This is a genomic window from Kitasatospora sp. NPDC090091, assembly GCF_044747365.1.
Lineage (GTDB): Bacteria > Actinomycetota > Actinomycetes > Streptomycetales > Streptomycetaceae > Kitasatospora.
Genome location: NZ_JBIVDY010000015.1, coordinates 57,672 through 112,687 on the forward strand (window position 1 = coordinate 57,672; position 55,016 = coordinate 112,687).

The window sequence follows — 55,016 nt, forward strand, 5'->3', positions numbered from 1 at the left end:
CGACAGGCGCGACAACAGCGGGGAGCCGCGGCACAGGTGCGGGGCGCAGCGGGGGCCACCGTCTTCCTGTCCATTTCCGACTCCTGTCGTCGTTCGCCGTGTTGGTGAATTCATCTTGGCGGACGCCGTGGCGGACCGTCAATATCCATTTGTAAATTCTGCATGGCGGACTGTGCTACGGTCGGAGACAGGTGGTCCTCATCCGGCCGCCCCGGACGAGCGCGTCGTACCCGGTGACGACAAGACGGCGCAGTACAGCGGCAACCCGGCCGCTGCTGACTGCGGAGGTCCGATCGCCATGGCGTGGCTCGTTCTGATCATCTCGGGTGTCCTGGAGACCGTCTGGGCGGTGGCCCTGGAGTCCTCCAAGGGCTTCTCCCGGCTCGTCCCCACCCTCGTCTTCGGCATCGCGCTGGCCCTGAGCATGGGCGGCCTGGCGTACGCGATGCGCTCGATCCCGATCGGCACCGGCTACGCGGTCTGGGTCGGCATCGGCGCGGTCGGCACGGCCCTGTACGGGATGGCGGTGCTGGGCGACCCCGGCACCCTGGCGCGGATCGGCTGCCTGCTGCTGATCGTCTCCGGTGTGGTGGGCCTCAAGGCGCTGCACTGACCCGGCGGACGGGGCCCGGCCGGCGCGGGCGAGTGCCGTGCGGGCCCTGCGAGGAGTCGATCAAGGTCTGAAAGTCAGGGGTCATTCGATCGGACGGGTCTTACGATGTTACGTATGACCACAGCCTCCCCCACCTCGGTCGACTCCGTTCCGGCGCCCAGCGAAGAGACCGACTCGGGCGGGGTGCTCAGCGGCCCCTACCGGGCGCTGACCCTGGGGATCGTCTCCGTGGTCCTGCTGCTGGCCTTCGAGGCGACGGCGGTCAACACCGCGATGCCGGTCGCCGCCCGTCAGCTGGACGGCCTGGGCCTGTACGCCTTCGCGTTCTCCGGCTACTTCACCACCACGCTGTTCGCCCTGGTCGTCTCCGGCCAGTGGTGCGACCGGCGCGGGCCGCTGCAGCCGCTGTTCACCGGCATCGCGGTGTTCGGCGCCGGCCTGGTGGTGGCCGGGGCGGCGCCCGGGATGTGGGTCTTCGTCGCCGGGCGCGCCGTCCAGGGCCTGGGCGGCGGACTGGTCATCGTGGCGCTGTACGTGGTGGTCGGCCGGGCCTATCCGGAGCGGCTGCGCCCGGCGGTGTTCGCGGCCTTCTCCGCGGCGTGGGTGCTGCCCTCGATCGTCGGCCCGGTGGTCTCCGGCGCCGTCACCCAGCACCTCGGCTGGCGCTGGGTCTTCCTCGCCGTCCCGGTGCTGATCCTGCTGCCGCTCGCGGTGATGGGCCCGGCACTGCGGCGTTCGGAGAAGGCGCAGCCGGTGGCGACGGGTGCGGACTTCGACCGCCGCCGCACCCTGCTGGCGGCGATGGCCGCGGTCGGCGCGGGCCTGCTGCAGTACGCCGGCCAGCGGCTGGACCTGCTCGGGCTGCTCCCGGCCGCCGCCGGGGCGGCGCTGCTGCTGCCCGCGGTGCTGGGGCTGCTGCCCGCCGGGACGCTGCGGGCCGGGCGCGGCCTGCCGACGGTGATCCTGCTGCGCGGGGTGGCGGCGGGGGCGTTCTTCGCGGCGGAGGCCTTCATCCCGCTGATGATGGTCACCCAGCGCGACCTGTCGCCGACGCTGGCCGGGCTGACGCTGACCAGCGGCGGGCTCTCCTGGGCGCTGGGCTCGATGCTGCAGGGGCGGCCGGGTGCCGAGCGGTACCGCGAGGCGATGATCCGCGGCGGGTTCGTGCTGACCGCGGTGGCGATCGCGGGGGCGGCGCTGGTGCTGGTCCCGGCGGTGCCGGCCTGGGTGGCGGCGGCGGCCTGGGGCGTCGGCGGGATCGGGATGGGCCTGGCGGTGGCGAGCATCAGCGTGCTGATGATGCGGCTCTCCGCGCCGGAGGACGCCGGGGCCAACTCGGCCTCGCTGCAGATGAGCGACGCGCTCGGCAACGTGCTGCTGGTCGGCCTCGCCGGGGTGCTCTTCGCGGCGCTGGGCGGCGGCTCGGTGGCCGCCGCCCAGGAGGGGACCGGGGGCGCCGGCTCGTCCGGCGCGTTCGCGGTGATCTTCCTGACCATGACCGGGGTGGCGCTGCTGGGCGCCCTGGTGTCCGGCCGGGTGCGGAAGGCCTGAGGTCACTTCCCGCCGGCGGGGACGTCGGCGGTCGCCGGGGCGGTGGTGGGGGCGCCGGTGGCGGCCGGGCCGGGGGAGCCGAGGAACACGTCCCAGCCGCCGGCCGGGGCCTGGCCCTGGGCGAGGCCCTGCAGCTTGCGCAGCACCGCCGGGTCCTGGGCGTCCAGCCAGTCCACCAGCTGGCGGAAGGAGACCAGCCGGACCTCGGGCCGGCCGGCGATCGCCTTGAGCGCGTCCTCGACGGCGTTCATGTAGATGCCGCCGTTCCACTGCTCGAAGTGGTTGCCGATGATGTACGGCGCCCGGTTGGTGGTGTACGCCCGCTCGAAGCCCATCAGGTAGGCGTCCCGGGCCTGCGCCTGGTACGCCGGGTGGAGCGCCGGGTCCGCCTTGGTGTTGCTGCCGGACTGGTTGAACATGATGTTGTAGTCCATCGAGAGCACCTGGAAGGTGTGCCCGGGGAAGGGGATGGACTGCAGCGGGAGGTCCCAGAGCGCCCCGCCCTGGATCTTCTGCGGCCAGACCTGGGTGCCGTTGCCGCTGCTGTCGTACCGCCAGCCGCGCTTGGCGGCGGTCGGCAGCAGGTTGCGCTGGCCCTCCAGACAGGGGGTGCGGCTGCCGATCAGCTCCCGGCGGTAGTCGAAGGGCAGCGCCGGCAGGTCGGTGAAGCCGGTGTTGGTCCGCCACATCATGACGAAGTCCATCGCCTGCTGGATCTCGCTGTCCCACTCCTCCGGCGACCACTTGCCGACGCCGGTGGCACCGCAGAAGTGCCCGTTGAAGTGGGTGCCGATCTCGTGCCCCTCCAGCCAGGCCGCGTGCAGGTTCTCCAGCGTGTCGCGGATGTGCTGGTCGCTCAGGTAGCCGATGTCGGAGGCGCCGACCTTGTGCTGCGGCGGGCGGTAGAGGTCCTTCTTGGACTCCGGCAGCAGGTAGAGGCCGCTCAGGAAGAAGGTCATCGACGCGTTGTGCTCCCGGGCGAGCCGGCGGAACCGGCCGAACAGGCGGTTGTCCAGCTCGCCGGCGCCGTCCCAGGAGAAGACCACGAACTGCGGCGGGCGCTCGCCGGGCTTCAGCGGCTCGGCGGTGGGCTGGTGGGGCTGGGGGCCGGTGTCCGAGGTGGAGCCGTCGCCGATCAGGGTGGCCGGGGGCTTCGGGGTGTCGCCCCCTCCGGCTCCGTCCGCCGCCGGGTCGGCCGGGACCGGTGCCGCCTTCCCCCCGGTGCTCCCGCTGTTCCCGGCGCAGCCGGCCGCGAGGGTGGCTGCGGTCGCAGCGCCGGCGGCCAGCAGGGTCCGACGGGAGAGAGCGTCCATGGTCACTCCGTTCGTGGGGTACCGTCGCCCGGGCCCGTTCGGACAACTGCCCGGTCAGACAAGTGCGGTGATAGACCTTTGAGCGGGGTCAGCATGGCATGTGGGCGTGATCAGTCCTTGATTCACCACGAATGATCGGAATCGATCGCCCGATTGATGCAACCGGATCGCCGTTCGAGGCTGTCGATGGACGTGCGGGGCGGGCCTGACGGCCGCTGCTCCCTCCGGGTGATCGCCGTCCTGGTCGGAGCAGACCCGGGACCCGCGACCCTGCCGATCGGCGGGTGCCGGTACGACCATCGTATGGATGTGTCATAAAGTCCGGTCCGGTTGAATTGTTCCCAGGAAACTCCCAGGAACGGTCAAGACGTCGGCAGAGGGGAGCGCCGGGTGGGCGCCCAACAGAGCAGGAGCCCCTGGCCGGGCACCCTGGCGGTCGGCGCCGCGTTCGTGCTCGGCGCCTGGCTGCTGCACGACGGCGGCCGGCTCGCCCTGCCGCCGGTCCCGGCCGCGGGGCAGGCGCTCTCGGGCTTCGCCCCGGTCTCCGTCGTCCCCCCGCTCGGGCCCTCCGCGCCGACCCGGATCCGGATCCCGTCCGTCCGGCTCGACGCCCCCGTCACCGCCCTCGGGCTGGACGGGGAGGGCCGGCTGCAGACGCCGCCGGAGAACGACCGCAATCTGGCCGGCTGGTACCGCGGGGGAGCCACCCCCGGCCAGCGCGGCACCGCGATCATCGCCGGCCACGTGGACAACCGCAGCGGTCCCGCCGTCTTCTACCATCTTGGGGCGCTGCATCGCGGCGACCGGATCGAGATCGTCCGCGAGGACGGCGCCACCGCCGTCTACCAGCTCTACGCCATCGAAGTGCACGACCGAAAGGACTTCCCGGACGACCGGGTGTACCGCCAGGCCGCCGACGCCCAGCTCCGGGTGATCACCTGCGGCGGCGGGTACAGCGAGGAACACGGCTACCAGGGGAACGTGGTGGCCTATGGCTTCCTGGCCGACACCACCCGGCCGGGGAAGAACGTATGACCACCACCGAGCTCGCCCTCAACTGGAACCCGATCGACTGGCCGCTCACGCACGGCCCGATCCCGTACGCCGTCCTCGCGGCCGGCTGGATCTCCGTCGCCGCGCTCGCCCTCTCCCGCGACCGGCGCTGGCGGAGCCTGCGCCCGGTCGGCGCGGTGCTCCTCGGCGGCACGCTGACCGCCCTGGTCGAGTTCGTCGTCGACGGCTGGTGGCACCCGTTCCCCGAGGGGCTGCCCGACTACGTCATCGGGTGGATCGCGCTCGCGCTGTTCGGGATCTCCCTGGCGGTCTTCCGCGCGCCGCTGCTCTCCCGCCGCCGCCACCGGTTCTACGCCGCCGGCGGCGCCGCCCTGGTGGTGCTGACCGCGGCCTCCCAGGTCAACCGAGGATTCGACCAGTACCCGACCGCCCGGACGATGCTCGCGCCGAAGACCCAGGCGCTGACCTCCGGCCATGCCTCCGACACCGTCACCACGCCGCCCGACCGGGCGCTGGCCGACGTCTGGCAGGCCCCGCCCGGCCTCCCCGCCAAGGGCACCGTCTCCAGCACCCGAATACCCGGCACCAAGTCCGGCTTCGCGACCCGCGACGCCTACGTCTACCTCCCGCCGGCCTACCAGGCGAGCCCCCGGCCGCTGCTGCCCGTCGTGGTCCTGCTGCCCGGCCAGCCCGGCGCCCCGTCCGACTGGATCACCTCCGGCGCCATCCAGGACACCCTGGACGCCTTCGCCGCCGAGCACCACGGCCTGGCCCCGATCGTGGTGGTCGCCGACCCGACCGGGGACTCCTGGACCAACACGCTCTGCATGGACTCCCGGATCGCCAAGGCCCACACCTACCTGGCCGAGGACGTCCCGGACTGGATCCACAGCCGCCTCCAGACCGCCACCGGCCGCACCTCGCTGGCCGTCGGCGGGCTCTCCCTCGGCGGCACCTGCTCGCTCCAGCTGGCCGTCAACGCGCCCCAGGTGTACGGCACCTTCCTGGACATCTCCGGCCAGTCCGAGCCCACCCTCGGCGGCCACTCCGAAACCGTCGCCAAGGCCTTCGGCGGCGACGAAGCGGCCTTCGCGGCCGTCGACCCGCTGCACCTGATGGCCGCCCGGTCGTTCCCGGACACCGCCGGCGTCTTCGTCGTCGGCGCCAACGACCCGGACTTCCGCCCCCAGCAGGAGAAGGCCTTCGAGGCCGCCAAGCAGGCCGGGATGGCGGTCGACTACCAGACCCTGCCCGGCGGGCACAGCTGGTCCGTCTTCCGGGGGGCCTTCGAGCAGAACCTGCCCTGGCTGGCCAAGCGGATGGAGCTGATCCGGTGATCGAGCTCGGCACGGCGCCACTGCGCTCCGCGCAGCGACGCGCGCCCTCCGTCCCGGCACAGCCCGGCCCCCGGCCCACCCCGCAGCCCGCCCCGCAGCCCGGCCCCCGGCCCACCCTGCGGCCCGGCCGGCGCCACGCCGCCCGGCTGGCGGGCCGGATCGCCGGCCGGCTGCGCGCGGCGCCGCTCACCCTCACCCTGCTCGGCGTCCTCTGGGCGGTCGGCGGAGCCACCGGCGCCCTCGCCCACGGCCCCTCCCGGGAGCTGCTGGCCCGGATCGGCGTCGGCCTGCCCACCCTCGCCGAGGGCCGCTGGTGGACGCCGTTCACCTCGCTGATCTGGTGCTCCAGCGCCGGCTCGTACGTCTTCACCAGCCTGCTGCTGCTCCTGGTCGGCCCGGTCGCCGAGAGCCGGCTCGGCCGGGCCCGCACGCTCGGCGTGCTGCTCGGCGGGCAACTGCTCGGCACCCTGCTCGGCACCGCGCTGGTCGGGGTCGGCGCCCGGGCCGGCGAGCAGTGGACCGCCGCCGTCGCCGACCAGACCGGGTGCGGCCCGGTCACCGGCCTGTTCGCACTGGCCGGGGTGCTCGGCTTCCGGCTCACCGTGCTCTGGCGGCGCCGGCTGCACCTGCTGGTGGTGCTGGTGCCGCTGGTGATGACCCTCTACGTCGGCCACCTGCAGAGCGTCCAGCGGTTCGCCGGCGCGCTGCTCGGCCTCGGCGCCGGCGCGCTGCTCGCCCGCGGCCGGCGCCAGCGCAGCCCGCTGCGCTCCTCGCACACCGAGACCCGGGTGCTGGTCGCGCTCTGCCTGGTGGCGGCCGCCCTCGGGCCGCTGATCGCCTCGCTCTACGACAACGCCACCGGGCCGTTCAACACCTTCTCCGAGCTGTACTTCTCGCACCGGCTCACCCCCGACGAGATCGCCGAGTTCTGCGCACTCTCCGCGCACGACTGCGCCCGCGCGCACGCGGTCGAGCGGATCTTCGACACCCCGGGCCGGCTGATGGCCGCGCTCTTCCCGGCCCTGCTGCTGGTCCTCGCCGAGGGCCTGCGCCGCGGGCTGCGGCTGGCCTGGCGGATCACCGTCGCCACCGAACTGCTCTGGGTCGCGCTGCTGGTCTGGCTGTTCACCGAGGCCGGCACCACCGGCGGGGGCGTGCTGCAGTACTTCGTCGAGGCACTGCTGCTGCCGCTGCTCACCACCGCCCTGCTGCTGGCCACCCGGCAACGGTTCCGCCTGCGGCTGCCCGGCGCGGTGCTCGCCCGGCTCGGCGCGGTGCTCGGCGGGGCGCTGCTGCTCGCCTCCGCCGCGTACGCGGGCCTCGGCGCGGCCGCGGCCGCCCAGTTCGAGCCGTCCGCGACCTTCCGCGGGCTGCTCGCCGGCCTGCCCGCGCAGTTCCTGCCGCCCGCCTACAACGACCTGCTGCCCGACTACCCGATCGCCGTCGGCCCGTTCGCGCGGCTGCTGGAGGCCAACTGCGGCCTCGCCTTCTGGGCGGTCGCGCTGGCCGCGCTGCTGGTGTCCTTCCGCCGTCCGGTGGTGCACACCGACGCCGCGGACGCCGCCCGGGCCCGGGCACTGCTCACCGCGCACGGCGGCGGCACCCTCTCATTCATCTCCACCTGGGACGGGAACCACTACTGGTTCGACGAGGAGGGCCGGGCCGCCGTCGCCTACCGGGTGCTCTCCACCGTGGCGCTGACCACCGGCGACCCGTTCGGCGAGCCGGAGGCTCGCCGCCGCGCGGTGGCCGGCTTCGCCCGGTACTGCGACGCCCGCGGCTGGACGCCGTGCTTCTACAGCGTCACCCCGGAGACCGAGGCCGCCGCCGGGGCGCTCGGCTGGCGTTCGCTGCAGGTCGCCGAGGACACCGTGGTCGCCCTGCCGCAGCTGGCCTTCACCGGCCGCAAGTGGCAGGACATCCGCACCGCGCTCAACAAGGCCGGCAAGCAGGGCATCACCGCCGAGTGGTGGGCCTACCGCGACGCGCCGCTCGCGCTGCGCGACCAGATCCGCTCGATCTCCGAGGAATGGGTCTCCGAGAAGGGTCTACCCGAGATGGGCTTCACCCTCGGCGGGCTGGAGGAGCTGGACGACCCGGACGTCCGGCTGCTGGTCGCGGTCGACGCCGAGGGCACCGTGCACGGGCTGACCAGCTGGATGCCGGTCTACGAGAACGGTGCGCCGGTCGGCTGGACGCTGGACTTCATGCGCCGGCGCTCGGACGGCTTCCGCGGGGTGACGGAGTTCCTGATCGCCTCGGCCGCCCTGGGCTTCAAGGAGGAGGGCGCGCGCTTCCTCTCGCTCTCCGGTGCGCCGCTGGCCCGCTCCGGGCGGGACGCCGAGCCCACCGGGCTCCAGCGGATGCTCGACTGGATGGGCCGGGTGCTGGAGCCGGTGTACGGGTTCCGCTCGCTGCTGGCGTTCAAGGCGAAGTTCCAGCCGGAGTACCGGCCGCTGTACATGGCGTACCCGGACCCCGCGGCGCTGCCCAGCATCACCCGGGCGATCGGCAAGGCGTACCTGCCGCACCTGACGGCGGCGCAGGGGGTCCGGCTGATGCGCCGGCTCTCCTCCTGAGCCCCGCTCCGCCGCGGGCCCGGCCCCGCTCGGCCGGGCAGCTCGGCCGGGCGGCTCAGCCGAGCAGCTCGGCCAGCGCCCGGTCGGGGTCCAGGAACAGGTGCTCGTCGCCGTCGGGGACGACCACCCGGCTGCGCCAGAGGAAGCGCCGCAGGTCGGTGCTGTCGAACCGGATCAGCGCGGTGCCCTCGGGCGCCCTCAGCTCGACCATGGTGCGCCGGCCGGCCGCGGGCCGGATGTGGACGTCGCCGAGGCCGGCAGGCAGCTCCAGGCCGGCCGCCAGGAGGTGGCGGGCGAAGACCCAGACGATGTCCCGGCCGCCGTCCGGGTCCGGCCCGTCGCCGGGGCCCCCGGCCGGGGCGTCGCCCGCTGCGCCGTCCGGGCCGTCGCCCGGCTCGTCCAGCGAGAACTCGGCCGGAAACGCCATCCGGACGGCGAGCGGGTCGTCCGGGCGGTAGGACAGCGTGACCCGCAGCCGGGCGGAGCGGTGGGTGGAGAGGACCAGGCGGGCCTGGACGGTCTCGTCGACGGTGGGGGTGTGCACGGCGGTTCCCTTCTCGGTGCGGCGAGGCCTCGGCGACGGCTGTGGCGGGTGGGGCGGCCTCACCCTGGTGAGAGTCGTGAGGGAAGACGCTCTTACCCGGTTTCCCGGGACAATCGACGTGATCCACGTCACATCGGTTTCCGGCCGCCGAATGCGCCGCGGTCGGCCCCGTGCGGGCCGGGCCTGGCCGCCCGATCGGCGCCGGGCCGGTACGCTGGGCGGGTTGCCCGATTGCCGCCCGACCGCGGTCCGGGGCCGCAATTCCGCCTCTGACCTGCGACGATCCCCCTCGGAGACCGTGAGTACTGCCGCCGCCTCCTCGATGCCGCTCTTCTCCGACGTGTCGGAGCCGCACGCGCCCGTCCGGGCCGTCGGCCAGGCCGCGCCGACCTCCTCGCACCACCTCTCGCCGGCCTTCCCCGGCCGCGCCCCCTGGGGCACCGCCGGCAAGCTCCGGGCCTGGCAGCAGGGGGCGCTGGACAAGTACATCGAGACCCAGCCGCGCGACTTCCTCGCCGTCGCGACCCCGGGCGCCGGTAAGACCACCTTCGCGCTGACGCTGGCCTCGTACCTGCTGCACAACCACCTGGTGCAGCAGGTCACCGTGGTCGCGCCGACCGAGCACCTGAAGAAGCAGTGGGCCGAGGCCGCGGCCCGGATAGGCATCAAGCTGGATCCGGCGTACTCCTCCGGGCCGCTCTCCCGGGAGTACCACGGCATCGTCGTCACCTACGCGGGCGTCGGCGTGAACCCGATGCTGCACCGCAACCGGACCGAGGCGCGCAAGACGCTGGTCATCATGGACGAGATCCACCACGCCGGTGACTCCAAGTCCTGGGGCGAGGCCTGCTTCGAGGCCTTCGAGCCGGCCGCCCGCCGGCTGGCGCTGACCGGTACGCCGTTCCGCTCGGACACCAACCCGATCCCGTTCGTCCAGTACGAGGCGGGCGGCGACGGCATCCGCAAGTCGGTGGCCGACTACACCTACGGTTACGGGCACGCGCTGGCCGACCACGTCGTCCGCCCGGTGATCTTCCTCTCCTACAGCGGGAACATGCGCTGGCGGACGAAGTCCGGCGACGAGCTGGAGGCGCGGCTCGGCGAGCCGATGACCAAGGACCTGATCGCCCAGGCCTGGCGCACCGCGCTGGCCCCGCAGGGCGAGTGGATCCCGAGCGTGCTGCAGGCCGCCGACCGCCGGCTGACCGAGGTCCGCAAGGCGATCCCGGACGCCGGCGGCCTGGTGATCGCCACCGACCAGACCGTGGCCCGCGCGTACGCCAAGATGCTGCGCGAGATCAGCGGCGAGAAGGTCACCCTGGTCCTCTCCGACGAGGCCGAGGCGTCCAAGCGGATCTCCGACTACTCGGCCGGGACGTCCCGCTGGATGGTCGCGGTCCGGATGGTGTCCGAGGGCGTCGACGTGCCCCGGCTCTGCGTCGGGGTGTACGCCACCTCGATCTCCACCCCGCTGTTCTTCGCCCAGGCCGTCGGGCGCTTCGTGCGCGCCCGCAAGCGCGGCGAGACGGCCTCCGTCTTCCTGCCGACCATCCCGATGCTGCTGGGCTTCGCCAACGAGATGGAGCTCCAGCGCGACCACGTGCTGGACCGGCCGAAGAAGGAGGGCGAGGGCCTCTTCGACGAGGAGGACCGGCTGCTCGCCGAGGCCGAGCGGGCCAACGACGGGCCGGACGGCGCCGGCGGCGAGGAGTTCTCCTACGAGGCGATCGGCTCCGACGCGGTCTTCGACCGGGTGCTGTACAACGCCATGGAGTTCGGCATGCAGGCGCACCCGGGCAGCGAGGAGGAGGAGGACTACCTCGGCATCCCGGGCCTGCTGGAGCCGGACCAGGTGCAGATGCTGCTGCAGAAGCGCCAGCACCGGCAGATCCAGCGCAGCAAGGGCAAGCCGGCCGACGAGGCCGACCTGCTGGAGCTGCCGGCCGAGCAGCGGCCGGTCGTGACCCACCAGGAACTCCGCGAGCTGCGCAAGGAGTTGAACGCCCTGGTGGCAGCCTGGCACCACCGCACCAGCCAGCCGCACGGCACCATCCACAACGAGCTGCGCCGTCAGTGCGGCGGTCCGCTCACCGCGCAGGCCACCGCCAACCAGCTGAAGGCGCGGATCGCCCGAATCCGGGAATGGGCGAAGTAACGGTCCTTCGGGGAAATCCGGCCGTATCCCGAAGGCCATATGACGTTCAGGTATACGCGAAGGATTTGTAGAGACATCCGGCCTGATCGTCCGCTAGTGTTCCGCGTGCCGCGCCGCCTCCGGGCCGTCAAAGCTGCGCTCCGCCCGTTCCGGGCGGCTGTCGCGGCCCCGGTGAGCACGGCCGGTACCTCACCCCTCGAGGATGCGACTTCTTCCGTCGCGCCCTCGGACATGTCTTCACAAGGAGCACACCGAACGTGTCGTACCCGCCCTACGCCGCCCCGCAGCCCGAGCTGTCCGACAAGTCCAAGATCGTCGCGGGCATCCTGCAGCTCTTCCTGGGCGGCTTCGGCGTCGGCCGCTTCTACACCGGCCACATCGGCATGGGCATCGCCCAGCTGCTGACCTGCGGTGGTCTGGGCTTCTGGGCCCTGATCGACGGCATCATGTTCCTCGTCAGCAACGACCGCACGGACGCCCAGGGCCGTCTGCTGCGCGGCTGACCTTGCGCCCACCACGCGCGGCGCGCCGCCCCGGCCACGACGGCCGGGGCGGCTTCGCCGTTCCCGCCCGGGTGCGCACGGCCCTGCCGCCCCTGGCGGTGGCCGCCGGCGGGCTGGCCGGCGCCGCGTACCTGTGGTCGCGGAACCCGCACCTGCCGGGGCAGGCGCTGCCGTTCTGCCCCTGGCGGAAGGTGACCGGCCTGCAGTGCCCCGGCTGCGGCGGCACCCGGCTGGCGTACGACCTGCTGCACGGCGACGTCGCGGCGGCCTGGCACGACAACGCGGCGCTGCTGCTCGCGCTGCCGCTGGTCGCGCTGCTCTACCTCACCTGGTTGCGGCACGGCCTGGCCGGCCGGAGCTGGCGGCCCGCGCTGGGCCGGGGCGGCACCGCCGCCGTGCTCGGCACCGCGGCGGCCTGGACGGTCCTGCGCAACCTCGCGCTCTAGGTGTTCTGTCTCTTGGATCAGGCCTGGCCCGCCGCCCGGCCCCCCTCCGCGGATTGCGGGTGCCCCCTCCGGCCTGGTGTCCGGACAGCGGACTGTGTTCGAACTGGCGCCCCCACCCGGCTCGTGGATTGCCCGCATTTGCCCCCATTTGGTGGCCGCGGCGCAATTGATCTTGACCGAATTTTGGACAACCACTTCCGCCGCGAGAATTCCTTCACTACCTTTCCCACACGCTCTCCCGCCGGGACACCCCCCGCGAGACGGGCTCCGCAGGACCGCCAGGGCGTCAAGGACGACACACCGCGGCCCGAGCGCGGCCACCCCACCTGCGCGCGACACCCGAGTCCCGGACCGGCGCCGCCGCTCCGGCGACCCCGCCGCGGAAAGGAATGCGCGTCGTGACTGCAGAGACCTCCCAGACCCTGGACCGTGGCGTCCGGGTCCTCAAGCTCCTCGCCGACTCCGAGCGCGGGCTCACGGTGACGGAGCTCGCGGCCCGGTTGGCCGTGAACCGGACCGTCGTGTACCGGCTGCTGGCCACCCTGGAACAGCACGGGCTGGTCCGCCGCGACATCGGCGGCCGGGCCCGGGTCGGCCTCGGCGTGCTGCGGCTGGCCCACCGGGTGCACCCGCTGCTGCGCGAGGCCGCGCTGCCGGCCCTGCGCAGCCTGGCCGAGGACCTCGGCGCCACCGCCCACCTCACCCTGGTGGACGGCAGCGAGGCGCTGGCCGTCGCCGTGGTCGAGCCCAGCTGGACCGACTTCCACGTCGCGTACCGGACCGGGCTGCGCCACCCGCTGGGGGAGAGCGCCGCCGGGCGGGCGATCCTGGAGGCGCGCGGCTTCCCGAGCCAGCGCCGTCCGGAGCAGGGCTTCGTCATCACCCGCGCGGAGGAGCAGTCCGGGGCGTGCGGTGCCGCCGCGGCACTGATCGGGCTGAGCGGGATCGAGGGCAGCGTCGGTGTGGTGATGCTGAACGGCCTCGTCCCGGAGCGGGTCGGACCCCGGGTGGTGGAGGCCGCCACCGAGGTCGCCGACGCCCTGCGGTAGTGCCGGGCATCGGCCCGGGTGTGTTTGGATTTCCCCTGTGTCCGACACCAAGCTGCCCCCGGCCCTGACCGCTCCCCGGACCCGCGCGCTGGCGCTGTGCGGGGCGCTGATCACCGCGCTGTTCGCCGTGGCCGCCTTCGTCCCGCTGCCCTACACGCTGACCTGGCCGGGCGTGACCGCGGACACCCTCGGCAGCTACCAGGGCAAGCCGGTGCTGACCATCACCGGCGCGCCGGTGCGGACCCCCTCGGGCGAGCTGCGGATGGTCACCATCTCGGCGACCAACCCGGGGGAGGAGACCACCTTCTGGCGCTCGCTGCGGGCCTGGTTCGACCAGGACGAGGCGATCCGGCCGACCGAGACCGTCTACCCGCAGGGTGACCCGGCCAAGGCGGAGGAGGTGACCGCCCAGCAGATGGCCGAGTCGCAGGACAGCGCCACCACGGCCGCGCTCTCCTACCTCCACCTCTCGCCGGACCAGGTGAAGGTGAAGGTCGACCTCGGCGACATCGGCGGGCCGAGCGCCGGCCAGATGCTCGCGCTGGGCATCGTCGACAAGCTGGCCGGCGACGGCAAGGGCGGCGACCTCACCGGCGGGCTGAAGGTCGCGGGCACCGGCACCATCGACGACCAGGGCGTGATCGGGGCGGTGGGCGGCGTGCCGCTGAAGACCCAGGCGGCGGCCCGGGACGGCGCGACGGTGTTCCTGCTGCCGAAGGACGAGTGCGCGGACGCCAAGGTGAACACGCCTGCGGGGCTGCGGCTGGTGCCGGTGGGCACGCTGGGCGAGGCGGTCTCCGCGCTGGACGCGCTGCGCACCGGCGGGGCCGTCCCCGGTTGCTGAGCCGGACCGGCCCCGGCCGGGTGCGCCCCGGCTGCCGAGGCCGTGACGGGGCGGGCCCGTACAGCCGGTGCGGCTACTCCGCGGCGGCCTGGTCCACCAGCGGCAGGATCCGGTAGGGCACCGGGTTCTCCAGTGCGATCGCGGTCGAGGACCGGACGATCCCGTCGAAGCCCACCACCCGGTCGATCACCCGCTGCAGATCGGCGTTGGACCGGGCCACGATCCGCACCATCATGTCCCCGCGCCCGGTGATCGTGTGCAGCTCCAGCACCTCCGGTACCGCCGCCAGGTGCGCTCGCACGTCCGCCCCCTGGCCCTGGGAGATCTCCAGGGTGGCGAAGGCCGTCACCGGGTAGCCCAGCGCGGCCGGGTCCACCTCCGGCCCGAAGCCGCCGATCACGCCCTTGGCCTGGAGCCGGTCCAGCCGCGCCTGCACCGTGCCCCGGGCCACCTGGAGCCGGCGCGAGCACTCCAGCACCCCGATCCGCGGCTCCTCGGCGAGCAGCCGGATCAGCCGGCCGTCCAGTGCGTCGATCGCGTCGTTGGTGCCGCCCGCGGGTGCGGAAGACCCTTGCCCCTCAAGGGAGTCGGGGCTGCTCGGGGAGTGGGCGGGGGGCATCGCGGACTCCGTCCTCCGGTGGGCATTCTGTACAGCGGTGGGTCCGATTCTCCCGCCCCGGCGCACACCTTGACCAGGAGGAAACGGAACAGTTGCGCGGCGGTCGGCTCGGCGCCACCCTCCAGCCACACCCCTGTGCGCCGGGCCCCGCGCCGGCTCCCGGGGCACACGTGGTCCCGTACGCCTACCGGGAGGCCGTCATGACCGACACCGCCGCCGAACCCGTGCTGAGCACCGCGGGCCGGGAGCCCGACCTCCTCCCGATGGGGCGCGCCGACGCGGTGGTCTTCGCGGTCGGCGACGCCGAGCGGGCGGCGCGCCGCTACGCCGGGGCGCTCGGCCTGCGCTGCACCGCCTACGCCGGGCCCGAGACCGGCGAGCCGGAGACCGTCTCGTACGTGCTGAACGCGCCGGGCACCCGGTTCGTCATCACCTCGCTGGTCCAGGTGATCGGGCCGCGCGGCCGGGAGCTCGCCCGGCACCTCGCCCGGCACGGCGACGGCGTGCTGGACCTCGCGGTCACGGTGCCGGACGTCTACTACGCCTTCGACTACGCCGTGGACCGGGGCGTCCGCGCGCTCGCCGAGCCGTACGAGATCGAGGACCGGTACGGGACGGTCGTGCTCGCCGCGATCGGGGTGCCCGGAGGCACCCGGCACACCCTGGTCGACCGGTCCCGCTACCGCGGGCCCTACCTCCCCGGGTTCGTGCCCTTCGAGCGGTGGTGACAACGGGCCGGGAGCGGCGGTGAGTGCGGGTCGCGAGCGGCGGTGAGTGCGGGTCGCGAGCGGTGCCGGCGGCCGGCACCGCGGAACGCCGGCGGCGGGTCAGCGGACCACCGTCTCCACCGTGGGCGGGTGGCCGTTCCAGGCGGCGAACACCGAGTTGGCCTGGCCGTCCTTGGTGAAGTCCACCCGGAGCCATTGCGGCTGGGTCCAGATCTGCATCTGCCAGCCCGGATCCGGCACCGCGGAGACCAACGAGGCACCGTCCGGCCGGAGGTCCAGCGCGACCCGGCCGCCCGGCACGGGGTAGCTGTGGACCGAGGAGGTCGTGGTGGCGGCCGGGGCCGGACGGTGCGAGGACGGCTGCGCGCTCGACGGCGCCGCGGCGCGCGGGGACGTGGCCGAGGCGGTGGCGGACGGCGGGGCGGGCGACTCCGACGGCGGCCCGGCCTGGGTCTGCGTCCGGGGCTGGGACGGCGTCGGGGCCGGCGCGGTGGCGCCGTCCTGGTCCGGCGCGGTCCGCGCGCCGCCGGACGCGGAGGGCAGCGGCAGCGCGCTCGGCCGCTCGAAGGCCGCGCCGGTCAGCACCGTGTGCACGCCGAACCAGGACAGCGCCACCGCCGCCCCGGTGGCCGCCGCCCAGGCGCCGAGCTGTACCAGTCCGTTCCGCATCGTGCGCACATCCTGCCGTACTCCGGGCCGTCGCAGGTGGGTACCCCTGCTGTTCTGCAGGGAACTTGCACAAACCGGCCGCGGCCGGAGCGAACCGGACGGGGCCGGCCGGGCCGCCGTCCCGGACCGACCCCCGAGGTACAGACCACCGCGCGCCGATGGCGTACCGTGCAGGGCCATGGCAACAGTGCTCGTGGTCGAGGACGACCCCTTCGTACGATCCGCCCTCATCCGGCACCTGGCCGACACCGGTCACGCGGTCCGCAGTGTGGGCACGGCACTTGAGGCGCTGCGCGAGGTCGCCCAGGTCGGCTGCGACCTGGTGATCCTCGACCTCGGGCTGCCCGACCTGGACGGCAGCGAGGCGCTGAAGATGATCCGCGGCCTCACCAACGTGCCGGTGATCATCTCCACCGCCCGCGACGACGAGGCCGAGATCGTCCGGCTGCTCAACGACGGCGCCGACGACTACCTGGTGAAACCTTTCTCCGGGGAGCACCTCAGTGCCCGGATGGCCGCCGTGCTGCGCCGACTCGGCGGCGGCGCCGCCCCGGTGGCCCAGGTGCTCCGGGTCGGCGGGCTCGCCATCGACCTCCAGCGCCGCGAGGCCGTCCTGGATGGCCGGCTGCTCGACCTGACCCGGCGTGAGTTCGACCTGCTGGCCTTCCTCGCCGCCCGGCCGGGCGTGGTGGTGCCGCGCAAGGAGATCCTGGCCGAGGTGTGGCGCCAGACCTACGGCGGCGACCAGACCATCGACGTCCACCTCTCCTGGCTGCGCCGCAAGCTCGGCGAGACCGCCTCCAACCCCCGCTACCTGCACACCGTGCGCGGCGTCGGGGTCCGGCTGGAGGCGGCCGGCCACCCGGCCGGGCCCGGGGCGGGCGGGCCCGGGCCCGGGGGGTCGGGGCCGGGCGGACCGGGGCCGGACCCCGTGGGGCGCCGGACATGAGGCGGTTCGGGCACTCGCTGCGCTGGGCCCTGATCAAGGCGGCCGTGGCCGGGACCACCATGGTCGCGCTGGCCTTCCTGATCCCGCTCGGGCTGATGGTCCAGCAGACCGCCCGGGACCGGTCCTTCACGGCGGCCGAACGGCAGGCGGCGGCGCTCGGCCCGGCCCTCGCCATCACCACCGACCAGGACGCCATCGCCCGCGCGGTGGCCAGCACCGACGCCGGTGCGCAGCGGCGGATGGCCGTCCACCTGCCCGGACCGGCCCCCGCGGTGGCCGTCCCGGGGGCGACCATGGTCGGGCCGGACGGCGGCGCGACCATCGGCGAGGCCCGCGCGGCGTCCGCCGACGTCTCCACCGCCGGCGGTCAGGGCCGCTCGTTCACCGTCGAGGTCCCCGGCGGCTTCGCGCTGCTCCAGCCGGTCGCCGTCGACACCGGCCGGACCGCCGTGGTCGAGGTGTACGTGGCCGACGACGACCTCACCCGGGGGGTCGCCACCGCCTGGCTGGTGCTCTCGGCCGTCGCGCTCGCCCTGGTCGCCATCTCGGTGCTGGTCGCCGACCGGATGGGCACCCGGATCGTCGCCTCCGCCCGTCGACTGGCCGCCGCCGCCCGCTCGCTGGGCGCCGGCAACCTCGCCGTCCGGGTGCCGGTGGACGGCCGGGCGGGTGCGGGCAGCCCCGAGGAACTGCGCGAGGCCGGCCACGCGTTCAACACCATGGCCGACCGCGTCGTCCAACTACTGGCCGCGGAGCGGGAGTTGGCCGCCGACCTGTCGCACCGGCTGCGCACCCCGCTCACCGTGCTGAGGCTCAACGCGGCCTCGCTCGGCGAGGGCGACGCCGCCGACGCCACCCGGCACGCCGTCTCCCAACTGGAGCGCGAGGTCGACCAGATCATCCGCTCGGCCCGCCGGGCACCCGAGGACGCGCCCGCGGTCACCGTCGGCTGCGACGCCGCCGAGGTGATCCGGGAGCGGGCCGGCTTCTGGTCCGCGCTCGCCGAGGACGAGGGCCGCCGCTGGCAGCTGGCCGGCGCCGACCGGCCCGCCCAGGTGCCGGTACAGCGCGGCGACCTGGCCGCCGCCGTCGACGCCGTGCTCGGCAACGTCTTCCGGCACACCGCCATCGGCACCGCCTTCTCGGTGGACGTGCTGGCCACCGAGAGCTCGGTCATCGTCCTGGTCGGCGACGCCGGCCCCGGCTTCACCGATCCCGAGTCCGCCCTGCAGCGCGGCCAGGGTCACGGCGGCGACGGCTCGACCGGGCTCGGCCTGGACATCGTCCGCAAGCTCGCCGAGTCCACCGGGGGCGACCTCGCGCTCGGCCGCTCGGCGGTGCTCGGCGGCGCCGAGCTGCGGCTGCGGTTGCAGACCCGGCCCGACGGCGCACCCGCCCGGGGCAGCCGGCGGCGTACCCGCAACGCGCTGTTCCAGCGCTGAGGCGCGGGGCGGCCGGGCCCGAGGCAGGGTCGGCGCTGCGGGCGGGACGATCACGGCGGTGCGGTGCGGTGCGGTGCGGTGCGGTGCGTTGCGGGGCTGGCGGTGTGGTGCGCGGCGCCGCGGTGCGGCGGTTCCTCGCGGGCCGGCGTCCCCTTCTTCCTTAAGCGGGCCCTAAGAGACCTTCACCCCTCGCTCAGCAGCCCCGTTCGGGCTGTTCGGCGGCGCTAGCGTCGTCCGCGCCGGTCACCCGACCGAGCCGGGTCACGCCGCCCGCGACGGGTCCACGGACCCGAGCCCGGCGGCCGCGACCCCGTCCGGCCAGCCGCCTCCCGCCACCCGTCGGGCGGGGGAGCCCCCAACGGAGGTACGTCCCATGACGACTCAGCCCCACCGCCGTTCCCGTCGCCGGCGCAGCCGCAAGGGCGTCGTCCTCGGCGCCTCTGCCGTCGCCGCCGCGCTGGTCGCCGGCGGTGTCGTCGTCCTCGCCTCCTCGGCCAGCGCCGCCTCGCTCGGCGCCGTCTACAGCCGCACCAGCTCCTGGGACGCCGGCTACACCGGCCAGTACCTGGTCACCAACCCGGACAGCCGGGCGATCGAGGACTGGACGCTCTCCTTCGACCTGCCGGCCGGGGCGAAGATCGACTCGCTCTGGAACGCCACCTTCACGGCCGAGGGCCGGCACATCACCGTCAAGCCGGAGTCCTGGAGCAAGCGCCTGGAGCCCGGCAAGAGCGTCGTGGTCGGCTTCGTCGCCCAGGGCTCCGGCGGCGCCCAGGCCGAGCCGGGCAACTGCCTGATCAACAACGTCTCCTGCAAGGCCGGCGACGGCACCCCGCCCACCCCCTCCGGGCGGCCGACCGGCACCCCCACCGCCTCACCGACCGCGACCGGCACCGCCACCCCCACCACCAAGCCGACCGCGACGCCCACGGCCACCGCCACGGCGAAGCCCACCACCGCGTTGCCGAGCCCCACCGCGACCGTCCGGCCCACCACCCCGGCGCCGACGCCCACCGCCACCCCGACGCCCACCGCCACCGCGACCGGCACCCCCGCCCCGGTGGCCGGCGCCGGCTTCGCCCCCTACGTGGACACCTCGCTCTACCCGCCGTTCGACCTGGTCGCCACCGCCAAGGCCACCGGCGTGAAGCAGTTCAACCTCGCCTTCGTGGTCTCCGGCGGCGGCTGCACCCCCAAGTGGGGCGGGGTCAGCGACCTCTCGGCCGACGCGGTGGCCGCGCAGATCGGCGCCCTGCGGGCGATCGGCGGCGACGTCCGGGTCTCCTTCGGCGGCGCCAACGGCAGCGAGCTGGCCCTCGCCTGCTCCTCGGCGGCCGAGCTCACCGCCGTCTACCAGAAGACCGTCGACACCTTCGGCCTCACCAAGGTCGACTTCGACGTCGAGGGCGGTGCGATCGCCAACACCGCGGCCAACACCCGCCGCGCCCAGGCCGTCGCCAACCTGCAGAAGAACGCGGCCGCCAAGGGCAAGGCCCTGGACGTCTCCTTCACCCTGCCCGCGCTGCCCTCCGGCCTGACCCAGGAGGGCGTGAACCTGGTCGCCGACGCCAAGCAGAACGGTGTCGCGATCGGTGCGGTCAACATCATGGCGATGGACTTCGGCGACGGCGTCGCCCCGAACCCGCAGGGCCAGATGGGCAAGTACGCCATCGCCGCGGCCACCGCCACCCAGGCCCAGGTGAAGAGCGTGCTCGGGGTCGACGACGCCGCCGCCTGGCGCAAGGTCGCGGTCACCCCGATGATCGGCGTCAACGACGTGGCCAGCGAGATCTTCACGGTCGCCGACGCCAAGCAACTCGCCGAGTTCGCCAAGACCAAGCACCTGGCCTGGCTGGCGATGTGGTCCGGCACCCGGGACAAGGCCTGCGAGGGCGGCGCCAAGGCCTACGCCGACGCCACCTGCAGCAGCATCGTCCAGCAGCCGCTGGACTTCACCCGGGCGCTCGGCGCCTACACCGGCTGAGGCCGCATCGGCGGCCTGCCACCGAGCCCTCCCCGCGGCCCCGGCCGTCCGTGCTCCGCCCGCAACGGAGCACGGCCGGCCGGGGCGCTTCCCGTCGAGCCTGACGCCCACTCGGTCGCTCTCCGTCACCTTCTCGGCCGGGTCGGGCCGCCGGGCATCCGGTATCGTCGCTGGTTGGCCGAACGGTGGACGGAGCGAACAGTGACAGCGGTGCAAGACGAGCGCAGCCCGGTGCGGACCGCACCAGATCCGGTGCCCGCCCCTCTGCCGGACCGCGTCAAGGACGCCCTCGGCGCACCCGTCCGGGCCCTGCGGGAGGCCCCGCGCCGACCGCTGCTGGCCGTCTCGGCCGTGGCGCTGCTGTCCCTCGTGGTCTATGCGGTGGTCCGGCACTTCGTCCACACCTCGATGGTGGACATGGTCGTCTACCGGGCCGAGGGCGCCGCGGTCGCCGACGGCGGCGACCTCTACGGGCTCCGGGTCACCGAGTGGAACCTGCCCGCCACCTACCCCCCGTTCGCCGCGATGCTGTTCGTGCCGACGACCTGGTTCCCGATCCCGTTCCTCCGGGTCGCGATCACGCTCGGCAACCTCGGACTGCTCGCGCTGCTGACCCACCTGTCGTTCAAGCTGGTCGGCTGGCCGCGCCGCGAGCTGCGCCCGCTGGGCGTGATCCTGGTGACCGGCGGCGGCGTCTGGCTCGAACCCGTCTTCACCACGCTGCGCTACGGCCAGATCAACCTCGCCCTCGCCTGCCTGATCCTCTGGGACCTCACCCGCCCGGACTCCCGCCGCAGCAAGGGCGTCGCGATCGGCATCGCCGCCGGGATCAAGCTGACCCCCGGGCTCTTCGCCGTCTACCTGCTGCTCACCGGCCGGATCCGGGCCGCCTTCGTCGCCGGCTTCACCTTCCTCGGCACCTTCCTGCTCGGCGCGCTCGTCCTGCCCGACGCCACCTGGGGCTTCTGGACCAAGTACCTCTACGACTCGTCCCGGGTCGGCAAGACCGAGATCGTCGACAACCAGTCGGTGCGCGGCGCCTTCGCCCGCCTGCTGCACACCGCCGACCCCGGCACCCTGGCCACCGTGGGCTCGGGCCTGGTCGCGCTGGCCGGCCTCGCCGTCGCCGCCTGGGTGTCCGCCAGCTCGCGCTGGCTGCCGCGCGCGGAGGCGTGGGGTGTCTGCTGCGCAGCGGTCACCGCGGTGCTGATCTCGCCGATCAGCTGGACCCACCACTGGGTCTGGTGCGTGCCGGTGCTCGCCCTGCTCGCCTGCGAGGCCGCGATCGAGCAGGCCCGCCCGGCCGCCGTGCGCAAGGTGCGCTGGCGGGCCGCCTTCGGGGCCACGCTGGTCGCCTTCTTCTCGTTCGCGATGTGGGTCGTGCCCCACCACGGCGACCTCGACCTTCACCTGCCGCCGGTCAGCCAGGCCCCTGCCGCGGTCTACCCCCTGGTCGGGATCTGCTTCCTGCTGGCGGCCGCGCTGCGGACGAGGGCGCGCCGCCGGGCGGCCGGCGCTCCGCTGGTCCCCGTGCCGGGGCAGCGGGACGGCGGACGTCCGGGCACCGCACACGACCGTCAGCAGGCCCCCGCGGCCCGCTGAGTCGTGGCGGGCCGGCGACGGCCGGGGGCGTGCGCGCGGGCCTGCGAGTCCTGACGGGCCTGCCGGTGCGGGCGGGCCTGCCCGTACGGACGGGCGGGTCGGCGCCGGGCCGCCGGTCGGCACTCACGCTCACGCGAGCAGTTCGGCGAGCGAGCCGTCCATGTCCAGGGCGCCCATCTCGCTGCCCGGCGGCACCAGCCGGTGCGCCCGCTCCAGCCAGGCGGCCACCGCCGGCAGCGGCGCCTCCAGCAGCGCGTCCCCGGCGGGCGAGCTCAGCGCCAGGCAGAGCACGCTGCGCCGACCCGATCGCGTCGGCCAGATCCGCACGTCCCCCTGCCCACAGGGCCGGAACGTGCCCTCCACCAGCAGCTCGCGGGCGAACACCCAGGTCACCGGCGAGCCGCTGTCGAGGTGGAAGGTGATGTGCACCGCGTACGGGTCGTGGCTGCCGTAGGACAACCGCGCAGGGACGGGGACGCTGTGCTCGGGGGAGAGCACCAGGTTGAGCTCCAGCTCCTGCTCGACCACGCTCGTCGCGCGCTCCATGATCGGGTTCCTCTCTGCCTGCGGTTCGTGCCCGGTTGCGGGCTCTGTGACCTTGAAGAGGCCGGTCGGCGAGCGCTCTTACACACGTTTCCGAGATTTCTTCGGGAATTTCCGCGGAAGCCGGGTGGGGAGACGCACGGCCCGGGGTGGGGAGACGCACGGCCCGGGGTGGGGAGACGCACGGCCCGGGGTGGGGGAGGGGTGCAGCCCGGGGTGGGGGCGCAGGGCGGCCGTCCGCGCGCCCCCTCCTTTACCCCGGGAAGGCCCGGACTGTCCGGTGAATGGCCAACTTCGAATCTCCGGGCTTCCGAGGTACTACCCTTTGTGACTGCCCGGCGACTGTCCGCCCGTTCGGCGGCGCCTTCGCGCGCACCGAAGGCGAATCCACCGCTACCCGTGTCGCCCGAGGCACTGCCGCGCGTACCGCCTGCCGGGCGTGCCGTCTCGGCCCCCTGCCAGGAAAGAAGGCCCGCATGACGGACCGGCCCCTCACCGGCGGCGCCGACACGGCCGTCGGCCCTGCGCCGGGTTACTACCCGGACCCCTCGATCCCCGGCTTCGTCCGCTACTGGGGCGGTTCGGCGTGGGTGCCCGGCACCAGCCGCCCCGCCCCGGCGGAGGGGGAGGTGCTGGAGCCGCCCCGGTTCGTGGCCCGCCGCGGCGGAGCGGCCGGAGGCGGCGGAGGGGCGGGAGGGGCCGGACGCGCGGGCGCCGGGGCGGGCTCCGGCGCAGGGGCCGGTCCGGGCGTGGGCGTCGGCGCGAGGTTCGTGCCGCCGCCGGTGGCGCCGGAGGCGGCGGCGATGCCGGCCGCGGAGGCCTTGGCGGACTCCGGGCCGGAGCGGGTTCCGGAACGTGCGCCCGGGGCGCCCACCGGCGACACCGGGCCGGTCTACCTGGACCAGACGGCGGGCGGAGCCTCGTTCGCCGTCGGGTCGCAGCTGGCCGCCGGACCGGTCTTCCGGGGGGCTGCGGCGGAGGGGGCGGGCGCGGCCGGGAGCGGATCGTCGGACCCGGCATCGGCATCGGCATCCGCGGCTTCGGCTTCGGACTCGGCGTCGGGCGGGGCCGGTTCTGTGGCCGGGGCCGGGGCCGGGCTCGCGGCGGAACCGTCCGGTTGGCAGGCGGACCCGCGGGAGCAGCGGGGGTTGGTGGAGACGGGCGGATCGCAGCGCTGGGTCTCCTGGGGCGTACTGCCGACTGCGCAGCCGTCGCCGGATGCGGTTGGGGGTGCGGGCGTGGGCGCGCCGGCCGAGGCGGCTCGCGGGGCGGCGGGCCCGGCGGAGGCCGCCGGAGGCGAGCCGCCCGTCGTGGCACTGAGGGCCGCCGGAGCGGTGCCGGCGCAGTCGCCGGCTCCGGCACGCGAGCCGGAGCCGGCTGCGGCGGCCGCCCCCGTTCCCACTCCCGCCCCCGTGGCCGCCGCCGTTCCCACCCCAGCACCTGTTGCCCGGACGCTCGCCGCCGGTGCCGGGCCCGTCCGGAGCGCTGCGCCCGAATCCGCGCCTGTGCCCGCGGCCGCGACCGTACCGGCGTCGTCCCGGGAGGCCTCCGTTCCGACCGCCGCCGCGTCCGCGCCGGTGGCCCCCGCTCCCACCGCCCTCACCGCCACGCTCGCCGACCGCTCCGGGGTCGTCCCCCGCCCCGGGTCCGTCGACCGCTCCGGGGCCGCCGGCCGCCCGGCCGCCGGGTCCGTCGACCGCTCCGGGGCCGCGCCCCGGGCCGCTGCGCGCCGTCGGGCCGCCGCGCCCGTTCCGGCGGGGCTGGGGCGCCGACTGGCCGCCCGGCTGGTGGACACCGTCGTGCTCGTCGTCGTCGCCACCGCCGCCGCCGTCCCGCTCGGCAACTCCGCGCTGACCCACGTCCGGCAGAAGCTCGACCAGGCGCGGATGGCCAGCTCGCTCACCCGCCGCCAGGTCGACGTCTGGCTGGTGGACGGCGTGGTGGTGGGCAAGGTCGCCGTCCTGCTCGGCATCCTCGCCTTCGTCGGCCTGCTCTACGAGGTCCTGCCGACCGCCCGCACCGGCCAGACCTTCGGCAAGCGGCTGGCCCGGATCAAGGTGGTCGCCGCGGGCCCCGCCGCGACCAGGGGCCGGCTGCCGTTCGGCCGCTCGCTCGTCCGATGGCTGGTCAGGAACGTCTCGGCGGTGCTGCTGCTCGGCCTGGTCTGGCCGGTGTTCGACCGCCCCGCCCGCCGCGGCTGGCACGACCGGGCGGCCGGCACCCGCGTCGTCCGCGGCTGACCCGGGGCCCGGTGACGGCTGCCGCCCCTCGGGCACGTTGGCGGCAAAACGGACAGAATGTCCGAAGTTCGGTGAATGTGTGATGTTCTACTCGGGGCATGAGCACCTACAATCCCTCAGGCCCCGAGCCGGAGGGGGGCGGCCAGCCCTCCTTCGACAAGCAGCCCCCGCAGCCGAGTGGCGGCACGCCGGAAGGTGCGCCGTCCGAGCCGAACGGAACTCCGCCGCCCGGCCCCACCCCGCCACCCGGCCCGACCCCGCCGCCGTCCGGAAGCCCGTACGACCGACCCGGCGCGTACGGCGGCAACTACGGCGGTGCGCCCGGGGGTTCGCCGTACGGCCAGAGCCCCTACGGGCAGTCGCCGTACGACCAGCCGCCACCCGGACAGGGCCCCACCGGCTACGGCACGCCCGGCGCCGGCCCGGTTCCCGGGATGCCGCCGCTCGGCACCTGGCCGAACCGGATCCTCGCCGTGGTGATCGACTACCTGCTGGTGCAGATCGTGGGCCTGATCGTGGTGCTGCCCTTCGCCAGTCTCAGCGACCGCTCCGGCTCGGCCGGCGCCTTCTGGGTCGCCTGCGGCCTGTATCTGGTCTACCAGGGCGTGATGTTCAGCCGGGACGGCCAGACCTTCGGCATGAAGGCGATGAAGATCCGGGTCGCCATGCTGATCGACGGCAACGTGCCGACGCCGGCCGCCGCCTGGACCCGCGCGGCCGTCTTCATCCTGCCGGCGGTCCTCTGCTGCGCCGCCCTCTGGTGGGTGATCGACGGCCTGTTCGGCGTCTTCGACAAGCCGTACCGCCAGTGCGTCCACGACAAGGCCGCCAAGACCGTGGTGGTCTCGACGGCCTGAGTGGGCCTCATCGCCCCGAGCGAGCGCCCGGTGGCGCCTCAGCGCTGCCGGGCGTACCCGCGCCCGGCGGGCGCGGAGTCGGGCGTGGGCACGGGCGCCGGCCCGGAGGCGCCCCGCCGGGTGGCGGTGGACAGCGGCAGCAGCGCCACCAGCGTCCCGAGCGCGAGCGCGAAGCCCACCAGTACGGCCACCTCCCGGACGCCCGTGGCGCCCGAGACGGCCAGCAGCGCCACGGTGGAGGCGACGACGGTGAAGGTGCCGAGGCAGATCTGGGCGGTGGTCGGGCGCGGCATGGCATCGGTCCTTCGCGCGTCGGGGGAACGGGCGGGTGGTGCCGTGGGCAGCTGGTGCCGTACTGGATGTCCTACCCGGTGGGGAAGCCCGGTAAGTGCAGCCTAACCCGCCGAACCCGGGGCACGGGGGGCGCACGGGCTCACCGCGGGGTCGTCCGCCCCGGTCGGTACGGTGAAGCGGGACCGGGCCGTTCCGCGTCCCGCGCCGTCCGTACCGTCCAACACCGTCCAGGCACCCAGGGGGAGACACCGTGCCCGCTTTCGCATGGTCCACCGCAGATTGGCCCACCACCGAGGCCGAGGCGATCGCCGAGCAGGAGCGGCTGCGCCCGCTCGTCCGGCCCCACGGCCCGGCCCCTGCCGCCCAGGGGACGACCGGTGCCGGGGCGGGGCCGGACGACCGCCTGATCGCCGGTGTCGACGTCGCCTACGACGAGGAGCGGGACCTCGTGGTCGCCGCGGCGGTGGTGCTCGACCTCGACACCCTGGCCGTCGTAGAGCAGACCACCGCCGTCGACCGGGTCTCCTTCCCCTACGTCCCCGGCCTGCTCGCCTTCCGCGAACTCCCCGCCGTGCTCGGCGCCCTCGGCCGGCTCGCCCGCACCCCCGGCACGGTCGTCTGCGACGGCTACGGCCTCGCCCACCCGCGCCGCCTCGGCCTGGCCAGCCACCTCGGCGTACTCACCGGCCTGCGGACCATCGGCGTCGCCAAGACCCCGTTCACCTTCGACCACCACGAGCCGGACGCGCCCCGCGGCTCCTGGAGCCCGCTCACCGACCCGGTCACCGGCGAGGAGGTCGGGCGCGCCGTCCGCACCCGGGCCGGCGTCAAGCCGGTGTTCGTCTCGGTCGGCCACCGCATCGGTCTGACCGAGGCCGTCGACACCACCCTGGCCCTCGCGCGCCGGTACCGGCTGCCCGAAACCACCCGCCACGCCGACTCGCTCTGCCGCCGGACCCTCGCCGAACTGCAGCAGGGGACGCCCGCGAACTGACGGTGCGCCAGGCGGTTCGCGGAACGCCCGCAGCCCGTTCTGCCGCGGCGGGCCATGTGTTAGACATGTCTCTCCGGCACCAGTACGGGACAGTGGGCTACGGACGGACGCACGCACGGGGGAGGCGCCGACATGGCGACGGGGACCGGATCGACCGGCGGGGGCGGCAACGGCTACCGCGTCGAGGTCGAACAGCTGAGGGCCTTCGCGGCCCAGGTGCGGCTGCTGCTGGCCGAGTTCCAGCACCATGCCGACGGCACCACGACCCACGGCCAGAGCGCCGTCGGCAAGAGCGCCTTCGGCACCTTCGCCGAGGCCACCGAGCTGCACAGCCGCTACCAGGCCATGCGGGACGGCCTGCGCGACGTGCTCAACCAGCTCCAGGAAGCCGTCGACGACGCCCAGAAGAGGGCCGAACTCACCGCCACCAACTACGAGGAGCAGGAGCTCCACACCTCGGGCAAGCTCAAGCTCGGCGACGACGGCTGGTCGGTCGCGACCCCGTCGGCGACCAGCACCGCCGCCTACGCCCAGACCGTGGCCCCGGCCAGGCACGACGGAGGGAAGTCCGAGTGGTGAGCACCGAACGCCCGAACCCCGGAGAGAGCGGAGGCGGTCGCCGATGAACGCGATGGGCTACACCAAATTCAACAACTACAGCCACGCCGAACTCCGGAAGATGGCCCAGGCCCTCAACCCCGGCGAGGTGATGGCCGCCAGCGACCCCTGGCGCCGCGCCTCCGACACCCTCAAGGCGATCCGGGCCACCCTCACCCGCACCAGCACCGAGACGGCCCTCACCTGGGAGGGCGCCACCAGCGACGCCTTCCACAGCCGCATGCTCCACCTCGCCAACACCATCAACAACGCGGCCTCCTACGCCAACGACGCCGCCAACACCCTCAAGTCCCTCTCCGAGGCCATCGACAAGGCCAAGCGCGACATGCCCGAAGAGCCCAGCGGCTGGGACCAGTTCACCGACGGCGTCGGCGACACCGTCTCCTCCCTCTTCGGTGGCGACGACGAGGACACCAAGACGGCGATCGCGCAGCAGAAGAAGGTCGAGGCCGCAGCCGTCATGCAGACCCTCGCCATGCACTACCGCGTAGCCGCCCCCATCCTCAAGCCCCCACCACCCCCACCGCCACCGCCGAAGTACCGCGACGACGTCCGTGATGTTCCGTCGACCGATTCGTCTGATGGTGCGCCCGCACTGGGCGCCGTGATGACTGGAATCGGCTATGCCGGTACGGGATCAGCGCCGTCCCCGTCCAACAGCCCTGCGCCCCGGCTGCAGAAGGCTGGCGGGACGGAGCCGAAGGCGCCGACTGCGAAGGCAACGCTGCCAGTACCGACGGACTCCGGCATCAAGGGAGGCACGGCGCAGTCCGCTCCCAAGCCGCTGTCCGTCGCCCACCACGGACCGGGCGCGGGAGCCGACGGGCCGAGGGTCGCGGCTCCCCTGACGTCGGGGACCAACGTCCTCTCCACCACGCCCGGGAACCCTGTTGCCACCCCTGGAATTCCCGCGGGTCCCGGCGGGAGTGGTCCGGGTGTCCCCGGACCCACCGGAGGTGGTGGGCCGGTTGTGGGCTCGCCGGGTGGAGTGCCCGGAATCCAGGGCAAAGCCGGAGCACCGGGCGACGGGGCCGGGCGAAGCAATGCTCCCGGTCGGGCTGCTGCTCAAGGCGGCAAGGCGTTCGGCGCAGGGGAGGTGTATGAGGGCGGATATCGCGCGGGCGGTCGAGCCGCCGCCGGGGAACGCTCTGCTGTACCTCTGCCGGGGAGGTCCGGAGCTGCTTTCGGTGATGCCGGCCGTTCTGGCGGCGGCTCCGGTGCGAAGCAGGCCTTCACCGAAGGAGGATCCGGCCTCGGGGCTCGAAACCGGGTGAGGACGGAGTCGAGTGCGAATGCCGCGAGCGGTATGGGAATGGGGGTACCGCTCACCGATCGCCAGCGGCGTAAGAAGGACGAGGAGAGGGGCGGTAAGCGCCCGGACTATCTCATCGAGGATGAGGAGACCTGGGCGTCGGACAAGCCCGTGAACCCGAACGTGGTGGAATGACCCTGTCCGGAACAGGACAGACCGATGAACGGCCGTCCCGCAGGTCATACATGGGGACGCTTCGCTGAGTGGGGTGAGCGGGCTTGACGAGCAGTCGAGTAGGGCGCGGGGCAGCCGTGCTTGCTGCTGGAGCCCTGTTGTGGGGAACGGCCACGTGTCCGGCGGATGCCGACCAGATTCGAGATTCGCAGTGGCCCCTGAAGAAGTACCAGGCCGAGGCGAGGATATGGCCGGTCAGTCAGGGTGATGGCGTCGTTGTCGCAGTTGTGGACGGCGGCGTCATGGGAGACCACCAGGACCTCGTCGGGCAGGTGCTGCCCGGTGGCGATTTTTCGGGAGGTCGAACGGACGGTCGGGTCGACAGGGATGGTCACGGCACTGGGATGGCGAGCCTGATCGCCGGCACTGGACATGGTTCCAGGGCCGGGATCATGGGCCTCGCACCAAAGGCGAAGATCCTTCCCGTCAAGATCAGGGCCAACGGTGAATCTCCCGAGCTGCAGCAGTCCGACGTTTCGCTGGCCGTGAGATTTGCCGTGGATCACGGGGCCAGGGTCATCAATATGTCGATCGGGGGCTATGGGCGACTCGATTCCGAGGCGCGGGCTGCGATCGCCTATGCGGTGGCCAAGGACGTTGTTCTTGTCGCCTCCACCGGGAACAGCGGAGACAAGGGCGCGGGGGTCGAGTACCCGGCCGCCTACCCCGGAGTGGTCGCGGTGGCGGCAGTGAATGAACAGGGAACGGTGTGGGAGAAGTCCACACCCGGAGCTGAAACCACATTGGCAGCCCCAGGTGTTGGGGTCTATCGCGCGACGGCCAAGTCGGCCAGCAGTTATGGGATCGGTGATGGCACCTCCGATGCCACCGCCCACGTTTCTGCCACGGCCGCACTCATTCGCTCGAAGTATCCCGACCTGTCCGCCGGGCAGGTCATCAATCGGATGATCAAGAGTGCTTCTCCGCCGGCGGATGGCTCGGCGGTGCCCAATGCGCACTACGGCTATGGAATTGTCGATCCCGCCAAGGCGCTGGAGCCCAATCCTGCCGTGGATGGTGGGTCCAAGGAGAATCCGCTGCTCGGGCGGGGGGAGTCGCAGGGGGCGCCGCCGGTCGGGGATCCCACCGATGACGCGTCTGCGTTGCCGCCGGTCGATGTGCCGGTGGCCGGGGCCGAGGGGAATCCGGGGATCACGTACACGCTGCTCGGAGCCGGGGGGCTCGGGGTGCTGGTGGTCGCCGGGGTGGTCGTGGGGCTGGTGGTGCGGTCGCGGCGGCGGGCTGCTGCCGCCGCCGCGTACCCGCCGCCGCCCGCGTATCCGTACCCGGGGGCGCAGCCCCCGCCGCAGCAGGCGCCGCCGTATCAGTGAGGCGTGTCGTGCGCGGCGAGCCATTCGTCGCGCAGGGCGGCCATGTGGAGGACGTCGTGGAAGCGGCCGTCCCAGTGGTGGGCCTGACGGGCGCGGCCTTCGAGGGTGAAGCCGGCCTTCTCGTAGACGCGGGCAGCGCGCGGGTTGTAGTCGTAGACCTCCAGCGAGACGCGGTGGAGGCGGACCGCCTCGAAGGCGTGGCGGAGGAGGAGGCGGGTCGCGGCGGTGCCGATGCCGCGGCCGGTGCTGTCGGGGGTCAGGGCGATCCGGAAGCTCGCGGAGGCGTTGTCGCGGTCGAGGCAGTTCAGGGCGAGTTCGCCGAGGAAGCGGCCGGTGGCCGGGTCCTCGATGGCGAGGTCGAGGCGGTCCGGCTGATCGGGCCGGGTGGTGCACCAGTCCTGGATCTCCTCGCGGGTGAAGGCCCGGCGGGTGCCCGTGAGCCGGTTGGTCTCCTCGTCGAGGCCCGCCTGCCACATGGGCTCGCCGTGGCGGGCGCTCAGCGGGACGAGCGTGACCAACGGGCTGTGCAGGGTGGGCTTCTCGACGAGTGCGGCGTCGTTGATCACGGTGGTGTGCCTCGGGCTTTCCGGTCGTGGCGGGCGGCGGGCGGCCCCGCCGCGGATGATCGTCGGGGTCAGCATGGCCCGCCCCTCCGGCCCCCGACCACGGATTTTCGGCGTCCGCGCGCCCACCACCCGTCCGCGCGCCCGCCATCCGCGCGCCCGCCCGTCACCCCATCCGCCCCGCTACTCGGCGACGGCGATCTGCTCCCGGTGGTGGGACGGCGCAGTGAGCTGGTCGACCACGGCTACGGCGAGGTCGGCCTGGGCGATGCGGTCGCCGAGCACCTGGGGGCCGCCGGTCCGGTAGCGGCCGGTGCCGGGGGCGGTGCGGTCGAGGTCGAGGGGCGGGGTGACCACCACCCAGTCGAGGGCGGCGTCGGACTCGCGGAGCAGGTCGAGGGCGTGGGCGTGGCCGAGGGAGAAGGCGCGGTACGCCTCGGGGAACGCGGGGTCGTCGTGGACGGCGACACCGGGCGCGGTCTCCAGCGTGGTGGCGATGCCCACGTGGACCAGTCGGCGGACCCCGGCCGCGCCGAGGCCGGCCACCAGGGCGCCGGTGGCGGCCGCATAGAACTGCGTGGACGGGACGTCGGGCGTGTAGACGGTGCTGACGGCGGCCGCGTGGTTGCGGGAGGCGGCGGCGACGGCGGCTTCGTCGGTGACGTCGCAGGGGACGACGGTGACGCCCTCGCCGCCGAGGTCCCGGTGGCGCTCGGGGTCGCGGACCGCGGCGGTGACCGCCAGCCCGCGCCGCCGCGCCTCGGCGACCACGGCGCGGCCGACCTGGCCGCCCGCGCCGAAGACGACCACGTCCCGCTCAACCTGGCTGCCGGTGCTGCTCATTGGGGTCTCCGTTCGTTCGTCGGGGGCGCTTTCGCCCGCCGTCGCCGTGACGGTAGACCGGGGGGTGCCGGTTACTTCAACGGTACCGGCGGGGGCCTGGGCGGACGGTGTGTCGGCTAGCGTCGGGGTCATGACGCAGACCGCGCTCACCTCCCCGCATCCCACCTCCCTGCTGCCCGCAGCCACGACGACCGGGCCGGAAACGGCCGGGCCGGAAACGAGCCGGCACGCAACGACCCGGCCCGCAACGGCGGCCGCACCGCTGTCCGCGGACTTCTTCGACCCGGCCTGTCCGGTCGGGACGCTCCCGGTGCTGGGCGGCAAGAAGTGGACCTGGAAGCTGATGCGCTGCCTGGAGGGCGGCCCGCGCCGGTTCTCCGAGCTCAGGGTGCCGCTGGTCGGCATCACGGCGAAGGTGCTCGCCGAGTCGCTGCGGGCGATGGAGCAGGACGGCGTGGTGAGCCGGACCGAGTACGACGAGAACCCGCCGCGGGTTGAGTACGCGCTGACGCCGCTCGGCCGGTCGCTGCTCGGGCCGATGGACGCGGTGTGCGAGTGGAGCCGGGCCAACCTGGCCACGCTGTTGGAGGCCCGCGAGGCGTACGAGCGGGAGGAGCGGGGCGGCGCCCGGGCGGAGTGGCCGGCTGGCAGTATTTCGGCGACCGCTGGCGCTGTCGCCGCTGGTGGCAGGGGGACCGGCCCGGACATCCTGGACGCATGACCACGCCCGAGCAGCAACCCACCGTCGCGTCCGCCGCCATCGCCTCGCCCTCCGCCGTCGACGCCCCCGCTCCCGCCCCCGCCCCCGCCGAGGGCGTCGTCCCCGACACCAAGGACTGGACCTGGGTCCTGGAGCGCCCCTGCCCGGACTGCGGCCTGGACTCCGGCGCCGTGGCGCGCACGGCCGTCCCCGGGCTGATCCGGGCCAACGCCGAGGCCTGGATGGCCGTCCTGGCCGGGGACGAGGCGGAGCTGCGCCGCCGGCCCGCCCCGGACACCTGGTCGGACCTGGAGTACGCCTGCCACGTGCGGGACGTCTTCCGCCTGTTCCACTTCCGGCTGAACCTCATGCTCGACCAGGACGGCCCGGACTTCCCGAACTGGGACCAGGACGCGACGGCCGTCGCCGAGCGGTACGGGGAGCAGGAGCCGAAGACGGTCGCGGCCGATCTGGCCGAGGCCGCGCGGGTCCTCGCGGACGCGTTCGAGCGGGTCGGGGGCGGGCAGTGGCTGCGCACCGGCAACCGCAGCGACGGCGCGCGGTTCACGGTCGAGTCGTTCGCCCGCTACCTGGTCCACGACCCGATCCACCACCTCTACGACGTGACGGGCGAGCGCGCCTGAACCACGGCGCCCGCCCGCCAGGCGCCCGCCCGCCGCTCCTCCACCCGCCGGCCCCTCGCCCGCCGCTCGTTTCCCGCAATCACCAGCCGGAGGCCTCGCGCAGCATGGTCCGGCGGAGCCGGCCGGCCACGCTGGCGGTGTCGGTGCCGATGACGTCGGCGATCTCCGGGGCGGCGAGGCCGACCACGTAGTGCAGGATGGCGAGGTCGTCGTCGGGCGGGCGGTCGGCCCGGTCCACGGTGCTCAGGTACGCGCCCCGCCCCGAGCCGGTCCCGCCGTCCGTGGCGCGGCCGCCGGTGCTCCCGCCGTCCGCGGCCGGCCCGTCCGCAGCGAGGCTGTCCGCGGTCCGGCCGTCGTCGTCGGCGGCGGAGCCGGCACCCACTACCCCGCCGGTGCTGTGAGCGGCGACGGTTTCGCGCAGGATCTGCCAGGCGTGCGCCGTAGGATTCGAGCTTCCCAGCAACTCTCGCCAGTGGACGGCTATTTCGGCGAAGGCCTGTTGGACCGCGTCGGCAGCCTCGGCCCGCTCGGGCAGCCAGACCCGGGCATAGCTGAGGTAGCGCGGCCGGTGCAGCTCGCAGAACGCCGCGAACTCCAGCGGTACGGCCGGCGTTTCGCCGAGCCCCGGGGGAGGCTCGGCGCCACTGTCGTGACGATTGGTCATCTCGGCTTCTCGGCAAGTGAGATGGGAATCTGACGGTCGATCATCTGTGCTCACTCTACGGTAGGCGCTCGGTGCGCTGGGTGACCAATCGGATTGAATGCCCAGAAGGTGCCATTGCACGGCCGGTTCCGGTGGTGGCCGGGTGCGGGGCCGGCGGGCCGACGGGTCGGCGCGGGGCGCGCAGGGTGGAGCAAGGGGAGCGGGGAGGCCGGCGGCGGGTGGCGCGGCTGTGGCCGGGGTGACGTGCAGAACTGCCGGGAGCCTTGGTGCGTGGGCGTCGTGGCCGGTTGGCGGGGGGTGGCCGGCGGGGGCGGGCGAGGAGTGGGCGCAGGGCGTTGAGGGGCCACCGTAGGCGGTCCGCCGGATCGCGTCCACACCCGCGGCGTGAAGCCGCACCCGCGCTCCCGGTCGCGCGCGCGGCGGTGGAGGCGGGTGCGGAAGTGGGCGTGCGGGCGTGGGGCGCGCTCCCGTGAGCGGTGGCGCGCCGGGCGGGTGGCGCGGTCGGTGAGGGGGCGTGGCGCGGGCCGGGCGCAGGGCCGTGGCACGAGCCGATGGCAGGGGTGGCCGGGGGTCCGTGGGGCGCTCGCCGGTCGGCCCCGTGAGCGGCGGACGGCCGTCCGGAGCCGCCGTGGAAGGATCGCGGCGGGGTCGGTGACGGGGCGGCGGCGGGGGCGGCAGCGAGGCCTGCGGAGTGACGGTCGATCAGCGCGGCTGTCGGGCCTCCGCGGGTGAGATCCGGTCGTCCGCCACGGCGCACCGTTCGAGCTGGGTGGGGAACGCCTCGACGGCCCGCCGTCGGGCCAGTTCGGCCTTGGCGGCGGCTGCCGCCGTCGCCGCCGCAGCCGCTGCCGCGGTGGCCGCCGCCTCGACCACGTCCACCGCCGAAGCGGCGTGCCTCCCGCCCTCGCGAGCGGCTTCGCCGGTGCTGCGCCGGCCCCGCCCGGCTGCCCGGGCGGCGTGTTCCTCGGCCGCCTCTCTGGCGGCCAGGTAGGCCTGGACGGCGGCCATCCCGTACACCGGCTGGATCAGCTGATGGCCTTTGAAGAAGGGTCTGGCAGGGGCGAATCCGGCGGCGACCACCAGGTCGCGGATCTCGGCTATCTCCGCCTCGCTGCGGGCGGTGAAGCGGACCTCCCAGCCCTTCTTGTACGTATGGCCCTCTGCGCCGCTGCGGCGGGCCGGGTCCGGCCGGCGGACGTATCCGGGCAGGCGGCCGAGGCGGAGCTGGGCCGCGCGGAGGCCGGCGGTCTCGTCACGTGACATGAACTAAGGGTAGGCAATCCAGGGAGCGGGAGTGACGCCCGGGGAGTGTTTTCCGTATGCCCTTGGTCACTCACGGTCAGACGACCTGGTCGTGGGAACAGTGGGTGGTGGGGCAGGAGTAAAGATGACAACCATATAAGCGCCAATACTCCGAATGGGTGAGGGTATGGGGACTTTAGTGCGGAGTGGTCCCGGTTTCGCGACGGTTGGGTAACAGTGCGTCAGGTGGCCGATGAGCGGCTGGAGCTGTTGGGGATGGTGTCCGCATGAGCTACCGGATTCCCTCGCCGCCCCCGTCCCTGGAGGAGCTGGCGAAGCGTCAGCAGAACGTCGTCACCGCCAGCCAGCTGCGCGCCCGGGGCGTGCCGGCCCGGGTCATCACCGAGCACTGCCGCCGGGGCGGCCCCTGGCAGCGGCTGCTGCCCCGGGTCTACCTGCTGCAGTCCGGCGAGCCCACGCCGGAGCAGCGGATGTGGGCCGCCCTGCTCTACGCGGCGCAGAACGGCCGGGAGGAGGGTCGCCGGGAGGGTGCGGTGATCACCGGCACCGCGGCCCTCGCGCTGTACGGCTTCGCGGCGGTGCCCCGGCTGCCCGCCGTCACCGGGGTGGACGTCCTGGTGCCCCGTCAGCGCCGGCTGAAGGACGCCGGCGAGGTCCGGATCCGGCGCACCGAAAGGGAGTTGGTGGCCCGCTCGGTGCACGGCCTGGCCTGTGCGCCGGTGGCCCGGGCGGTGGCCGACGCGCTGGCCGAGTGGACGGCCGACGGGGCCACGGAGGCAGTCGCGGGCGGCTCCGGCGACGGTGCCGCCCCCGCGTTCGGCGCGGGCGTCGCGCTGCCGATCCGCGAGGTGCTGCGGGAGGCCGTGAGCCGTCCCGAGATCCGCTGCACGGTCCGGGAGTTGGCCGCCGAGCTGACCGAGTCCGGCCTGGTCGGCGACGCCCGGGTGCGGGCCGCGCTGGACGAGCTGCTGGCCTCGGAGCGGGAGGCGGTGCTGGAGCGGCTCGAGGCCCTGGTGGACGAGTGGCTGCTGCCCGCCCCGCTGGCCGGGCCCGAGCTGCGGATGCGCGGCGGCACCTACATCGCGGTGCCGGACCTCTACTGGCCGCAGGAGGGCGTCGCCGTCGAGGTGGACTCGGACCTGCGGTGCGTCAGCGAGGGGGAGGCCGCCTGGGTGCGCGGCGGCCAGCACCGGATGGAGTACCTGGGGATCCGGGTGGTCTACCTCTCCGGCGCCCGGCTGGCCGCCGAGCCCGACGCCGTCGGCGCCGAACTGCGGGAGGCCTTCCGGGAGGGCGGCACCGACGTGGTGGAGCTGCTGGTCACCGAGGGCTGACCCGCGGGGACCGGGGCGTTCGCCCCGGCGGCCAGGCGGCCGTCCCCACGGTCAACCCACCCGACCCACCCGCCCCGCCGAATCCGGCGGCCGGGTGACCAGTTGACCGGTCGACCCGGCGGCGGCCCTCACCCCGGCGGCCCGAGGGTCAGCCCTGCACCACCGGCGCGCCGACCAGCTCGACTCCCGCCGCCCGCAGCTCCGCCAGCGCGGCCGCCGTGGTCTCCGGCGCCACCCCGGCCGTGAGGTCCAGCAGGACGCGGGTGGTGAAGCCCGCCCGGGCCGCGTCCAGGGCGGTGGCCTTGACGCAGTGGTCGGTGGCCAGCCCGACCACGTCCACCTCGGTGACCTGACGCTCCCGCAGCCACTCGATCGGCCCGCGGTTGTTCTCGTCCACGCCCTCGAAGCCGCTGTACGCCGCCGAGTAGGCGCCCTTGTCGAAGACCGCCTCGATCGCGCCGGAGGTCACGGACGGGGCGAAGTTGGGGTGGAAGCCCACCCCTTCGGTGCCCGCCACGCAGTGCACCGGCCAGCTGGTGACGTAGTCCGGGTCGTCGGAGAAGTGGTCGCCCGGGTCGACGTGGTTGTCCCGGGTGGCGAGGACGTGGTGGTAGCCGGGGCTGGACTCGGCGATCAGGTCGGTGATCGCGGCGGCGACCTCGGCCCCGCCCGCGACGGCCAGGCTGCCGCCCTCGCAGAAGTCGTTCTGCACATCGACGACGATCAGTGCCCGGTGCATGGCTCGCATCCTCGGTAGTGGGGGACGGTTGCGCTTGTTCTGTGCGCTTCCGGTGGGAACTCTACGGTCGACTGTAGGCAGTGGCACCCGGAGGCGGAAGGCCCGGGAGGGCCCCGCCGTGCACGGACCTCCGCCCGTCCACCGCCGCCCGCCCGCGGCCCGCCGCCGCCCGCCCACCGCCGCCGGGGCCGCCGGCTGTCAGAGGATCAGTTCGGTCGGCAGCACCGGGTCACCCTTGGAGAGCTGGGTGGCCGACAGCGGCAGGCCCGCCCGCGCCCGGACGTGCCGCTCGCGCGCCGCGCTCAGCGGCTCCCGGCCGACCACCTCGCCGGCCAGCACCAGCGGCACCTGCACCACGTGCGGCTCCAGCTCGGCCGGGACCGGCCCGGTGCCGACCACCTCGGCCTCGGCGACCCCGTCCGCGTCGGGGCGGCGGGCCGCCCACTTGCGTCCGCCGATGCTGGTCTTGCCGCCCGCCGCCCGCTTGGCGACGGGGACCAGCGGACCGTCCGCGGTCGCGGCCCGCGCGACCAGCTTGTAGACCATCGCGCAGGTCGGGTGCCCGCTGCCGGTGACCAGGCTGGTGCCGACGCCGTAGCCGTCGACGGGGGCGGCCGCCAGCGCGGCGATCGCGTACTCGTCCAGGTCCGAGGTGACGATGATCTTCGTCTGGTGGGCGCCGAGCTCGTCCAGCTGGCGGCGGACCCGGTGGGCGAGCAGGGTGAGGTCACCCGAGTCGATCCGGACCGCGCCCAGCTTGGGGCCGGCCACCTCGACGGCGGTGCGCACCGCCTCGCGCAGGTCGTAGGTGTCGACCAACAGCGTGGTGCCCTTGCCCATCGAGGCGATCTGCGCCCGGAACGCGTCCCGCTCGCTGTCGTGCACCAGCGTGAACGCGTGCGCCGCGGTGCCGGTGGTCGGGATGCCGTGGGTGAATCCGGCCTGCAGGTCCGAGGTGGCGGAGAAGCCCGCCACGTACGCGGCGCGGGCGGCCGAGACCGCGGCCTGCTCGTGGGCGCGCCGGGCCCCCATCTCGATCACCGGGCGCTCGCCGGCGGCGGACGTCATCCGGGAGGCGGCGGCCGCGATCGCCGAGTCGAAGTTGAGGATCGACAGGATCACCGTCTCCAGGATCACCGCCTCGGCGAAGGTGCCCGAGACCGTGAGCAGCGGCGAGCCGGGGAAGTAGACCTCGCCCTCGGGGTAGCCGTGGACGTCCCCGGTGAACCGGTAGTCGGCCAGGTAGCGCAGCGTGTCGTCGTCGACCACGCCCTGGCCGGCCAGCCAGTCGAGCTGTGCCGCGGTGAAGCGGAAGTTCTCGACGGCGTCCAGCACCCGGCCGGTTCCGGCCATCACGCCGTACCGGCGGCCGCTCGGGAGGCGGCGGGTGAACACCTCGAAGACGGAACGGCGGTGCGCCGCTCCGCTGCGCAGGGCGGCCTGCAGCATGGTGAGCTCGTAGCGGTCGGTGAGCAGCGCGGTCGAACCGGCCGCGGGCACTGAAGTGGCGTCCATGGAGATGATGCTACTACCACTTAGCGTCAGAGTGACGATTTCTCTTTCCGGGCCGTCGCGAGCCCCGGGGGGTGGAATCGCCCGGAGGTCCCCCGGATGGCAGCATGGGGGCTGAAGGGGTATGTGCGAGAAGAGCGGCTGAGAGGAACCCGGCGGTGAGTGTCGCGCCCGTGGAGATCGAGCGCCCGGAGGTCGAAGGCCTGCCGGTGACGGAGCCGGACACGCCCTGGGTGACCATCGTGCACAACGACCCGGTCAACCTGATGAGCTACGTCCAGTACGTCTTCCAGGCCTACTTCGGCTATCCGAAGGACAAGGCCCGGAAGCTGATGATGGAGGTGCACAACAAGGGCCGGGCGGTGGTCTCCAGCGGTTCGCGCGAGGAGATGGAGCGCGACGTGCAGGCGATGCACGGCTACGGGCTCTGGGCCACGCTGCAGCACGACTGACGCGCCGGGCGCACCGGTGCGAGCGGCGCGGCCGGCACGGCCGGGCGGCGCCCCGGGCCCCGCACCCTGCGCACCACCACCGAAGACGACCGAGACGACGAAGACGGGCTGACCGATACAGATGGCTGGGTTGTTCGAGAGTGCCGGCGGCGGCAGTGCGGTGATCGCGCTGGACGAGTGGGAGGCCTCGATCCTCCGCTCCCTGGAAGTGCAGCTGCTGGAGCGGATCGGCCCGGGCCCGGGCGGCGAGGGCGGTGACCCGCTCGCCGCGCTCTTCGCCGAGGGCCCGACCGAGGCGCCCGCCGACCCGGCGATGGCCCGGCTCTTCCCCGACGCGTACGGGGAGCCGGGGGAGCGGCCGGACGCCGAGAGCGAGGCGGCCTCCAGCGAGTTCCGCCGCTACACCGAGCTCGACCTGCGCGCCCGCAAGCGCGAGGACGCGCTCCAGGTGGTCCGGGCGCTGGACGGGCTCGGCGGCGAGGGCGGGGTGCTCAAGCTGCCCGCGGCCGACTGCCTGCGCTGGCTCGGCGCGCTGAACGACCTGCGGCTGACCCTGGGCGTGCTGCTGGACGTCACCGAGGAGGACGAACAGGGCCTCTACAACCTGCCGGACACCGACGAGCGCAAGCCGCTGGTGATGGCCTACCTGTGGCTCGGCGCGCTCCAGGAATCGCTGCTGGAGGCGATCGCGGACTGACCCGCCGGCCCGATCCTGCCCGGTTCTCCGGGCGCCCCGACCCCCTGTCCGCATGCTGGACGGGGGGTCTGGTCATATCCGTCAGAATCGGGCGAAACCATGCGACTCCATGCTCAAATGTCGCTCAGATGGTCACCGGTATCCGGACCCTGCGTGGTACGACTGCTCCACCCCACGAGAACCACCAGGACGGTGCACCATGGCCGAGCAGCTGTACGACCAAGAGGTCCATACCGGGCCCGCCGCGCAGGACGAGGAGGGCTACCAGCGTGGGCTGGGCAGCCGCCAGATCCAGATGATCGCCATCGGCGGCGCCATCGGAACCGGCCTCTTCCTCGGCGCCGGCACCGCGATCTCCAAGTCCGGACCGAGCCTGATCCTGTCGTACGCAGTGGCCGGCGTGGTGATCTTCGCGATCATGCGGGCGCTCGGCGAACTGCTCACCTACCGCCCGGTCTCCGGCAGCTTCGCCGAGTACGCGCGGGAGTTCCTCGGCCCGTTCGCCGGCTACGTGACCGGCTGGACGTACTGGCTGTTCTGGGTCGTCACCGGCATGGCGGAGACCACCGCGGCCGCCGTCTACGTGAAGTTCTGGGCGCCGGGCATCCCGCAGTGGGTCAGCGCGCTCACCTTCCTGGTGGTCCTCTACGCGGCCAACCTGATCTCGGTGAAGCTGTTCGGCGAGATCGAGTTCTGGTTCTCCATGGTCAAGGTCACCGCCATCATCGGCATGATCCTGATCGGCATCGGCGTGCTCACCCTCGGCTTCAGCGACGCCGGTGACACCGCGTCGCTCTCCCACCTCTGGGCGGACGGCGGCTTCTTCCCCAAGGGCATCGGCGCCACCGTGATGACCCTGCAGATCGTCATGTTCGCCTACCTGGGCGTCGAACTCGTCGGCGTCACCGCCGGCGAGAGCGAGGACCCGCAGAAGACCCTGCCGCGCGCCATCAACACCCTGCCGTGGCGCATCGCGCTGTTCTACATCGGCGCCCTGGTGGTCATCCTCGCGCTGGTCCCGTGGACCGAGTTCCAGCCCGGCGTCAGCCCGTTCGTCGCCGCCTTCGGCAAGATCGGCATCCCCGCCGCGGCCGGCATCATCAACTTCGTGGTGCTCACCGCCGCGCTCTCCTCCTGCAACTCCGGCATGTACTCCACCGGCCGGATGCTGCGCGACCTCGCGCTGCGCGGCCAGGCCCCCAAGGGGCTGACCACCCTCAACTCCCGCCGCACGCCCGCCGCCGCGATCACCCTCTCCTGCGCGCTGATGGGCCTCGGCGTGCTGCTCAACGCCTTCGTCCCGGCGCGGGCGTTCGAGTACATCACCTCGGTCGCCACCGTCTGCGGGCTCTGGACCTGGGCGATGATCCTGATCAGCCAGATCCGCTACCGCCGGGCCTGGACGAGCGGCCGGCTGCCGGCGCCCACCTTCAAGGCGCCCGGCGGCGTCTGGAGCAGCTGGGCCGCGCTCGCCTTCCTCGCCATGGTGGTCGTGCTGATCGCGCTGGACGAGGACAACCGGATCTCGCTCTACGTCTTCCCCTGCTGGGCCGTGGTCCTGGTGATCGGCTACCAGGTGCTCAAGCGCCGCCGCCCGGAGGCCGTCGACGCGGTCGACGCCGTCGCCGACGACCAGCTGCAGGCCGCGAGCGGCAGCTGACCGACAGGTGGACCACGCCGTGGACGCCCGGCGGCCGGCCGCCGCGGCGTGGCTATCCTGACCGCATGCTGACCATCACCAGAGAACTGCGCGACGCGATCGTCGCCCACGCCCGCGCCGACCACCCGGACGAGGCCTGCGGTGTGGTCGCCGGGCCGGCCGGCACCGGTCGGCCCGAGCGGTTCGTCCCGATGCTCAACGCCGCCCGCTCGCCCACCTTCTACGAGTTCGACTCGGGCGACCTGCTCAAGCTCTACCGCGAGATGGACGAGCGGGACGAGGAGCCCGTGATCGTCTACCACTCGCACACCGCGACCGAGGCCTACCCCTCGCGCACCGACGTGAGCTACGCCTCCGAGCCGTTCGCCCACTACGTCCTGGTCTCCACCGCCGAGGGCAACGGCCCCGACGACCCGTACCAGTTCCGCTCGTTCCGCATCGTGGACGGCGAGATCACAGAGGAAGACGTCCAGGTCGTCGAGGCCTGAGCGGGCCTGGCCAGCACCCACCTGGACGCGGCCCGCCGACCTCCCCGAGCGGTCGGCGGGCCGTTCCGTCTCACCACGGGAAACGGAAACATCCGGATCCCGAGACGGGCATGTCCCCGCAGGGCCGGGAATCTATACGATGAGCCCATGCGTTCCGTCGATGTGAGCATCCAGGCCCCGGGCACCCGCCTCGTGGCGCGCCTGCACATCGACCTGTGCCGGCACGCCGGTGCGATCTGTCCCCGCACGCCGGCGCGCGCTCGCTGAGCAGCCCGCCCAGGCCCGCCGCAGGCCTTGCGCCGCGGGCCCACCCCGCCCTGCCGCGACCGCTGCGGCCCATCCCACCTCACGACTCGCACAGGAGCGCACCCATGGCCATCGAGGTCCGCATCCCGACCATCCTCCGCACCTACACCGACGGCGCCAAGGCCGTCGAGGGCACCGGCAGCAACCTCGGGGAACTCTTCCAGGACCTCGACGCCCGCCACCCGGGCATCGCCGCCCGTCTGCTGGAGGGCGGCGAGCTGCGCCGCTTCGTCAACGTCTACCTGAACGACGAGGACGTCCGCTTCCTGGAGGGCATCTCCACCGCCGTCGCCGACGGCGACAGCGTCACCATCCTGCCCGCCGTGGCCGGCGGCGCCCGCTGACCTCCCGCGCTCCCGCCCGCCGGCCGCGCGGGCGGGAGCGCAGCCGCCCCCAACCCTCACCGCCGTTGCCGGAGGCCCCCCTTGCGTTACGACAGCCCGCTCGAAGCCGTCGGCAACACCCCGCTGGTCCGCCTGCCACGCATCTCCGCCGCCGTCCCCGGCAACACCGAGGGCCTGGTCACCCTCTGGGCCAAGCTGGAGGACCGCAACCCCACCGGGTCCATCAAGGACCGCCCGGCGCTGCACATGATCGAGCGCGCCGAGGCCGCCGGGGTGCTCACCCCCGGCTGCACCATCCTGGAGCCCACCAGCGGCAACACCGGCATCTCGCTCGCCATGGCCGCCAAGCTCAAGGGCTACCGGATGGTCTGCGTGATGCCGGAGAACACCAGCGAGGAGCGCCGCGAACTGCTGCGGATGTGGGGCGCCGAGATCATCCCCTCCCCGGCGGCCGGCGGCTCCAACACCGCGGTGCGGATGGCCAAGGAGATCGCCGCCGAGCACCCCGACTGGGTGATGCTCTACCAGTACGGAAACCCGGACAACGCCGGCGCCCACTACGCCACCACCGGTCCGGAGATCCTCGCCGACCTGCCGACCGTCACCCACTTCGTGGCCGGCCTCGGCACCACCGGCACCCTGATGGGCACCGGCCGCTTCCTGCGCGAGAAGGTCCCCGGTGTGCAGATCGTCGCCGCCGAGCCGCGCTACGACGACCTGGTCTACGGCCTGCGCAACCTCGACGAGGGCTTCGTCCCCGAGCTGTACGACGCCGAGGTGCTCACCACCCGCTTCTCGGTCGGCTCCGCCGACGCCGTCCGCCGCACCCGCGAACTCCTCCAGCAGGAGGGCATCTTCGCGGGCGTTTCGACCGGCGCGATCCTGCACGCCGCGATCGGCGCCGGCCGCAAGGCCGCCGCGGCCGGGCAGCGCGCGGACATCGTCTTCGTCGTCGCGGACGGCGGCTGGAAGTACCTCTCCACCGGCATCTACACCGCCGAGTCGACCGAGGCCGCGGTCGAGGCCCTGCAGGGCCAGCTCTGGGCCTGACGCCCCAGGGCGCGAGCCCCGCCCGGGGCGCCGGCTCGAGCCCCGGGAGCAGGGCGTCTCAGGACTGAAGGGCCCGCTGCGCGCGGGTCCAGATCTGCCGGTCCACCTCGCCGGCCCGGCGGCGGAAGGCGCCGAGCGGCACCTCGCGCAGCTCGTCCGTCTCCAGCCAGCTGGCCCGGCCCTGGCGGTCGCCCACCGAGCCGGGCGGCAGCGGCAGCACCCCCGGGCGCTCGGCGTGGTGCTTGCTGGTGATCTTCGCGACGGTCGCGGTCCGCCCGTTCACCCGCAGCACCAGGCAGGGGCGGTCCTTCGCCCCGGGGCCGTCCTCGAACGGCACCTCCGCCCACCAGATCTCCTGCGGCGCCGGGCCCGGGCGGCCCTTCGCCGGACGCGGCCGCGGCGGCGCCGGCCGCACGGGCACCCGGCTCTCCCGCCGGCGGGCCCGGACCCGGGCCCCAACCAGGGCGGCCACCGCCGCGGCGACCGTCCAGAGCGCGAGCCACCAGTAGTTGGTCATGCGGCGAACCGTACCGGGCCCCCACCCGCCACCACCACCGTTGCCGGCGTGACATTCGGTGATTTGTCCGTGTCCTGCTCCCGGTTCGTCACGGTATGACCACAGCGTCCGTTCTGCGGTGGCGCCGCCGCGGGTGCCGGAAAGGCTGATCGTGCACGCCCCCACGCACCGCGGAGGTGACCCCGTGAGCCGCAGCACCGACCTGTGGTCGTACGCCGAGATCGCCCGCCACATCAACGTCCAGCCGGAGACCGTCCGCAACTACCGCCGGCACGGCCTGCTGCCCGACCCGGACGTCGTCGACGACAGCGGGCACCCCCGCTGGCACGCCGACACCATCCGCGCCTGGGCCCGCGGGCGCCCCGGCCACCGCTGATCAGCCGTTCCGCCCCCGCCCCCGGCGTTCTGGTGATTCCAGCCACAGCGCGGCACGGAGACGGGGGCAAAGTGCCCCTCCGCCCTTACCCTCGACACACGCGAGGGCAGTGCTACCGGCCGGTTCACCCGGCCCGCACTGCCATGACCAGTGGCAGCCAGGACGTGTCGGGGCGGAGGGGCTCGGATGAAACTGACCGTGGTGGGGTGCTCGGGGAGCTTCCCGTCCGCCGATTCGCCCTGCTCCAGCTACCTCGTGGAGGCCGACGGCTACCGCCTCGTGCTCGACCTCGGCAACGGCGCCCTCGGCGCCCTGCAGAAGTACGCCGACATCTACCAGGTCGACGCCGTCCTGCTCAGCCACCTGCACGCCGACCACTGCGTCGACCTGTGCGCCTACTGGGTCGCCCGGAACTACCGCGCCGAGGGATGTCCGGATCCGATGCCCGTCTACGGACCGGCCGGCACCGCCGAGCGGCTGGCCCGCGCCTACGACATGCCGGAGAACCCCGGCATGAAGGAGGTCTTCGACTTCCGCACCCTCACCCCCGGCAGCTTCGACCTCGGCCCGTTCCGGATCGGCGTCGCCCAGGTCAACCACCCCGTCGACGCCTTCGCCTTCCGGATCGAACACGCCGGCCGCAGCCTCGTCTACTCCGGCGACACCGGCGAGAGCGCCGATCTCGTCGAGCTCGCCCGCGACACCGACCTCTTCCTCTGCGAGGCCGCCTACATCGACGGCCGCGACACCTACCGCGCCGTCCACCTCAACGGCCGCGAGGCCGGCGAGCACGCCACCGCCGCGGGCGCCCGCCGGCTCGTCCTCACCCACATCCCGCCGTGGACGGACGCCGAGCGCAACCGCCGGGACGCCGAGGGCGCCTACGCGGGCCCGGTCGAGGTCGCCCGGGCCGGGGCCGTCTACGAGATCTGAGGCGGCCGGCCCCGCTTTGCCGGGGCTCCCCGATCCTCCTCAGGGCTCCCCGGGCGCCGAAGGTGTCATTCCACCGGCGTCAGCCAGTGCCGGTAGCGCGGATCGGCGCCCGACACCGCCGCCTCGTACGCCCCCTGCAGCCGCGCCGTCAGCGGACCGGGGGCCGCCGGCAGCTCGCGGTCGTCGAGCGAGCGCACCGGGACGACACCCGCCGCCGTCCCGCAGACGAACACCTCGTCCGCCGCGTAGAGGTCCGAGCGCAGCATGGCCTCCACCCGCACCGGCACCCCCAGGCCGCGGGCCAGCTCCAGCACCGTGTCCTGGGTGATGCCCTCCAGCGCGCCCGCGCTCGCCGGGGGCGTCCGCAGGACACCGTCGCGCACCGCGAACACGTTCTCGCCGGTGCACTCGCTCACCGAACCGTCCGGGCCCAGCAGCAGCGCCTCGTCGTACCCCGCGTCGGTCGCCTCCCGGCGGGCCAGCACCGAGTTCAGGTACGGGCCGGTCGCCTTCGCGGCCGGCGGCACCGCGTTCGCGTCGTTCCGCCGCCAGCTGCTCGTCTTGACCCTGATCCCGCCCCCGCCGGCAGGGAGTTGGGGCTGCCAGTGCCAGCTCGCGATCGCCGTCGTGGTCGGCGAGAAGCGCATGTCCAGGCCCATCGAGCCGTAGCCCAGGAAGGCGAAGTGCCGAAGGTAGCAGTCGCGGTGGCCGTTGGCGCGCACCAGCTCGACCGTTGCCTTGGTCAAGTCGGCAACACTGTAGGGGAGTTCCATTCGCAGCATGCGCGCACTGCGGTCCAGCCGGCGCAGGTGCTCGGGCAGCCGGAACACCGCCGGGCCGTCCGCCGTGGCGAACACCCGGGTGCCCTCCAACACCCCGGTCCCGTAGTGCAGTCCGTGCGTCAGGACGTGCGTCTGCGCCGCCTGCCAGGGCACCAGCGCGCCGTCCAACCAGATCGTCGAAGCTTCGGAAAGAGCCATGCGGCCCATCCTGGCCACCGCTCCGCCGCAGGTCAGCCGTACCGCCACGACCGGAACCGGCCATGACCGGGAGCGGAAGCGGCGCCGTCTCGCCCCTCGGAAACCCCCGCCCGCGCGGCCGCCCGCTCACTACGCTGCCGCCGATGGAGAGCTCCGCCGGCCACCACGACAGCGACGCCACCCGGCTCTACGCCCGCCTGCTCGCCGAACCCGGCCGGCCGCCGACCGCCCCCGGGCCGGGCTGGGACGAGCACCGCCTCGCGGCCGCCACCGCCGAACTGCTCGGCCTCGGACTGCTCCAGCCCACCGCCGCCACCCCGACCGCCGGGGCCGCCACGGGCACGACGCCGGCCGGGAGCGCGGAGAACGCCGGGGCCGGCGGCGGCGCCGGGGCCGCCACGGACGCCGGGAGCCACGCCGTGGTCTCCGTCGACACCGCCGTCCGCCAACTGCTGCTCGACACCGACACCCAGGTCACCGCCCTGGTCGAGGCGCTGCGCCGGGCCCGCGACTCGGTGGACCGCCTGCACACCGGCTACCTGCCGCTCCAGCACCGCCACCACACCGGCACCGCCCTCGAACTGGTCCGCGGCGCCGACCGGATCGCCGCCCTGCTGGAGGACTCCGCCCGCGGCGCCCGCACCGAGGCCCTCTCGCTCCGCCCCGGCCAGGACCTCTCCGGCCCCGCGCTGGCGGGCAAGCTCGCCCGCGAACGCCTCGCCCTCGCCCACGGTGCCGCCCTACGGACCATCTACCCGGCCGCCGTGCTGCGCCGGCCGGCCGTCCTCGCGCACGTCCGGGAGCTCACCGCGGCCGGCGCGCGGATCAGGGCCGCCCACTCGCTGCCGCTCTGGCTCATCGTGGTCGACGCCCGCCTGGCGATCCTGCCCGCGCCGGGTTCGGGCTCGCCCGGCTCCGGCTCCGGCTCCGGGGAAGGTTCCGGCACGGGCTCCGGTGCGGGCTCCGGCCCGGGGGAGGGCGCGGGCGCGACGGCGGAGCAGGCGGCCGTGGTGGTGCGCGAGCCGGCCCTTGTCGCGCTGGTGGCGGAGCTGTTCGAGTACTTCTGGTCGGCGGCCTGGACGCCGCCCGAACTCCTGCCCGGAGCATCGGCGATGACGGATCGCCACAACGAGGTGCTGCGGATGCTGGCGGCCGGGCTGACCGATGCGGCGATCGCCCGGAAGCTGGAGGTCTCCGAGCGGACGGTGCGCCGGCTGGTGGCCGATCTGACCGCCGACCTGGGCGCGGAGAGCCGCTTCCAGGCCGGCGTGTACGCCGCCCGCCTCGGCCGGATCTGAGGCCGCCGGTACCCTGCGCACCGGCACCGGTGGCGGCCTCGGATCCGGCCGGAACCCGGGCTCGCCGGGCAGGCCGTACGGCTCAGCGCCGTGCGGGCACGGGCAGGCCGGGCACGGGCAGGCCGAGGTGCTCGCGCAGCGTCGTCCCGGTGTACTCGGTGCGGAACACCCCGCGCTCCTGCAGCAGCGGCACCACCCGGTCGACGAACTCGTCCAGTCCGCCCGGGGTGAGGTGCGGGACCAGGATGAAGCCGTCCGCCGCGTCGCTCTGCACGTGTGCGTCGAGCTGGGCGGCGACCGCCTCCGGCGTGCCGACGAAGGACTGCCGGCCGGTCACCTCGATCACCAGCTCGCGGCTGGTGAGCCGCTTCTCGGCCGCCACCGCCCGCCACCGGGCGGCGATCTCGCGGGGATCGCCGAGCCTGGTCCGGCCCTGGACGACGGTGCTGTCCACCACCGGGTCGGCCGCGGGCAGCGGTCCGTCCGGGTCGTGGCCGGAGAGGTCGATGCCCCAGATCTGCTCCAGGTGGGCGATCGCGGTCAGCGGCCCGACCTGGGCGCGGCGGATCTCGGCGGCGCGCTCGGCCGCCTCGGCCTCGGTGTCGCCGAGGACGTAGGTGACGCCCGGCATGATCTTCAGCTCGTCCGGCTTGCGCCCGTACGCGGCCAGCCGTCGCTTCACGTCGGCGTGGAAGGCCTGGCCGGCGGCGAGGGTGGAGTGCCGGCTGAACACGACGTCGGCGGTGGCGGCGGCGAACTCCCGCCCCTCGTCGGAGTCCCCCGCCTGGATCACCACCGGGTGGCCCTGCGGGGGCCGGGGCAGCGAGAGCCGGCCCTCGACGTCGAACTGCGGGCCGCGGTGCCGGACGGTGTCACCCTCGGCGTCCCAGAACTCCCGCGCCAGCTGGACGAATTCGGCAGCGCGGGTGTACCGGTCGGCGCGGTCGAGGTAGCCGCCGCGGCGGAAGTTCTCCCCGGTGAAGGCGTCCGAGGAGGTGACCACGTTCCAGGCCGCCCGGCCGCCGGAGAGGTGGTCGAGCGAGGCGAACCGCCGCGCCAGTTCGTACGGCTCGTTGAAGGTGGCGTTGACCGTGGCGGCGAGTCCGAGCCGGCCGGTGACGGCGGCGAGCGCGTTCAGCACGGTGATCGACTCGGGCCGCCCGACGACGTCCAGGTCGTGGATGCGGCCCTTGACCTCGCGCAGTCGCAGCCCCTCGGCGAGGAACAGGAAGTCGAACAGCCCGCGCTCGGCGGTCTCGGCGAGGTGCCGGAACGAGGAGAACTCGATCTGGCTCCGCGACTGCGGATCGGTCCACACCGTGGTGTTGTTGACGCCGGGGAAGTGCGCGGCGAGGTGGATCTGCTTGAGCGGTCGGTCCGTCATCGGGTCACCTCGAAGGCGGTGGTGGCAGGGGTGGCGGTCGCGGAGGCCGCGGGCACGGTGGCGGCGAGGGCGTAGCGGCCGGCCGGGCGGTCCAGGCCGAGGTGGTCGCGCAGGGTGCGGCCGGTGTAGCCGGTGCGGAAGAGGCCGTGCCCGCGCAGGGCGGGGACGACCCGGTCGGCGACGGCGGCGAGGTCGCGGTCCGGGTCGGCGGGCACCAGGTGGAAGCCGTCGACGCCGCCCGCGCCCGCGGTGAGCTCGCCGGTCAGGGCGGCGACCGCGTCGTCGTCGGGGAGTGCGGCGTTCAGCCGGGCGAGGATCCGCGGGCCCTCGCCGGCCCGCAGCCGTAGCTCGGTGGCGGCGGCCAGCCGGGTCGCCCGGTCGGGGGCGTCCAGCAGGACGACGTCCGCGTAACGGGCGGCGGTCTCGACCCGGGCCCGGCCGCCGGCCGGGGCGTCCGGCGCGAGGTCGGCGGCGGCGACCGCCACCGCCACCACCGGCCGGCCCTGCGGTGGCCGCGGGGTGATGGACGGGCCGCGGACCGAGAAGTGGGCGCCCTCGAAGTCGATGTGGTGGAGCTTGTCGCGGTCGATGAACCGGCCGGTCGCGGCGTCGCGGATCTCCGCGTCGTCCTCCCAGCTGTCCCAGAGCCGCACCGCGACCTCGGCGGCCTCCGCGGCCTCGGCCCAGAGCACGTCGGCCGGTGCGACGTCCTTGCGGCCGAACGCCCTGGCCTCGGCCTCGGTGTCGGAGACCCCGACCAGCCAGCCGGCCCGGCCCTCGCTCACCCAGTCCAGGGTGTTGACCGAGGTGGAGGTGTGGAACGGCTCGGTGTGGGTGGTGGTCACGGTCGGGACGAGGCCGAGCCCGCGCGTCAGCGGCGCGATCCGGGCGAAGGTCGCGAGGGCGTCGAGTCGGCGCGGTTCGGGGGTGTAGGAGTCGTCGAGGGTGACGAAGTCGAGGGCGGCCCGCTCGGCGAGGCGGGCGAGGGCGGTGAAGCGCCCGGCGTCGAAGCGGCCGGGGCTGTCGAGGGCAGCGGACAGGTGCAGCTGGCGGGGCATGGTGGGGCCTTGACTTTCCTCGTGCGGGGGTGCGCAGGGGCGCACGGAGCGCAGACGGGTACGTGGCGGCGGCCCGGGGGAGCGGGCGGTGCGGGCGGACCCGGGACGGGAGGCGGGCCGGGCGCGGCGGGACGTCAGCCGGGCGGCGGCGGGGGAACGGTCAGGTCAGGCGCAACACGCCGCCGACCACACGCGACCGAAGTCGATGTGGCTGCGGGAGACCAGGATGCGCCGGGCGTTCACCGGATCAGTTGACCAGCGATCTCGTCGGTTCGTCAACCGCCGTCTCAGCCGGCGTCTCAGCCCTCGTCCCGGCGGCGGCCCGGCGGCGGCCCGGCCGCGGACCCGCCGCGGACCCGCCCCCGGCCGGTGCCCCGGAACGCCGAACGGCCCCGCCCCGCCGCCTGGGGGAGCAGGCGGCGGGGCGGGGCCGTGAGCGGCGCCGGGGAGGTGACGGGCGTTACGCCTTGGTCACGTCCTCGATCTCGTCGTCGTCCTCGCGACCGGGGGTCTTGAGGTTGAACTTGACGATCGCGAAGCGGAACACGAAGTAGTAGATCGCGCCGAAGACCAGGCCGATCGGGATGATCAGCAGCGGCTTGGAGGCCAGGTGGAAGTTGATCGCGTAGTCGATCAGGCCGGCCGAGAAGCTGAAGCCGTCGTGGACGCCGAGGGCCCAGGTCACCGCCATCGAGACGGCGGTCAGGACGGCGTGCACGGCGTAGAGCGCCGGGGCGATGAAGAGGAAGGTGAACTCGATCGGCTCGGTGACACCGGTGACGATGCTGGTGAGGGCGAGCGAGGTCATCATGCCCAGGACGACCTTGCGGCGCTCCGGACGGGCGGCGTGGGCGATGGCCAGCGCGGCGGCGGGCAGCGCGAACATCATGATCGGGAAGAAGCCGGACATGAACTGGCCGGCGGTCGGGTCGCCCGCCAGGAAGCGGTTGATGTCGCCGTGGACGACGGTGCCGTCGGCCGCGGTGTAGTCGCCGGTCTGGAACCACGCGTAGGTGTTGACGAACTGGTGCATGCCGATCGGGATCAGCGCGCGGTTGATCAGGCCGAAGATGCCGGCGCCGGCCGCGCCCGCGCCCACCAGGCCGTCGTTGACGTTGGAGATCGCGTCACCGATCGGCTGCCAGCAGAGGCCGAACAGCACGCCCAGGCCGGTGCCGACGAAGGCCATGATGATCGGCACCAGGCGGCGGCCGTTGAAGAAGCCCAGCCAGTCGACCAGCTTGGTGCGGTGGAACTTCTGCCAGAGGATCGCGGAGAGCAGGCCGACGACGATGCCGCCGAGCACGCCCGGGTTCTGCGGGACGCCCTTGGGCACGGCCTCGGTGACACTGCCGTCGGCCGGGAAGGCGGTCAGCACGTTCTTGAAGACGAGGTAGCCGACCAGCGCGGCGAGCGCGGTGGAGCCGTCCGCCTTCTTGGCGTAACCGATGGCGATGCCGACGCAGAACAGCAGCGGCAGGGCACCGGTGATCGCGGTGCCGGCGGCGCCGAAGACCTCGACCAGCTTCGCCGGGAAGTGCCAGCTCTCGTGGACGTCCGGCTGGCCCAGGCGAGCCAGCAGACCGGCCGCGGGCAGCACGGCGATGGGGAGCTGGAGGCTGCGGCCGACCTTCTGGAGGCCGGGGAGGAGGCCGGAGCCGAACTTCTTGGCCGGGGCCGGGGCCGGAGCCGCGGCGGGCGCCGGTGCCTGCGCAGACTGACTCATGGGGGTGGGTTCCTAACGGCAGGGCGGGTCGGTCGGGGGTAGGTGCACAGGGGGCCGAACCGCGAACTGGTCTACACCACACGTGGTGTAGACCAGTTTTGTAGCACGGGCGGGGAAGGGGGGGAACCCTCGAAAGCGGTGTCGGCGGGAAGCGCTATGAAATCGAAACCTACCTGCGGAACGACGATCATGATTACCCGCCGTGATTGGGATTTTGGCTATTTGCGCAACAAAACGGCCCGGCTGCCCGGCGGGGGCCGTCCGGAGGGTCCGGCGCGCTGTGTGGACGACCGGGCGGGGCGGGAGCGGCGCCCGCACCCGTCTCCCCTGCGGTCGCGGCGGGGCGGGTCGACCGCGGCCCGCCGCGACCGGCCGGAGGTCCGTCCCGCTGCCCCCGGAGTCCGGATTTCCCGTGGACCGATCGCGGCGGAGTCGAGGGGTCCGTCCCGTCCGCTCCGGGAAAACCGGTGGCGGCGCCCTTGTGGAACGGCGATCGCCGATTCTCGGACGGTCCGGCGCGCGCCGGCAGCGATCATTCCCCCACCCGGACGGCGCACCGCCGGCGCTGCCGACCGGGTCCGGTCCCAGCCCCGCCCGGCGCCGTCGCAGCCCCGTACGGGCGGTGCCGCAGCCTGCCCGGCCGCGGCGGGCGGCCCGTCGCCGAATTCCCCGCAGCGGAAATTCCGGCGTCCCGGGAATGCGGCTGCATTGCTGTTCAGGAAATGCCGAAGGCCCCCGGTCCGGCGGTCCGGGGGCCTGTTGCGGACAATGTGCGGTGACGTTCGGTTTATGCCTTGGTCACGTCCTCGACCTCGCTGTCGTCCTCGCGTCCGGGGGTTTTCACGTCGAATTTCACGATGATGAAGCGGAACAGCGCGTAGTACACGGCGGCGAAGCAGGCCCCGATCGGGAGGATCAGCCAGGGCTTGGTGGCGAGCCCCCAGTTGAGCCCGTAGTCGATCAGGCCGGCCGAGAAGCTGAACCCGTCGTGGACGCCGAGCCCCCAGGTGATCGCCATCGACGCACCGGTCAGCAGGGCGTGCACCGCGTACAGGGCGGGGGCGATGTAGGCGAAGGAGTACTCGATCGGCTCGGTGATGCCGGTGACGAAGGAAGTCAGGCCGACCGAGAGCATCAGGCCGTAGATCTCCTTGCGGCGGTGCGGCTTGGCCGAGTGGGCGATCGCCAGCGCGGCGGCGGGCAGGGCGAACATCATGATGGGGAAGAAGCCGGAGGTGAACTGCCCGGCCGTCGGGTCGCCCGCCAGGAAGCGCGGGATGTCGCCGTGGACGATGGCGCCGTCCGGCTTGGTGTAGTCGCCGAACTGGAACCAGAGGAAGAAGTTCAGCAGCTGGTGCATGCCGACCAGCAGCAGCACGCGGTTGAGGACGCCGAAGATACCGGCGCCGACCGAACCGAGGTCGGAGAGGTGCTGGCTGAGGTCGGTGAGGGCGCGGCCGATCGGCGGCCAGGCCCAGACCGAGAGGCAGGCCAGCAGCAGGCCCGCCACGGCGGTGATCATCGGCACCAGGCGGCGGCCGTTGAAGAAGCCCAGCCAGTCCACCAGCTTGGTGCGGTGGAAGCGCATCCAGAGCCAGGCCGAGATCAGGCCCAGCAGGAGGCCGCCCAGCACGCCGGGGTTCTGGTAGACCGCGGCCGCGGCCTTGGCCGAGGTGAAGTCGATGCACTGGTCGCTGATCAGCACCGTCGGCGGCTTGCACTTCTCGGGAAAGGCCTGCAGCACCTCGAAGTAGACGAGGAAACCGACCACCGCCGCAAGCGCCGTCGAGCCGTCCGCCTTCTTGGCCATGCCGATGGCGACGCCGACGCAGAACAGCATCGGCAGGCCGAAGGAGGAGTCCAGCAGGGCCCCGCCGGCCGCCGCGAAGACCTTGGCCACGTTGTCCCAGCCCAGGCCCTCCGGGCCGAAGACGTCGGGCTGGCCGAGCCGGTTGAGGATGCCGGCCGCCGGGAGCACCGCCACCGGCAGCTGCAGCGAGCGGCCCATCTTCTGGAGCCCGCCGTAGAGGGTGTGCCACCTCGTGGTCCGCGGGGCCGCGGCGCCTGCCGAACTCATCCGTCGCCCTCCGAGCAGCTGCCGGCCGCGGATCCCCCGGTCGGGGCCGCCGGGCGGGGCGCTGGAACCACCGGGGCCCTTCCTGCGTCCGTCGGAGTACACATATATTGGTGTAGACCACTTTTCGGTACGCAGGTCGCGCGCGCCGGGACGAAGCCCCGCTGATCGCCATCCTCGGACGAAGATCCAGACGGTGCGCGCCGAAATGGGCCAAAAGTGGACTAACGTGGCAGACCGGTCCAGATCGGGTGATGCTTGTCGCGCCGCCGTGCGGCGCGACGGCTGCTGAATCCGCGTCAGCACCGGTACCGACCCGCCACCGGCCTCCGGCCGGAGGTACCCAGCACAGCGCAGGACGGCACCCGGCAGAGCAGCCGGCGGGCCGAGACAGAGGGAGAGACAGATGGCCAGCAAGGCTGAGAAGATCGTCGCCGGTCTGGGCGGAATCGAGAACATCGAAGAGGTCGAGGGCTGCATCACCCGCCTGCGCACCGAGGTCAAGGACGCCTCCCTCGTCGACGAGGCCGCGCTGAAGGCCGCCGGCGCCCACGGCGTCGTCAAGATGGGCACCGCGATCCAGGTCGTCATCGGCACCGACGCCGACCCGATCGCCGCCGACATCGAGGACATGATGTGAGCTGAGCCCGCCCGCCCTCGGCCCGCCCGCCCTCCGGGGCCGGCGGGCCGAGGCCTTCGGGGCACGATTCCGGACCGGTCGGGGCGAACCCGGACCACCCGACGGAGCGGCTACGCTCGGTGCCTATGTCACGCATCGACGGCCGCACCCCCGACCAGCTCCGCCCCATCACCATCGAACGGGGCTGGAGCAAGCACGCCGAAGGCTCCGTCCTCATCTCCTACGGCGACACCAAGGTGCTGTGCACCGCCAGCGTCACCGAGGGCGTCCCGCGCTGGCGCAAGGGCAGCGGCGAGGGCTGGGTCACCGCCGAGTACTCCATGCTCCCCCGCGCCACCAACACCCGCGGCGACCGCGAGGCCGTCAAGGGCCGGATCGGCGGCCGCACCCACGAGATCAGCCGCCTGATCGGCCGCTCCCTGCGCGCCGTCATCGACCACCGCGCGCTGGCCGAGAACACCATCGTG

At 73.9% G+C, this 55,016-nt stretch carries 54 protein-coding genes, 1 pseudogene and 1 riboswitch (1 of these 56 only partly in view); of the genes and pseudogenes, 37 read left to right on the forward strand and 18 right to left on the reverse strand.

The window, feature by feature from the left end; all coding sequences use genetic code 11:
• Positions 1–188: 188 nt before the first annotated feature.
• Positions 189–254: riboswitch (guanidine-III (ykkC-III) riboswitch) on the forward strand.
• 44 nt (positions 255–298) lie between these two features.
• Positions 299–613, forward strand: a complete 315-nt coding sequence (locus ACIPSC_RS25305; RefSeq protein WP_400828344.1) for a DMT family transporter — start codon at positions 299–301, stop codon at positions 611–613.
• A 114-nt stretch (positions 614–727) separates the two neighbouring features.
• Complete coding sequence (locus tag ACIPSC_RS25310; protein WP_400828345.1) at positions 728–2,164, forward strand: MFS transporter; 1,437 nt, start codon at positions 728–730, stop codon at positions 2,162–2,164.
• Positions 2,165–2,166: 2 nt separating this feature from the next.
• On the opposite strand, the gene ACIPSC_RS25315 is transcribed toward ACIPSC_RS25310, so the two are convergent.
• A complete protein-coding gene (locus ACIPSC_RS25315) occupies positions 2,167–3,477 on the reverse strand; it encodes a hypothetical protein (protein ID WP_400828346.1) in 1,311 nt (436 codons plus the stop codon).
• Between the two features lie 390 nt (positions 3,478–3,867).
• Here ACIPSC_RS25315 and ACIPSC_RS25320 point away from each other — a divergent pair, with 390 nt between their 5' ends.
• Genes ACIPSC_RS25320 through ACIPSC_RS25330 form a run of 3 tightly spaced genes read left to right on the forward strand, consistent with a single transcriptional unit; the run spans position 3,868 to position 8,407 of the window.
• Positions 3,868–4,512: a class F sortase gene (locus ACIPSC_RS25320; RefSeq protein ID WP_400828347.1), complete on the forward strand. Its 645-nt coding sequence runs from the start codon at positions 3,868–3,870 to the stop codon at positions 4,510–4,512.
• On the forward strand, positions 4,509–5,828 hold the full coding sequence (locus tag ACIPSC_RS25325) for an alpha/beta hydrolase (protein WP_400828348.1): 1,320 nt from the start codon (positions 4,509–4,511) through the stop codon (positions 5,826–5,828). The genes ACIPSC_RS25320 and ACIPSC_RS25325 overlap by 4 nt, the downstream gene beginning before the upstream one ends.
• On the forward strand, positions 5,825–8,407 hold the full coding sequence (locus tag ACIPSC_RS25330) for a bifunctional lysylphosphatidylglycerol flippase/synthetase MprF (protein WP_400828349.1): 2,583 nt from the start codon (positions 5,825–5,827) through the stop codon (positions 8,405–8,407). The genes ACIPSC_RS25325 and ACIPSC_RS25330 overlap by 4 nt, the downstream gene beginning before the upstream one ends.
• A 55-nt stretch (positions 8,408–8,462) precedes the next feature.
• Here the strand turns inward: ACIPSC_RS25330 and ACIPSC_RS25335 are convergent, their stop codons facing one another.
• A complete protein-coding gene (locus ACIPSC_RS25335) occupies positions 8,463–8,951 on the reverse strand; it encodes an SsgA family sporulation/cell division regulator (RefSeq protein WP_400828350.1) in 489 nt (162 codons plus the stop codon).
• Between the two features lie 322 nt (positions 8,952–9,273).
• Between ACIPSC_RS25335 and ACIPSC_RS25340 the strand changes: the two genes are divergently transcribed.
• The 5 genes from ACIPSC_RS25340 to ACIPSC_RS25360 all read left to right on the forward strand — a co-directional run bounded on the left by ACIPSC_RS25340 (position 9,274) and on the right by ACIPSC_RS25360 (position 13,948).
• Entirely contained in the window at positions 9,274–11,106 is a 1,833-nt protein-coding gene (locus tag ACIPSC_RS25340; RefSeq protein WP_400828482.1) for a DEAD/DEAH box helicase, read from the forward strand.
• A gap of 257 nt (positions 11,107–11,363) precedes the next feature.
• Positions 11,364–11,609 (forward strand): TM2 domain-containing protein, encoded by a 246-nt coding sequence (locus ACIPSC_RS25345; protein WP_238862805.1) that lies wholly within the window; start codon positions 11,364–11,366, stop codon positions 11,607–11,609.
• A 2-nt stretch (positions 11,610–11,611) separates the two neighbouring features.
• Positions 11,612–12,055, forward strand: a complete 444-nt coding sequence (locus ACIPSC_RS25350; protein ID WP_400828351.1) for a DUF2752 domain-containing protein — start codon at positions 11,612–11,614, stop codon at positions 12,053–12,055.
• A gap of 398 nt (positions 12,056–12,453) precedes the next feature.
• Positions 12,454–13,104 (forward strand): IclR family transcriptional regulator, encoded by a 651-nt coding sequence (locus ACIPSC_RS25355; protein WP_238862803.1) that lies wholly within the window; start codon positions 12,454–12,456, stop codon positions 13,102–13,104.
• A gap of 37 nt (positions 13,105–13,141) precedes the next feature.
• Complete coding sequence (locus tag ACIPSC_RS25360; RefSeq protein WP_400828352.1) at positions 13,142–13,948, forward strand: S16 family serine protease; 807 nt, start codon at positions 13,142–13,144, stop codon at positions 13,946–13,948.
• 73 nt (positions 13,949–14,021) lie between these two features.
• Here ACIPSC_RS25360 and ACIPSC_RS25365 read toward each other — a convergent pair whose 3' ends face one another.
• Positions 14,022–14,567: an Lrp/AsnC family transcriptional regulator gene (locus ACIPSC_RS25365; protein ID WP_400828353.1), complete on the reverse strand. Its 546-nt coding sequence runs from the start codon at positions 14,565–14,567 to the stop codon at positions 14,022–14,024.
• A gap of 200 nt (positions 14,568–14,767) precedes the next feature.
• On the opposite strand from ACIPSC_RS25365, the gene ACIPSC_RS25370 reads away from it, so the two are divergent.
• On the forward strand, positions 14,768–15,295 hold the full coding sequence (locus tag ACIPSC_RS25370) for a VOC family protein (protein WP_400828354.1): 528 nt from the start codon (positions 14,768–14,770) through the stop codon (positions 15,293–15,295).
• Positions 15,296–15,394: 99 nt separating this feature from the next.
• On the opposite strand, the gene ACIPSC_RS25375 is transcribed toward ACIPSC_RS25370, so the two are convergent.
• Complete coding sequence (locus ACIPSC_RS25375) at positions 15,395–15,964, reverse strand: hypothetical protein (RefSeq protein ID WP_400828355.1); 570 nt, start codon at positions 15,962–15,964, stop codon at positions 15,395–15,397.
• A gap of 178 nt (positions 15,965–16,142) precedes the next feature.
• On the opposite strand from ACIPSC_RS25375, the gene ACIPSC_RS25380 reads away from it, so the two are divergent.
• The 4 genes from ACIPSC_RS25380 to ACIPSC_RS25395 all read left to right on the forward strand — a co-directional run bounded on the left by ACIPSC_RS25380 (position 16,143) and on the right by ACIPSC_RS25395 (position 21,941).
• Positions 16,143–16,913 (forward strand): response regulator transcription factor, encoded by a 771-nt coding sequence (locus ACIPSC_RS25380; RefSeq protein ID WP_400828356.1) that lies wholly within the window; start codon positions 16,143–16,145, stop codon positions 16,911–16,913.
• Positions 16,914–16,930: 17 nt separating this feature from the next.
• Positions 16,931–18,355, forward strand: a complete 1,425-nt coding sequence (locus ACIPSC_RS25385; protein ID WP_400828483.1) for a sensor histidine kinase — start codon at positions 16,931–16,933, stop codon at positions 18,353–18,355.
• 373 nt (positions 18,356–18,728) lie between these two features.
• Positions 18,729–20,339, forward strand: a complete 1,611-nt coding sequence (locus tag ACIPSC_RS25390; RefSeq protein WP_400828357.1) for a cellulose binding domain-containing protein — start codon at positions 18,729–18,731, stop codon at positions 20,337–20,339.
• Between the two features lie 201 nt (positions 20,340–20,540).
• Positions 20,541–21,941, forward strand: coding sequence for a glycosyltransferase 87 family protein (locus tag ACIPSC_RS25395; RefSeq protein WP_400828358.1), 1,401 nt, complete (start codon positions 20,541–20,543; stop codon positions 21,939–21,941).
• A 129-nt stretch (positions 21,942–22,070) separates the two neighbouring features.
• On the opposite strand, the gene ACIPSC_RS25400 is transcribed toward ACIPSC_RS25395, so the two are convergent.
• Positions 22,071–22,487, reverse strand: a complete 417-nt coding sequence (locus ACIPSC_RS25400; RefSeq protein WP_400828359.1) for an SsgA family sporulation/cell division regulator — start codon at positions 22,485–22,487, stop codon at positions 22,071–22,073.
• Between the two features lie 473 nt (positions 22,488–22,960).
• Between ACIPSC_RS25400 and ACIPSC_RS25405 the strand changes: the two are divergent.
• The 3 genes and pseudogenes from ACIPSC_RS25405 to ACIPSC_RS25415 all read left to right on the forward strand — a co-directional run.
• Positions 22,961–23,095, forward strand: a pseudogene (locus ACIPSC_RS25405) (DUF2510 domain-containing protein); the annotation flags it as partial.
• Between the two features lie 894 nt (positions 23,096–23,989).
• Positions 23,990–24,724 carry an RDD family protein gene (locus ACIPSC_RS25410; RefSeq protein ID WP_400828484.1) on the forward strand — a complete coding sequence of 245 codons (735 nt, stop codon included), beginning with the start codon at positions 23,990–23,992 and terminating at the stop codon, positions 24,722–24,724.
• Between the two features lie 98 nt (positions 24,725–24,822).
• Positions 24,823–25,581, forward strand: coding sequence for an RDD family protein (locus ACIPSC_RS25415; RefSeq protein WP_400828360.1), 759 nt, complete (start codon positions 24,823–24,825; stop codon positions 25,579–25,581).
• Positions 25,582–25,619: 38 nt separating this feature from the next.
• Here the strand turns inward: ACIPSC_RS25415 and ACIPSC_RS25420 are convergent, their stop codons facing one another.
• Complete coding sequence (locus ACIPSC_RS25420) at positions 25,620–25,874, reverse strand: hypothetical protein (protein WP_400828361.1); 255 nt, start codon at positions 25,872–25,874, stop codon at positions 25,620–25,622.
• A 251-nt stretch (positions 25,875–26,125) separates the two neighbouring features.
• Here ACIPSC_RS25420 and ACIPSC_RS25425 point away from each other — a divergent pair, with 251 nt between their 5' ends.
• From ACIPSC_RS25425 to ACIPSC_RS25440, 4 genes are all read left to right on the forward strand, one after another.
• Positions 26,126–26,869: an endonuclease V gene (locus ACIPSC_RS25425; RefSeq protein WP_400828362.1), complete on the forward strand. Its 744-nt coding sequence runs from the start codon at positions 26,126–26,128 to the stop codon at positions 26,867–26,869.
• A gap of 132 nt (positions 26,870–27,001) precedes the next feature.
• Entirely contained in the window at positions 27,002–27,448 is a 447-nt protein-coding gene (locus ACIPSC_RS25430) for a hypothetical protein (RefSeq protein WP_400828363.1), read from the forward strand.
• A gap of 43 nt (positions 27,449–27,491) precedes the next feature.
• Complete coding sequence (locus ACIPSC_RS25435) at positions 27,492–28,934, forward strand: hypothetical protein (RefSeq protein WP_400828364.1); 1,443 nt, start codon at positions 27,492–27,494, stop codon at positions 28,932–28,934.
• Between the two features lie 116 nt (positions 28,935–29,050).
• Complete coding sequence (locus ACIPSC_RS25440) at positions 29,051–30,304, forward strand: S8 family serine peptidase (protein WP_400828365.1); 1,254 nt, start codon at positions 29,051–29,053, stop codon at positions 30,302–30,304.
• Here ACIPSC_RS25440 and ACIPSC_RS25445 read toward each other — a convergent pair.
• Both ACIPSC_RS25445 and ACIPSC_RS25450 read right to left on the reverse strand, forming a co-directional pair.
• Positions 30,298–30,945 carry a GNAT family N-acetyltransferase gene (locus ACIPSC_RS25445; protein WP_400828366.1) on the reverse strand — a complete coding sequence of 216 codons (648 nt, stop codon included), beginning with the start codon at positions 30,943–30,945 and terminating at the stop codon, positions 30,298–30,300. The two genes, ACIPSC_RS25440 and ACIPSC_RS25445, sit on opposite strands and share 7 nt — an antisense overlap.
• 105 nt (positions 30,946–31,050) lie before the next feature.
• A complete protein-coding gene (locus ACIPSC_RS25450) occupies positions 31,051–31,710 on the reverse strand; it encodes an NAD(P)-dependent oxidoreductase (protein ID WP_400828367.1) in 660 nt (219 codons plus the stop codon).
• A gap of 130 nt (positions 31,711–31,840) precedes the next feature.
• Between ACIPSC_RS25450 and ACIPSC_RS25455 the strand changes: the two genes are divergently transcribed.
• Both ACIPSC_RS25455 and ACIPSC_RS25460 read left to right on the forward strand, forming a co-directional pair.
• The gene (locus ACIPSC_RS25455; protein WP_400828368.1) at positions 31,841–32,431 is read left to right on the forward strand and encodes a winged helix-turn-helix transcriptional regulator; all 591 of its coding nucleotides are present in this window, start codon (positions 31,841–31,843) and stop codon (positions 32,429–32,431) included.
• Positions 32,428–33,054 (forward strand): DinB family protein, encoded by a 627-nt coding sequence (locus tag ACIPSC_RS25460; RefSeq protein WP_400828369.1) that lies wholly within the window; start codon positions 32,428–32,430, stop codon positions 33,052–33,054. The genes ACIPSC_RS25455 and ACIPSC_RS25460 overlap by 4 nt, the downstream gene beginning before the upstream one ends.
• 79 nt (positions 33,055–33,133) lie before the next feature.
• On the opposite strand, the gene ACIPSC_RS25465 is transcribed toward ACIPSC_RS25460, so the two are convergent.
• Positions 33,134–33,718: a hypothetical protein gene (locus ACIPSC_RS25465; protein WP_400828370.1), complete on the reverse strand. Its 585-nt coding sequence runs from the start codon at positions 33,716–33,718 to the stop codon at positions 33,134–33,136.
• 702 nt (positions 33,719–34,420) lie between these two features.
• On the reverse strand, positions 34,421–34,981 hold the full coding sequence (locus tag ACIPSC_RS25470; RefSeq protein ID WP_400828371.1) for a hypothetical protein: 561 nt from the start codon (positions 34,979–34,981) through the stop codon (positions 34,421–34,423).
• A 266-nt stretch (positions 34,982–35,247) separates the two neighbouring features.
• Here ACIPSC_RS25470 and ACIPSC_RS25475 point away from each other — a divergent pair, with 266 nt between their 5' ends.
• Positions 35,248–36,315: a hypothetical protein gene (locus ACIPSC_RS25475; protein ID WP_400828372.1), complete on the forward strand. Its 1,068-nt coding sequence runs from the start codon at positions 35,248–35,250 to the stop codon at positions 36,313–36,315.
• A 148-nt stretch (positions 36,316–36,463) separates the two neighbouring features.
• Here the strand turns inward: ACIPSC_RS25475 and ACIPSC_RS25480 are convergent, their stop codons facing one another.
• Positions 36,464–37,054 (reverse strand): isochorismatase family protein, encoded by a 591-nt coding sequence (locus ACIPSC_RS25480; protein ID WP_400828373.1) that lies wholly within the window; start codon positions 37,052–37,054, stop codon positions 36,464–36,466.
• A gap of 198 nt (positions 37,055–37,252) precedes the next feature.
• A complete protein-coding gene (locus tag ACIPSC_RS25485; RefSeq protein WP_400828374.1) occupies positions 37,253–38,569 on the reverse strand; it encodes a nicotinate phosphoribosyltransferase in 1,317 nt (438 codons plus the stop codon).
• A 155-nt stretch (positions 38,570–38,724) separates the two neighbouring features.
• Here ACIPSC_RS25485 and clpS point away from each other — a divergent pair, with 155 nt between their 5' ends.
• The 7 genes from clpS to ACIPSC_RS25520 all read left to right on the forward strand — a co-directional run bounded on the left by clpS (position 38,725) and on the right by ACIPSC_RS25520 (position 43,563).
• Positions 38,725–39,018, forward strand: coding sequence for an ATP-dependent Clp protease adapter ClpS (clpS, locus tag ACIPSC_RS25490; RefSeq protein WP_400828375.1), 294 nt, complete (start codon positions 38,725–38,727; stop codon positions 39,016–39,018).
• A 121-nt stretch (positions 39,019–39,139) separates the two neighbouring features.
• Complete coding sequence (locus ACIPSC_RS25495) at positions 39,140–39,715, forward strand: DUF2017 domain-containing protein (protein WP_400828376.1); 576 nt, start codon at positions 39,140–39,142, stop codon at positions 39,713–39,715.
• Positions 39,716–39,914: 199 nt separating this feature from the next.
• Positions 39,915–41,375: an amino acid permease gene (locus ACIPSC_RS25500; RefSeq protein ID WP_400828377.1), complete on the forward strand. Its 1,461-nt coding sequence runs from the start codon at positions 39,915–39,917 to the stop codon at positions 41,373–41,375.
• 65 nt (positions 41,376–41,440) lie between these two features.
• Entirely contained in the window at positions 41,441–41,863 is a 423-nt protein-coding gene (locus ACIPSC_RS25505; protein WP_238862776.1) for a Mov34/MPN/PAD-1 family protein, read from the forward strand.
• A 147-nt stretch (positions 41,864–42,010) separates the two neighbouring features.
• The gene (locus tag ACIPSC_RS25510) at positions 42,011–42,130 is read left to right on the forward strand and encodes a putative leader peptide (protein WP_400828378.1); all 120 of its coding nucleotides are present in this window, start codon (positions 42,011–42,013) and stop codon (positions 42,128–42,130) included.
• A gap of 104 nt (positions 42,131–42,234) precedes the next feature.
• Entirely contained in the window at positions 42,235–42,513 is a 279-nt protein-coding gene (locus ACIPSC_RS25515; protein ID WP_238862775.1) for a MoaD/ThiS family protein, read from the forward strand.
• 81 nt (positions 42,514–42,594) lie between these two features.
• Complete coding sequence (locus ACIPSC_RS25520) at positions 42,595–43,563, forward strand: PLP-dependent cysteine synthase family protein (protein WP_400828379.1); 969 nt, start codon at positions 42,595–42,597, stop codon at positions 43,561–43,563.
• Positions 43,564–43,621: 58 nt separating this feature from the next.
• Here the strand turns inward: ACIPSC_RS25520 and ACIPSC_RS25525 are convergent, their stop codons facing one another.
• A complete protein-coding gene (locus ACIPSC_RS25525) occupies positions 43,622–44,080 on the reverse strand; it encodes a type II toxin-antitoxin system PemK/MazF family toxin (RefSeq protein WP_400828380.1) in 459 nt (152 codons plus the stop codon).
• Positions 44,081–44,264: 184 nt separating this feature from the next.
• Between ACIPSC_RS25525 and ACIPSC_RS25530 the strand changes: the two genes are divergently transcribed.
• Both ACIPSC_RS25530 and ACIPSC_RS25535 read left to right on the forward strand, forming a co-directional pair.
• Positions 44,265–44,456 (forward strand): MarR family transcriptional regulator, encoded by a 192-nt coding sequence (locus tag ACIPSC_RS25530; protein ID WP_400828381.1) that lies wholly within the window; start codon positions 44,265–44,267, stop codon positions 44,454–44,456.
• Between the two features lie 186 nt (positions 44,457–44,642).
• On the forward strand, positions 44,643–45,389 hold the full coding sequence (locus ACIPSC_RS25535) for an MBL fold metallo-hydrolase (protein ID WP_400828382.1): 747 nt from the start codon (positions 44,643–44,645) through the stop codon (positions 45,387–45,389).
• Positions 45,390–45,454: 65 nt separating this feature from the next.
• Here the strand turns inward: ACIPSC_RS25535 and ACIPSC_RS25540 are convergent, their stop codons facing one another.
• The gene (locus ACIPSC_RS25540; RefSeq protein WP_400828383.1) at positions 45,455–46,369 is read right to left on the reverse strand and encodes a branched-chain amino acid transaminase; all 915 of its coding nucleotides are present in this window, start codon (positions 46,367–46,369) and stop codon (positions 45,455–45,457) included.
• A gap of 143 nt (positions 46,370–46,512) precedes the next feature.
• On the opposite strand from ACIPSC_RS25540, the gene ACIPSC_RS25545 reads away from it, so the two are divergent.
• Positions 46,513–47,667, forward strand: coding sequence for a LuxR C-terminal-related transcriptional regulator (locus ACIPSC_RS25545; RefSeq protein ID WP_400828384.1), 1,155 nt, complete (start codon positions 46,513–46,515; stop codon positions 47,665–47,667).
• Positions 47,668–47,749: 82 nt separating this feature from the next.
• Here the strand turns inward: ACIPSC_RS25545 and ACIPSC_RS25550 are convergent, their stop codons facing one another.
• The 4 genes from ACIPSC_RS25550 to ACIPSC_RS25565 form a co-directional block, all read right to left on the reverse strand.
• Positions 47,750–49,051, reverse strand: a complete 1,302-nt coding sequence (locus ACIPSC_RS25550; RefSeq protein WP_400828385.1) for an LLM class flavin-dependent oxidoreductase — start codon at positions 49,049–49,051, stop codon at positions 47,750–47,752.
• A complete protein-coding gene (locus tag ACIPSC_RS25555) occupies positions 49,048–50,109 on the reverse strand; it encodes an LLM class flavin-dependent oxidoreductase (protein ID WP_400828386.1) in 1,062 nt (353 codons plus the stop codon). Before ACIPSC_RS25555 ends, ACIPSC_RS25550 begins: the two co-directional genes overlap by 4 nt.
• A gap of 460 nt (positions 50,110–50,569) precedes the next feature.
• Positions 50,570–51,835, reverse strand: a complete 1,266-nt coding sequence (locus ACIPSC_RS25560) for a PTS transporter subunit EIIC (RefSeq protein ID WP_400828387.1) — start codon at positions 51,833–51,835, stop codon at positions 50,570–50,572.
• A 787-nt stretch (positions 51,836–52,622) separates the two neighbouring features.
• A complete protein-coding gene (locus ACIPSC_RS25565) occupies positions 52,623–53,912 on the reverse strand; it encodes a PTS transporter subunit EIIC (protein WP_400828388.1) in 1,290 nt (429 codons plus the stop codon).
• 403 nt (positions 53,913–54,315) lie between these two features.
• Here ACIPSC_RS25565 and ACIPSC_RS25570 point away from each other — a divergent pair, with 403 nt between their 5' ends.
• Together ACIPSC_RS25570 and rph are read left to right on the forward strand one after the other, a co-directional pair.
• Complete coding sequence (locus tag ACIPSC_RS25570) at positions 54,316–54,549, forward strand: glucose PTS transporter subunit EIIB (protein ID WP_238862766.1); 234 nt, start codon at positions 54,316–54,318, stop codon at positions 54,547–54,549.
• 125 nt (positions 54,550–54,674) lie between these two features.
• Positions 54,675–55,016: the beginning of a ribonuclease PH gene (gene rph, locus ACIPSC_RS25575; RefSeq protein ID WP_400828389.1), read on the forward strand. It continues 384 nt past the right edge of the window; the window shows 342 of its 726 coding nt (coding positions 1–342); the start codon lies at positions 54,675–54,677; the stop codon falls past the right edge of the window.

Bases quoted from the DNA above. Each gene is read 5' to 3' on its own strand.
- ACIPSC_RS25305 (WP_400828344.1), top strand. From the start codon at position 299: ATGGCGTGGCTCGTTCTGATCATCTCGGGTGTCCTGGAGACCGTCTGG.
- ACIPSC_RS25310 (WP_400828345.1), top strand. From the start codon at position 728: ATGACCACAGCCTCCCCCACCTCGGTCGACTCCGTTCCGGCGCCCAGC.
- ACIPSC_RS25315 (WP_400828346.1), bottom strand. From the start codon at position 3,477: ATGGACGCTCTCTCCCGTCGGACCCTGCTGGCCGCCGGCGCTGCGACC.
- ACIPSC_RS25325 (WP_400828348.1), top strand. From the start codon at position 4,509: ATGACCACCACCGAGCTCGCCCTCAACTGGAACCCGATCGACTGGCCG.
- ACIPSC_RS25340 (WP_400828482.1), top strand. From the start codon at position 9,274: ATGCCGCTCTTCTCCGACGTGTCGGAGCCGCACGCGCCCGTCCGGGCC.
- ACIPSC_RS25365 (WP_400828353.1), bottom strand. From the start codon at position 14,567: ATGCCCCCCGCCCACTCCCCGAGCAGCCCCGACTCCCTTGAGGGGCAA.
- ACIPSC_RS25370 (WP_400828354.1), top strand. From the start codon at position 14,768: ATGACCGACACCGCCGCCGAACCCGTGCTGAGCACCGCGGGCCGGGAG.
- ACIPSC_RS25375 (WP_400828355.1), bottom strand. From the start codon at position 15,964: ATGCGGAACGGACTGGTACAGCTCGGCGCCTGGGCGGCGGCCACCGGG.
- ACIPSC_RS25380 (WP_400828356.1), top strand. From the start codon at position 16,143: ATGGCAACAGTGCTCGTGGTCGAGGACGACCCCTTCGTACGATCCGCC.
- ACIPSC_RS25390 (WP_400828357.1), top strand. From the start codon at position 18,729: ATGACGACTCAGCCCCACCGCCGTTCCCGTCGCCGGCGCAGCCGCAAG.
- ACIPSC_RS25400 (WP_400828359.1), bottom strand. From the start codon at position 22,487: ATGGAGCGCGCGACGAGCGTGGTCGAGCAGGAGCTGGAGCTCAACCTG.
- ACIPSC_RS25415 (WP_400828360.1), top strand. From the start codon at position 24,823: ATGAGCACCTACAATCCCTCAGGCCCCGAGCCGGAGGGGGGCGGCCAG.
- ACIPSC_RS25420 (WP_400828361.1), bottom strand. From the start codon at position 25,874: ATGCCGCGCCCGACCACCGCCCAGATCTGCCTCGGCACCTTCACCGTC.
- ACIPSC_RS25430 (WP_400828363.1), top strand. From the start codon at position 27,002: ATGGCGACGGGGACCGGATCGACCGGCGGGGGCGGCAACGGCTACCGC.
- ACIPSC_RS25435 (WP_400828364.1), top strand. From the start codon at position 27,492: ATGAACGCGATGGGCTACACCAAATTCAACAACTACAGCCACGCCGAA.
- ACIPSC_RS25445 (WP_400828366.1), bottom strand. From the start codon at position 30,945: ATGCTGACCCCGACGATCATCCGCGGCGGGGCCGCCCGCCGCCCGCCA.
- ACIPSC_RS25450 (WP_400828367.1), bottom strand. From the start codon at position 31,710: ATGAGCAGCACCGGCAGCCAGGTTGAGCGGGACGTGGTCGTCTTCGGC.
- ACIPSC_RS25455 (WP_400828368.1), top strand. From the start codon at position 31,841: ATGACGCAGACCGCGCTCACCTCCCCGCATCCCACCTCCCTGCTGCCC.
- ACIPSC_RS25460 (WP_400828369.1), top strand. From the start codon at position 32,428: ATGACCACGCCCGAGCAGCAACCCACCGTCGCGTCCGCCGCCATCGCC.
- ACIPSC_RS25465 (WP_400828370.1), bottom strand. From the start codon at position 33,718: ATGACCAATCGTCACGACAGTGGCGCCGAGCCTCCCCCGGGGCTCGGC.
- ACIPSC_RS25470 (WP_400828371.1), bottom strand. From the start codon at position 34,981: ATGTCACGTGACGAGACCGCCGGCCTCCGCGCGGCCCAGCTCCGCCTC.
- ACIPSC_RS25475 (WP_400828372.1), top strand. From the start codon at position 35,248: ATGAGCTACCGGATTCCCTCGCCGCCCCCGTCCCTGGAGGAGCTGGCG.
- ACIPSC_RS25480 (WP_400828373.1), bottom strand. From the start codon at position 37,054: ATGCACCGGGCACTGATCGTCGTCGATGTGCAGAACGACTTCTGCGAG.
- ACIPSC_RS25485 (WP_400828374.1), bottom strand. From the start codon at position 38,569: ATGGACGCCACTTCAGTGCCCGCGGCCGGTTCGACCGCGCTGCTCACC.
- ACIPSC_RS25495 (WP_400828376.1), top strand. From the start codon at position 39,140: ATGGCTGGGTTGTTCGAGAGTGCCGGCGGCGGCAGTGCGGTGATCGCG.
- ACIPSC_RS25500 (WP_400828377.1), top strand. From the start codon at position 39,915: ATGGCCGAGCAGCTGTACGACCAAGAGGTCCATACCGGGCCCGCCGCG.
- ACIPSC_RS25505 (WP_238862776.1), top strand. From the start codon at position 41,441: ATGCTGACCATCACCAGAGAACTGCGCGACGCGATCGTCGCCCACGCC.
- ACIPSC_RS25510 (WP_400828378.1), top strand. From the start codon at position 42,011: ATGCGTTCCGTCGATGTGAGCATCCAGGCCCCGGGCACCCGCCTCGTG.
- ACIPSC_RS25515 (WP_238862775.1), top strand. From the start codon at position 42,235: ATGGCCATCGAGGTCCGCATCCCGACCATCCTCCGCACCTACACCGAC.
- ACIPSC_RS25525 (WP_400828380.1), bottom strand. From the start codon at position 44,080: ATGACCAACTACTGGTGGCTCGCGCTCTGGACGGTCGCCGCGGCGGTG.
- ACIPSC_RS25535 (WP_400828382.1), top strand. From the start codon at position 44,643: ATGAAACTGACCGTGGTGGGGTGCTCGGGGAGCTTCCCGTCCGCCGAT.
- ACIPSC_RS25540 (WP_400828383.1), bottom strand. From the start codon at position 46,369: ATGGCTCTTTCCGAAGCTTCGACGATCTGGTTGGACGGCGCGCTGGTG.
- ACIPSC_RS25545 (WP_400828384.1), top strand. From the start codon at position 46,513: ATGGAGAGCTCCGCCGGCCACCACGACAGCGACGCCACCCGGCTCTAC.
- ACIPSC_RS25550 (WP_400828385.1), bottom strand. From the start codon at position 49,051: ATGACGGACCGACCGCTCAAGCAGATCCACCTCGCCGCGCACTTCCCC.
- ACIPSC_RS25555 (WP_400828386.1), bottom strand. From the start codon at position 50,109: ATGCCCCGCCAGCTGCACCTGTCCGCTGCCCTCGACAGCCCCGGCCGC.
- ACIPSC_RS25560 (WP_400828387.1), bottom strand. From the start codon at position 51,835: ATGAGTCAGTCTGCGCAGGCACCGGCGCCCGCCGCGGCTCCGGCCCCG.
- ACIPSC_RS25565 (WP_400828388.1), bottom strand. From the start codon at position 53,912: ATGAGTTCGGCAGGCGCCGCGGCCCCGCGGACCACGAGGTGGCACACC.
- ACIPSC_RS25570 (WP_238862766.1), top strand. From the start codon at position 54,316: ATGGCCAGCAAGGCTGAGAAGATCGTCGCCGGTCTGGGCGGAATCGAG.